We start from the raw sequence: 55107 nt of genomic DNA, 5'->3' as shown, positions 1-55107 counted from the left end.
GACATGGCGGAACTGAGGATCTGGCTGAGGGACACGTTTCGGGTTCCTGCAAGTCTCGTGGTGGGGAGGGAAAATGGGCCGCTGCGGCCGGGGCAGGTGGGCCGGGAACGCCCGCATGGACATTCCCGGCCCGAACCTTGCCGCTGCAGGGCTTACCGCTTCAGGTTGCTGACTTCCTGAAGCATGTCGTCGACCGTGGTGATGATCTTCGACGAGGCGCTGTAGGCGCGCTGGTAGAGGATCATGTTCGAGAACTCGGAGGCGAGATCGACGTTCGAGGCTTCGAGCACGCCGGCCGAAAGCGAACCGCCGCCGAGCGAACCCGGCTCGTTGATCGAGGCATTGCCCGAGCTTTGCGAGGCGACATAGGCGTTGCCGCTGACGCGGGTGAGGCCGTCCGGATTGGCGAACGTCGCCAGCGGCAGCTGGTAGATCGCGCGCGAGGTGCCATCGTCGAACACGGCGCTGACGATGCCGTTTTCCGAGATCTCGACCGAGGCCACGGTGCCGAGCATGCCGCCGTTGGCGCTCGAGGAGAGCAGGGCGGAATCGCTGGCGAACTGGGTCAGGCCGTCAAGGCCGTCGTCGCTGCCGAGCGCGAGGCTGATCGGGGTCGAGCCGGCGCCATTGGCCCAGCTGACGCCGAGGTCGGCAAACAGCGCCGAGGACGAGCCGGCAAGATCGAGGCTGCCGTCGGCGTTGAAGGCGATGGTGCCGCTGGCCAGCACGCCGGTGCCGCCTGCCGGCAGGACATCGGCCGGATCGGCGGTGATTTCGGCGGCCCACTCGTTGGTTGCGGTCTTGACGAAGTTGAAGGTCACCGTGTGCGAGCTACCTTGCGCGTCGTAGACTTCGACCGAGCGGGTGAACTGCGGGGTGACGGTGCCCGAGGCCATGTCGCCGGCCGTATAGGCGGTGACGGCGGTGGCGGTGGAATCGAGGTTGGCGCGCATCGAGACCGAGGTGGTCGGGGTTGCGGCGCCGGTCAGCGCGTTGGGCTTGATCGCCTCGAGCGAGGTCATCGAGCCGTTGTTGACATAGTTGCCGTCGGAATCGAGCGGCCAGCCGGTCAGGTAGTACCCGGCAGTGTTGACGAGGTAGCCGTCGCTGTCGGTGGTGAACGAACCGGCGCGGGTATAGGCGATCGAACCGCTGGTGTCCGAGCTCGAACGCACGACAAAGAAGCCGGCCCCGTCGATGCCGATGTCGGTCAGGCTGCTCGAGGCCTGGAGCAGGCCCTGCTTCGAGATCAGCGCCTTGGGCGAGGCGGTGACGCCGCCGGCCGAGTAGCTGCTCTTGATCTTGCCGTCGGTGACCAGGGTCTGGAACTGGGCCGAGACGCCCTTGTAGCCGACGGTGTTGACGTTGGTGATGTTGTCCGCGACGGTGGCCATCGCGCTCGCCTGAGCGCCGAGGCCTGACACGCCCGCGTAAAGAGCGGAATAAAGGCTCATGTCATTCTCCTGTGCGTCCGGGCCGGGAATTGGCGGGCCGGCTGTCGGACCAGAGCCATTGTAGGATGAAATTTGCGACCAACTGTTCGGAGCGGCAGGAAAAAAGCCGTCGGATCGTCACCGCACTGACTCATCTCATCCTATAAATCTGGAAACGTGTCTCAGGGGCTGCACACATGACTCTTCGCATTTCGCTCAAGAAGGGCGAGCCGGTGATCGTCAACGGCGCGGTGCTGCGTGCGCAGGGCCGGACCGATCTCGTCGTCGAGAATACCGCGACGATCCTGCGCGGCCGCGAGGTGATGAAGCCCGAGGAGGCGGTGACGCCCGCCCGCGCGCTCTATTTTGCCTGCATGATGGCCTATATCGACGAGGCCGAACTGGCGCGCCACCAGCAGTCGGTGCTGGAGCGGCTGGAGACGCTGATGGCCGCGCTGGAATCGCATGAGGCCAAGGCGGTCTGCATCCGCTTCGCCCAGAAGGTCGCCACCGGCAAGTTCTATGCCGCGCTGGTGGATTGCCGCTGGCTGATCGCCTACGAGGCCGATGCGCTTGCCCGGTTCGCGCCTTCGGAAGGCTCCGTGCCTTCCGAAGGCGAGACCGCGGCCTGACGGAAGCGCGCCGATGGCCAGTCTTGCCGCCGCTGCCGCAGGCCTGCGCCTGCTGACGCCGGACCAGCGCCATGGGCGGGTGGTTGCGGTGCGCGGTGCGTTGATCGAGGTCGAGGGCCTGGCCGGAGCCGCGCAGATCGGTTCGCGGGTCAGCCTGCGCTCGCCAAACGGCACCGTCGAGGCGGAAGTGACCGGGCTCGATCGCGGGATCGCCCATTGCCTGCCTTTCAGCGATCCCCAGGGCATCGCCTCGGGCGCGCGGGCCGACCTTTCGGCCAGCCAGTTCGCGCTGCGTCCTTCGGAGGGCTGGCTCGGCCGCATGATCGACGGTCTTGGCCGTCCGGTCGACGGCAAGGGCGCGCTGCCGCAGGGCGAGATGCTGCGCAAGATCAAGGCCTCGCCGCCGCCGGCCTCGTCGCGGGCACGGGTGGGCACCTGCGTGTCCACCGGCGTGCGCGCACTCGATATCTTTGCGCCGCTCTGCAAGGGGCAGCGGCTGGGCCTGTTCGCGGGGTCGGGCGTCGGCAAGTCGGTGTTGCTCTCGATGCTGGCACGCTGGACGGACTGCGATGTCGCGGTGATCGGCCTGATCGGCGAGCGCGGCCGCGAGGTGCAGGAATTCGTGCAGGACGACCTCGGTGCCGAGGGGCTGGCGCGCAGCGTCGTGGTCGTTGCCACCTCGGACGAGCCGGCGCTGATGCGCCGTCAGGCGGCCTGGACCACGCTCAGCGTTGCCGAGCATTTCCGTGACCAGGGGCTCAACGTGCTGTGCCTGATGGACTCGGTCACCCGCTTCGCGATGGCGCAGCGCGAGATCGGCCTTGCCAGCGGCGAGCCGCCCGCGACCAAGGGCTATACCCCCACCGTCTTTGCCGAACTGCCGCGCCTGCTGGAGCGTGCCGGGCCGGGATTGCCGGGGCAGGGCACGATCACCGGGCTGTTCACGGTGCTGGTCGACGGCGACGATCACAACGAGCCGGTGGCCGACGCGGTGCGCGGCATTCTCGATGGTCACGTGGTCATCACCCGCAAGATCGCCGAGCGCGGCCGCTACCCGGCGATCGATGTGCTGAAGTCGGTCTCGCGTACTTTGCCGCATGCGCTTGGCGAGAACGAGAACCGCCTGCGGCTTGCCGCGCGGCGCGAGCTTTCGACATATGCCGACATGGAGGAAATGGTCCGCCTCGGCGCCTATCGCGCCGGGTCGAGCGAGCAGGTGGACCGCGCTGTCGCATTGTCGCCCCGCATCGAGGAACTGCTCAAGCAGGGCAAGAACGAGCGCGGCCATGCCGACGAGAGCTTCGCGGCGCTGGCCGGGATCCTCGACCTTCCCGAATTGACGCCTGACGCCGAGGTGGCCCCATGAAGACGCCCTATGATGCCGCGCTGCGCGTGCAGCGCCGCGAGATCGACGAGATGAGCGTTGCCATCAGCCGCGAGGCGGGGGTGCTTGCCGCCGTCGAACAGGCCCATGCCGATACCCGCGATGCCATGCGCCGCGAGGCCGACCTCGCCGGCAAGGATGTGACCGAAAGCCTCGTCATCGCCTCGCACGGCTACTTCGCGCGCAAGCGTGACGAGCGGCGGCAACTCACCGGCTTGCAGGCGGAACTCAGCCGCAAGCTGGAAGCCCTGCGTGCCGAGGCGGTGGAGGCCTTTGGCACGTTCCGCACGATCGAAAGCGCCGCCGATGCCTTCCGCCAGGAAGCCGAGCGCGTCCAGGCCAATGCCGAGCAGGCCGGGATCGACGATCTTGCCGCCGTCGCCTTCCTCAAGGCGCGCCGGGCCGCCCGTCGCGGGGATGAGGCGTGAGCGATCCTGTCGCCGTCCCTGCTGCCAGCGGCGGACATGCCGCTGCCGGCACGCAGATGCGCGGGTTGGACCCGGCGCAGAAGGCGAAGCTGATCTATGCGCAGGCCCGCAGCGAGATGTCCGACCGGCTCTGGCGCGCGGCGCTGGGCGGCGATGGGCCGGATGGAGACAATTCCCGCCCTTCCGAAAAGCGCGGACTGCCGATGAGCCTCGAAGCCCTGCTGGGGTTGCTGGAAGGCGACGGCAAGACGCCGTCCTCCGCGCTTCCCGCCATGGTCGCGGCGATGCAGCGCGGCGAGGCGCCGGTCGGCGACGGCAGTGGTGGCAGGCGGGAACGCGGCGCCAGGGATGGCGGTGGCGATGCCGATGCCAATGCCGGCAGGGGCGGGCAGGGCGGTGATCTCGCGCTGGGTCATGGCCCCAATGCCCGCTATGCCCCGATGCTGGGCGCCGCCGCGAGCCGCACCGGGTTGCCGGCTGCCGCCTTGGCGACGATCGTCCATGCCGAGGCGGCCAAGGACGGCGACGGGCGCTGGCTACCCTATTCGCGCAACCCCCGTTCCAGCGCCGCCGGGCTCGGGCAGTTCCTGTCGAGCACCTGGGAAGGTGAGGCCGAGCGCGCGGGCACCTGGCTCAATGCCACGGCGCGCGCCAACGGCTGGCTCAACGAGCGTGGCCATGTGCGCGGCGATGCCCGCGCCGAACTGCTGTCGCTGCGCTACGATCCGCAGGCGGCGATCGAAACCACGGCGGACTACGCGCGCGCCAATCTCGACGGCTTGCGCAAGGCCGGGGTGACGGTCGGCAGCGGCGTCGAGGAACTCGCGCGCACGGCCTATATCGGCCACCATCTCGGCCGCGGCGATGCGGTGCGGTTTCTCACCGGCAGTCTCGATCCGGCGCGGGCGCGGCGGTTGCTCGATGCGCAGATCGGCGAGGCGCAGGCCAGCCGGCGGATCGAGCAGGCGGGAAGTGCTGTCGCGGCTCATCGTTCATGGCTGTTAGATTTCGTTGGACGAAATATTAAACCGGCAAATTTTGCCGCCTGAAGACTTTATTAACCCTTTCGGGCGAATTTGTCCGGTGATCTGCGCGTCATTGCCAGCAGTTTGGAAATTTCTTCGAAATATAGGAGAAAAGACTGCTTGTTATAGGATAGCTTACGCGATAAGGCATCAAGCACAGACTGACTGGTTGAAGGACGGTAGCCGCAGGGGTGCACACCGTCCCGTGCTTGGGGGCTCAACATGTCGAAGATCACGATTGCTCTAGAATCCGCGGTTGCGCGCGTTAAAGCCAGTTCCCCACCGGAAGGGGAGGCATCGACCGCCCGGCAACGGGCCGAAGTCGACCGCGCATTTGCCCATATCCTCCGACTGATCGCGCCGCGTATCCGTCATTTCATTCGCCAGTACGGCCTCGCGGCGCACTGGGACGATGCCGAACAGGCATGCTCGATCGCGGTTCATCGTGCCATTCAGGCCTATGATTCCGAAAAGGCGCAGTTCACTACATTTGTTAACTGGCAGATCCGCGGCGAACTTCAGAGCTTGCGCTTTCGCCTGATGACCGACCAGCGCCCGTCCGCCCGCAAGGTCGAGGCGGTGACCGTCTCGCTCGACGCGATCGGCAGCGGCGAGGATGGCGAGGATATCTCGATCGTCGCCTCGATCGAGGACGAGGAAGCGCTGGATCGCACCGAGGCCGCCGCCTCCGACTATCTTGCCCGCGCGGCGATGGTTTCGCTGGCCGACACGTACGTCGAGCACTTGCGCAAGACCGGCATGGAGCGCCTGCGGCGCCAGGCCCGCTCGCGCAAGGGGCGCCGTGCCGAAGTGGAAGGCCACGAAGGCGTCGATGGCGACGATCGCCAGCGCCGCCGGGTCTGGCGTGCGGAAAGTTCGGCCATCGATCCTGCCGACCTTGCCGAACTCGAGGAGCGCCTGCAGCACAACCGCAAGGTCGTCGAGCACCGCCTGTTCGAACTGCTCCCCGGCGAACCTTTTGATGACGATTCCGGCGTCATGCGGGAACGTGCCCGCCAGATCGCCAAGCGCGCCGCGCGCACGATGTGTGAACTGGCCGGGCTCGACCCGCGTTTCGCGATGATGGCCGAATACGGTCAGGCGCTTTCCGCACACTGACGGCGCCGCCCTGCGCCTCTCCCCATAGCAGTTACCCCATGGCCGGGAGGATGTGCATGCGCATGTCCTCCCGGTTTGCGTGTCTTGGGCATGACGGCCAGCGGGCCCTCCTGCAGGCATCGCGGTGCGCGGGAATTGTGGAACGGGGGTATTGTGGAACGGGGGAATTGCGGCGGTTCGCCGTGATCGGCGCTTGCAGTCGATGTTTGCGCTTCCCCGCCGATCATGTGTGGCGGTTGGGCCGCAGGCTTCGATTATTTCTCGGCCGGCATGCGGATGTTTCTGAAACGCTCCTAGATTACCGATAAGTCCGCCTCGGCAGCGTGACCGGAAGGCAGGGCGCTTAGGGAGCATTTGCGTAGTCATGAAAAGGGAAACGGCCATGCGGGCCATCGCCCAAGGGACAACCCCGGCGATCATCCATGGTGCGAACCGGCGGGCAGTCGGCGTTGCTGGCCGCGTTTCCGGCCGCGTGGCCGGCCGGGTGGGCGTCGTGATCGGTGCAGTGGCCCTGCTTGGCGGCACCGCCGGCGTTGCCCACGCCAGGGAGGGCCTGCTGGAGCAGGCGATCGGCGCGCCCGAGGGTCTGACCATCACCGGCGGCGTGCGTGCGCGGGTGGAGGGCATCGATGGCCAGTTCCGCCCCGGCAAGGCCGAGGACGACCTGATGTTCTCGCTCAAGACCACGCTCCAGGTCGAGTACGACGGCGGCCCGTTCCGCGTCGGCGGGGAATTGTGGGATGCACGTGCCTACAACGAGCATGCCAATTCCTCGGCGGGAACCACCGAGGTCAATGCCATGGAGATGGTCCAGGCCTATCTCGGGCTGGACTTCAAGACCGGCGCCAGGAGCGAGGCGCGGCTGACGGCCGGGCGCTTCACCATGAACCTGGGGTCGCGGCGCCTGATCGCGCGTCAGGCGTTCCGCAATTCGACCAATGCCTTCACCGGCGTCAACTTCGCCTGGAAGGACAGCCGCGGCGACCAGATCACCGCGCTCTGGGCAATGCCGCAGCAGCGCCTGCCCGACGATGCCAACGGCATTCACGACAACGCCGTACACTGGGACCGGGAAAGCACCGACCTGCAGGTATGGGGCGCGCACCTGACCAAGGGCCGTGTGCTGGGCGGTGTTGCCGAGGTCTACGGTTTCGGGCTGGACGAGCGTGACAGTCCTGAGGTGCAGACGCGCAATCGCCACCTCTTTACCGCCGGCGCGCGGCTTTACCGCAAGCCCAAGGCGGGCCGCTTCGACTATGATCTCGAGGGCGCCTACCAGTTCGGCCGGACCCGGCTCACCACCTCACCCAGCGATAGGACCGACCTCGACGTCTCTGCCTATTTCATCCATGCCGAAGCGGGCCGGACGTTCGCCGGTGGCTGGCAGCCGCGTCTCTCGCTTGATTTCGACCTCGACAGCGGCGCGCGCCAGGGCAGCAAGAGCTACAACCGCTTCGACACGCTGTTCGGCGCCCGCCGTTTCGACTTCGGCCCGACCGGGCTCTACGGCGCCGTCGGGCGTTTCAACGTGCTTTCGGGCGGTGTACGCGGCGAAGTGAAACCGGACGCGAAGTCCGATGTGATGGTCATGTACCGCGCGCTGTGGCTGGCCTCGCGCACCGACAGCTTCGGTTCGACCGGCGTGCGTGACGCCAGTGGGCAGAGCGGCCGGTTCGCCGGTAACCAGATCGAGGCGCGCTATCGCCGCACGCTGGTGCCGGATATGCTGCACGTCGATACCGGGGTGGCCTATCTCGCCAAGGGGCGCTTCCTCAAGCAGGCTCCCAATGCGCCGCAGACGGGGGATACCAAGTACGGGTACTTCGACCTCTATTTCGATTTCTGAAAGCAGCAGGGGCGGTGGCGAGCAGCGATCCGCCACCGCCGCTGCGTTCAATCGGCCGGCAGCAGTCCGGCGGCAAAGGCGATGCGAAGGGCTTCGGACAGGCTGCGCACGCCGAGCTTTTCCATCAGTTTGGCGCGATAGATCTCGACCGTGCGCGGGCTGATGTCGAGGTCGTGGGCGATCACCTTGTTCGACTGGCCCTCGATCAGGCCCTTCAGCACATCGCGTTCGCGCGGGGAGAGCAGTTCGAGCATGGCGATGGCCTGCTCCTTGCGCTGCGCCGCCGCGCGCGTGGCGGCCTGATGCGAGAACGCGGCATCCAGCGCGGCGATCAGCTTGAGGTGATCGCACGGCTTCTCGATGAAATCGGCCGCGCCCAGCTTCATCGCCTGAACGGCGACCGAGACGTCGCCTTCGCCGGTAAGGACGATCGGCACGAAGCGGTCGGGAATGTCACCGATCGCGGCCAGCACGCCAAGGCCGGGGGTGCCGGGCATGTGCAGGTCGAGCAGCATGCAGCCCGGTTCGAGGCGCGGAGCGGCTTCGAGAAAGGCATCGCCGGACTCGAAGCAGGTGATGCGGCTGTCCGCGACCAGCGAGAGCAGGTACTCCAGCGAGGTTCTTACCGCGTAGTCGTCGTCGACGATATAGATCCGGCGCACGCTCATCCGGCCTTCAACTCCAGTTCGCTATAAGTCGGCAGGGTGAATTCGACGGCGGCACCGCCACCCTCGATGTTGCGCAGCGCCAGCGAACCGCCATGCGCCTCGACGATGCGGCGGCAGATCGACAGACCCAGCCCCATGCCGTTGGACTTGGTGGAGCTGAACGCCTCGAACGGGCGGCTGATGACCTGATCGGGCAGGCCCGGCCCATTGTCTACCACGCGGATCATGATCTGCCCCTCGGCGAGCGCAAGCGTGGTGATGGTGACCGCAGGATTGGCGACGTCATGCGCCTCTATCGCGTCGAAGGCATTGTTGATGAGATTGACCAGCACCTGCTGGATATGGATGCGGTCGGCCAGGATCACCGGCGCGGCGGCGTTGGCATGGTATTGCAGGCGCACGCCCGGCGCCTGGCTGCGCGAACGGGCCAGCTGGAGCGTGTCGGCGATCATCTCGTCGAGCGGCTCGGCGCGGATGTCGAGTTCGCCCTTGGAGACGAAGGCGCGCATGCGGCGGATGATGTCGCCGGCCCGCAGCACTTCCTGGCTGGCGAGACGCAGCAGCCGGCGCAGTTGATCCTGTCGCCATTCGCGCTGCAGTTGCAGTTCGATGGCGCCGAGGAAGTTGGCGGTTGCCGTGAGCGGCTGGTTCAACTCGTGCGCGAGACCTGCGCTCATCTCGCCCATGGCACTGACGCGCGAGGCGTGCAGGAACTGTTCGCGCAGTTCGTGGATGCGCGCATCGGTCTGCAACTGTTCGCGCAAGTCGCGCACGAAGGCGATCGAGATCTGCTCGTTGCCGATGTTGGCCTCGCCCACGGCGAGTTCGACCGGCACTTCGTTGCCCTGACGGTCGCGTCCGGCGGTCAGGCGGGTCATGCGATCCTGGACGCTGGAGCCTCCGGCATTCGCGGGCTCGGCGGAGCGGGAAGCAGCCACGTGGTGAGGATGATGGTGATGGCGGTGGTGATACTGCGGCAGCACCAGCCGGACGTCGCGGCCGAGCACGTCCTGCGCGGCATAGCCGAACAGGGCCTCGGCCGTGGCGGAGAAGCTGCGGACGAGGCCCTGTCCGTCGATGGTGATCATCGCTTCGGGCACGGTTTCGAGGATCGAGCGCAGCTCGGATTCCCGCGATTCAAGCATCTCGGCCCGGCGTTCGCGTTCGGTCGCGTCCATGACGATGCCGATCAGGTCCAGGCTGCCGTTGGCGGGATCGCGGTGGACCAGAACGGTACCCTCGATGACCGCGGGCTGGTCGGGGCGCTGCGACTGCAGGCGGAAGCCGTAGCGCCCCGGGCCCCAGGCCTCTGGCGAGGATATCTCGCGACCGAACACGCAGGCGATGTGCGCCAGCCATGCGGCTATGCCGCCTTCGAAGCTGCCTGTCTCAAGCCCGAACAGCGCTTCGGCGCGGCCGTGAAAGCGGAAGGAATCGTCCACGCTCGACCATTCGAAGATTCCGAGGCCATGCAGATCTACGGCAAGGGCGAGCCGCGCCTCGCTGGCCAGCATGGCCTGCTCGGCCTGCTGGCGCGCGGTCGCATCGGTCATCGACAGCACGATCATCGGCGCCTGGTCACTGCGTGGCTGGACGATCTGCCGGGTCTCGAAAACGCGCAGCAAGCTGCCGTCGGCGCGCATCTCGGTAAGTTCGGTTTCCTGCGCGGCCACGGCGTGGGCAGGCGGATAATCGCGTCCCGGGATCCGGGAGGCACCGGTCAGTTCGTGTTTGTTGAGGCCGAGTGCCTGCTCGGCGCTCCAGCCGTAAAGCCGTGCGCAGCCGTCCGACCAGCGCAGGATGCGCCCCTCGATGTCGGTGATCGCAATCGGCGCCGAATCCAGCGCCGCGCTGATCGCCCAGCGGGCGCTGCTCTCGCGGCTGATCCGTAGCCAGGCCCATGCGATCAGGATGCAGGAGGCCGTGACCTGGACGACGGCGAGGAAGATCACCATTGCCTCGGTCGAGAGCTGGGTGTCACGCTGCGCCCAGAACAGCGTGATGGCCGACAGCACCGGCAGGGCCACCGAAAACAGCAGGGTCCATTGCAGCGTCGCGGCGCCGAAGCCGCATTGCGGCTTGCGCGGCCATGCGTATTCCCGCCGCAGCAGGATCAGCGCCAGTGCCAGCGCGCAGACGCAGATCGCGGTCGGCACCGACATCAGCGCGCGGCGGGTCTCGAAATCAGGAATGCTCAGTCCGGCGGGGACCAGGCTGCCGGAAATGGCGGCCATGGCGATGGCGACGCAGGTCAGGGTGATCGTGAGGCGGCGCAGCTTGCGCCGGCGCGAGGCCACCGCATGGGTCGCCAGGCCCAGCAGGACGATGGCCAGCGAGGGCAGCACGCCCGGACGGCCGCTGGCGGGGCGGTGCTGGTGCGCCAGGACATCGGCAAACAGCAGGGTGTCGATACCGAGGCTGCGACCCGTCGCTTCCTCGAACAGCGCGGCAAGCGCAATGCCCATCGGCAGTGCGATCAGCACCCGCGCAAGGCGCAAGCGCTGCTTCGCCGTCGCCCAGACGGCAAGGCCCAGCAGCATGCAGCAGACCGCGGTGAGCGGCTGCATGTGCATTCCGGTGGCAGGCAACCCCGCCAGCTGCAGGTTCGCACTGAACCAGCCGGTGAGGACAACAATACCGATCAGTTGTACGACCACGATCAGGGCAGGAATGGCCGGTGCCATGCAGGCAGGAGGCGACCCGTCCGAGCGCGGCGGCGAGGGGTTCAATTCCTGCATCCGGGTCCGCTGCTTGCGCCTGGAAGCTCAGGCTCGAAGGCTGACCTCGCCTTATCGCCTCGAGCGCGATTGTAAATAGAGGCGAGGTCGGGCGGTCCCGGCATGACCCCTGGTTTGAGGATAACCGGTTGATATTCGGTTTCTAAAATTTAATCCGGAATGGAGGTATTCCGTCAGCCCGCGAGCTGCTGCTGACCGACCTTGCCGTTCTCGTTCGACAGCCCTTCGATGATCGCGCGGTTGACGTCGATCAGGTCGTCGATGGTGCCGCTGCCGGTCATCACGCTCGAGGTATACTTGGTGACCCACAGGCCGATCGAGATGATGGTCGCCCGCAGTTCGTCAGGGAGCCGGTTTCCCGAGGTTGCGCAGATACTTGCGAAGGTGCCCCAGACCTGCCTGTTGCGGTGGAGCGGGGCCATCAGGGCGGCGCCCTTGAGGCCGGAATCGCGCGCCGCGATCATCTCTCCGGTGACCTGGCTCATCAGCCGGTACTCGGTGCCGCGCGGCGAGGCGATCACCTTCTGGACGCGACGATAGGCATTGATTGACATGGTGGCTCCCGCGAACTCGTCAGCGCCGATGGGCGCGCCATCTTTATAGGACGAAATTGCCGGCGGCGGACGCGCAGCGCGCATGGACTGCGTTCGGGCGACCACTCTCTGCAAAAAGCGCTGCCGTGAATCCGGGGCATGCGATCTTCGTCCTATAATCACGGCAAGGGCTCCGTGGCTGTCACCACGCCGCCACAAACCGTTACGCCATCCACCATTCGCGGACCCAGTCATGCTCAATGCCATAGGCCTCATCGTCATCCTGCTGTGCGTCTTCGGCAGCTTCCTGATGTCGGGCGGCAACATCATGGTCATCTTCCATGCCCTGCCGCATGAAATGCTGGCCATTGCGGGGGCCGCCGTCGGCGCCTTCATCCTCGGCAACTCGATGCAGACGGTGAAGAAGACCTGGAAGGGCGTGGTCCGCGTGTTCAAGGGCTCGCGCTGGAACGAGGGCGACTTCCGCGATCTTCTGGCGCTGCTGTTCACGCTGCTGGCGACCTTCCGCAAGAGCGGCGCCAATGCGCTCGAGCCGCACCTCGACAAGCCCGAGGAAAGCGAGCTGTTCCAGCGCTATCCGCGCCTGCTGGAAGACCACGACCTGATCGAGTTCACCTGCGACTACTTGCGCATGATGACCGTCAACTTCGAGGATCCGCACCAGCTGGCCGAAGCGATGGAAGGCGATATCGAACGCCACCATTCCGAGGAACTGGCCCCGCAGCACTCGCTGCAGATGATGGCCGACGGCCTGCCGGCGCTCGGCATCGTCGCCGCCGTGCTGGGCGTCATCAAGACGATGAGCTCGATCGATCAGCCGACCGAGATTCTGGGGGCGATGATCGGCGGCGCGCTGGTCGGCACCTTCCTCGGCGTTCTGCTCGCCTACTGCCTGGTCGGTCCGATCGCGCAGAAGCTGCAGCAGATCATCGATTCCGATTTCAAGCCCTACCTGATCGTGAAGACCGCGATCATCGGCCACGCCCAGGGCCAGCCCACCGAAGTCGCCATCGAACTGGCGCGCCGCATGACCCCGTCGCCCTATGCGCCCTCGTTCTCGCAGCTCGAGACCGCGCTCGACGAAGTGAAGGACCAGCTTAATGCCAAGCCTGCCTGAAGGCGCGAGCGGCGAAGGTCCGCTCGTCCTGCCCACACATGCCTCCACCGTCACTGCCGAGGACTTGCGCGACCGGCTGGTCGCGGCGGTCGGCGCCATCGAGATCGATGCCGGCGAAGTGGAATCGGTCGGGCAGGCGGTGCTCCAACTGCTGCTTGCCGCCCGTAACGAGGCGGCGTCGAGCGACCGCCCGTTCGCCATCGTCAATCCCAGCAGGGCCTTCGTCGACCGCGTCCGCGCCTGCGGGCTGGCGGCGTCGCTGGGGCTCGTTGAAGAGGAATTTACCGCGTGAGCAAACTGATCCTGACTGTCGATGATTCCGCCACGATCCGCATGCTGCTCAAGGCATCGCTGACCGCGCAGGGCTTCCGCATCGAGAGCGCCAACGATGGCGAGCATGGGCTGGAGCGCATGCACGAAGTGAAGCCCGACTTGCTGATCACCGACATCAACATGCCCAAGATGGACGGCTTCGAGCTGATCGAGGCGGTCCGCAAGACCGCCGAGTTCAAGGGGACGCCGATCCTGGTGCTGTCGACGGAGTTTTCGGACGAGAAGAAGACCCGCGCCCGTGAGGCCGGGGCGACCGGCTGGATCACCAAGCCGTTCGACGCCGATCGCCTGGGGGCGGCCATCCGCCGCGTGTGCCCGTGAGCGACGAACTCGACGAAATCCAGGCGATCTTCTTCGAGGAGTGCGTCGAGGGTCTGGCGGTGGCCGAGGAAGGCCTGTCCGCCATGGCCGCGGGCGACACTTCGGCAAGCGTGATCGCCGGCGTGTTCCGCGCCGTCCACTCGATCAAGGGCGGCTCGGGGGCCTTCGGCCACACCGCGCTGCTCGGCTTCTCGCACCGTTTCGAGAACGTGCTCGACGAAGTGCGCGCCGAACGCATCGCGCCCACGCCCGAAGTGACGCAGTGCCTGCTGGGGGCCTTCGACATTCTTTCGGACCACGTGTCCGCCGCGCAGCACGGGGCGGATGCGCCGGACGACGGCCACATGCTGGAGCAGCTCGACGCGATTCTCGCAGGTGGCGGCGCCCCGGCTGCGGCACCGGAGCCTGAGCCGGTCGCGGCCGCGCCCGTGGAGGCGGATGAATTCGGCTTCACCCCGGTCGCGGTTGTCGACCTCGACTTCGGCGGCGATGCCGATCCCTTCGGTTTCGAGCCGGTTGCCGTGGCCCTCGACGATTTCGATGCGGGCGAGCCTGCCGGTTGGACGGTGCGTTTCGGTCCCTCGCGCGGGGCCATGGCCAATGGTGCCGAGCCGCTGCTGGTGATCCGCGAACTGGAATCGATGGGCGGCGAAGTGACCGCCGTCGATACCGAGGCGCTGCCGCCGCTGGCCGAGCTCGACCCCGAGGACAGCTACTTCGTCTGGACGGTGGCGCTGCCCGCCAGTGTCGATGAGCGCGACATCCGCGACTGCTTCGACTTCGTGGCACCGGATTCGCTGATCGAGGTCACGCAGGCGCAAGTCGCGGCGCCGGCACCGGTCGAGACGGTTGCTGCCGCTGCTGCCGAGCCGGAGGAAATTCCCTTCGAGCCGATCGCGGTGGTGTTTGACGACGTGGTCGTGCCGCTGCCGGTCGAACCGGCACCGGCTGCTGTGGCGCCTGCGCCCCAGAAGGCCGATGCGGCCAAGCCCGAAGCGAGCAAGCCCGAGGCGGCCAAGCCCGAGGCGGCCAAGCCCGAGGCCAAGCATGCCGTCGAGGTCGCCCAGACGATCCGCGTCGACCTTGGCAAGCTGGACCAGCTGCTCAACCTCGTCGGCGAACTCGTGATCCGCGGCTCGATCCTGTCGGACCGCCTGTCGCCCGCCGACCAGGAGCGTGTCGAACTGCCGGAGCTGTCGCGCCTCACGCGCCAGATCCAGGACAACGTGATGTCGCTGCGCGCGCAGCCGATCAAGCAGGCGTTCTCGCGCGTGCCCCGCATGCTGCGCGACCTTTCGGCCGAGACCGGCAAGAAGGTGATCCTCGAGACCACCGGCGAGATGACCGAAGTCGACAAGGGCGTGATCGAGAAAATCGGCGACCCGCTGACGCACATGATCCGCAATGCGGTCGACCACGGTATCGAGAGCCCCGAGGACCGCATTGCCGCGGGCAAGTCGCCCGAGGGCACGATCTATCTTTCCGCCGAGCAGAAGGGCGGCCGGATCCTGGTGAAGGTGCGCGACGACGGGCGCGGCATCAACCGCGAGCGCGTGCGCGCCATTGCGGTGACGCGCGGCATCATCGCCGCCGATGCCCAGCTTTCCGACGAGGAGATCGACAGCCTGATCTGCGCGCCGGGCTTCTCGACCGCCGAGACGATCTCGAACATTTCCGGCCGCGGCGTCGGCATGGACGTGGTCCGCTCCAACGTCGAGGCGCTGGGCGGGCGACTGGAAATCGTCTCGGTGCCGGGTGAGGGCACGACCTTCTCGATGGCGCTGCCGCTCACGCTCGCCATTCTCGACGGCATGATCGTGCGTCTGGGCGACCAGCGCTTTGTGGTGCCGCTCGCCAACGTGATCGAGACCGTCCAGCCCGAGCCGGGCCAGGTCCAGGCGACGTCGCCGACCTCCGAGGTGATCGAACTGCGCGGCCAGTACCTGCCGGTACGCCGGGTGGGCGAGATGTTCGGCATGCGCTCCGAGCGCCCGGCCGAGGATTCGCTGGTGATCATCGTCGAGAGCGAGACGGCGGGCCATGTCGGCCTGATGGTCGACACCATCGATAACCGCCGCGAGGTCGTCCTCAAGAGCCTGGAGGACAACCTCCACCCGATCCGGGGCCTGGGCGGCGCGACGATCCTGGGTGACGGCGCCATCGCGCTGATCTTCGACGTGGACGCGCTGGTCGCGACCGGCGGCGCTTCCAAATTTGCACTGAAAGGACTGGCGGCATGAGCACTGAAGCGATTGCTAACGACGAACGCAAGATCGTGACCTTCACGCTGGGCAACCAGCTGTTCGGCATCGAGATGGCCTCGCTCATCGAGATCCGTGAATGGGAAGCGCCGACGCCGCTTCCCAGCGTGCCCTCCTACGTGCTGGGCGTTGCCAACTTGCGCGGTTCGGTGATCCCGATCGTCGGCCTGTCCGAGCGGCTGGGCTGGGAGCCGAGCGTGCTCCATGCCCGCTCCTGCGTGCTGGTGGTCACCATCGGCGGCCGCAACGCCGGTTTCCTGGTCGACGAGGTGCAGGACATCGTCTCGATCAAGGGCAGCGAGATCCAGCCGGCGCCGGATACCGAAGTCAACGACCAGAGCGCCATCGCGGGCCTCGTCAAGATCGAGCGCCGCACTTCTGACGCTTCGAACCAGGAGGCCATGTGCCTGCTGCTGGACCTCGATGCGCTCAGCCTGACGCGCCATATCCCGGAACTGGCTGCGTGAGCACTTCGGCCGCCTCTGCCGGCACGCTCGCGGCGAATGCGGAACTGCGCCCGGCGCAGTTCCAGGAGATCGCCGCGATCATGCAGCGCGAGGCACGCATCCATCTGGTCGAAGCCAAGACGACGCTGGTGCATTCCCGCCTCAGCCGCCGTCTGCGCGAACACGGGCTCACCAGCTTTGCCGACTACGTGTCGCTGGTGCAGCGCGACGCGCAGGAGCGCCACGCCATGGTCGTGGCGCTGACCACCAACCACACGCACTTCTTCCGCGAGGCGCATCACTTCGATCATCTGCGCAGCCATGTCCTGCCGCAGCTGCAGGAGCGGGCGCGCCGGGGCGAGAAAGTGCGCATCTGGTCGGCCGGCTGCTCCAGCGGCGAGGAAGTCTATACCATCGCCATGTGCCTGGCGGGCGAAAGCCCGGCGAGCGCGGCCTGGCTCGACAAGGGCGACGTGCGCCTGCTGGCGACCGACATCTCGCCCCCGGTGGTCCAGGCGGTGTCGCAGGCGACTTATCCCGACAGCGCGGTGGAACCGATCCCGGCGGGCTACCGCCAGCGTTGGCTCAAGCCGGCGGGGACGGGATACCACGTGATCGCCGAACCGCTGCGCAAGCTGGTGGCCGCGCGGGTGCTCAACCTCTTCGACCAATGGCCGATGCGCCAGAAGTATGATGTGATTTTCTGCCGTAACGTGATGATCTATTTCGACGATACCGCCAAGGCCGAGCTGGAGGCGCGTCTCGTCGACATGCTCCAGCCCGGCGGCACGCTTTACATCGGCCATTCGGAGCGCCTGATCGGCCCCGCTGCCACCCGCATGAAGCCGGTCGCCCAGACCGCCTATGCACGGATCGACGGGGCAGGTGCGGCATGACCGATCCTGCAAACGAGAAGGTCCGCGTCGTCGTCGTCGATGACAGCGCGGCGATGCGGGCGCTGCTGACCAAGCTGCTCAACCACGATCCGCTGATCGAGGTGGTCGGCCAGGCACCGGAACCCCATGCCGCGCGCGAGATGATCAAGGCGCTCAATCCCGATGTCGTGACGCTCGACGTCGAGATGCCGGGCATGGACGGGTTGTCGTTCCTGGAGCGCATCATGCGGCTTCGTCCGATGCCGGTGGTCATGTGCTCGACGCTGACCGCGCGCGGCACCGAGGCGACCATCGAGGCGCTGCGCCTCGGCGCGGTGGACTGCATCGCCAAGCCCTCCGGCAATCCGCTGGAGATCGCCCAGGACGGTGCCCTGCTGCGCAAGATGGTGCGCACCGCGGCGCGTTCCTCGGTGCGCGCGGCGGCGGTTCGTCCGGCGGCGCCGCATTCCGGACACGGTGCGGCCACGCCCGCACCCTCGGCAGGTCCGCTGCGCGACGTCGTCATTGCCATCGGCGCCTCCACCGGCGGCGTCGAGGCCCTGTTTTCGATCATCGGCGCGCTGCCGGTCGATTGTCCGCCGGTGCTGGTGGTCCAGCACATGCCGGCGATCTTCACCGGCGGCTTTGCCGCGCGGCTCGACCGCGAGGCGCGTGTCACCGTGGTCGAGGCTAAGGACGGCATGACCCTCAAGCGGGGCACGGTCTACCTCGCCCCCGGCGGCAGCCATCACATGGAACTGGTCGGCGGTACCAGCGGCCATGTGCGGCTGATCGAGGGCGAGCCGGTGTCCGGCCATCGTCCTTCGGTGGACGTGCTGTTCCGTTCGGTTTCCGCGCTCGGCTCGCGCGCGGTGGGGGTGATCCTCACCGGCATGGGGTCGGACGGGGCGGAAGGCCTGCTGCAGATGCGCGCCGCCGGTGCGCGGACGATGGGGCAGAGCCGGGACACCTGCGTGGTCTATGGAATGCCGCGTGCCGCTTTCGAGCGGGGCGCGGTCGAAAAGGAAGTGAATTTGTCGGCACTCCCCGAGGCGATCCTCGGGGCCTGTCGGCGGTAATTTGGAGCGGGTCTCATGCCGGCAGCGGCTGCAATCAAGGTAATGGTGGTCGACGACCAGACGAGCATGCGCGCGATGATCCGTCGCGCTCTGCAGGATCTGGGTTTCAAGGACATTCGCGACAAGGGCTCGGCAACCGAAGCGCTTGCCGCGGTCAAGTCGGACCGGGTGCATCTGATCATCTCGGACTACAACATGCCCGAGATGGACGGCCTCGAGTTTCTCGAGGCGGTGCGCAAGGATGACGTGATCGGCAAGACCGTGTTCATCATGCTCACCGGTTCGGCCGACAAGGAAGTCGTCCAGAAGGCGGCGGCGCTCGGCGTCAACAACTACGTGGTCAAGCCGTTTGCCCCGGCCGCGCTCAAGGAAAAGATCGAGCGCGTCTTCGGGGAGCTGGTCTGACCGCCATGCGCCGCGTTCCCATCGTCCAGGGCGAATATCATGTCGCCGTGCAGGGCGGGGTGGTGATTTCCACCCTGCTGGGCTCGTGCGTGGCCGCCTGCATCCAGGATCCGGTGGCGCGCGTGGGCGGGATGAACCATTTCCTGCTGGGTGAACCGGGTAGCGACAGCCCGGTCACGCCGGCGGAAATGCAGCGTTACGGCGTCCACGCGATGGAACTGCTGATCAACGCGCTGATGCAGCGCGGGGCCCAGCGCTCCCGCCTGCGGGGACACCTTTACGGCGGCGCGAACATCGTCGCCGGGCTTGGCGGCATCGGCACCAAGAACGGCGAGTTCGCCCGCAATTTCCTGCGCACCGAGGGCATTCCCGTCGATCACTGCGATCTCGGCGGCACCCAGGCGCGCAAGGTGGAATTCATGCCTTTCGAAGGGCGTGTGCGGTCGATGCTGGTCAAGGACCAGCCCCTGCCGCCGATCGTCCGGCCGGCGCCGGTCGCCGCGCCGCAGCATACCGGCGAACTCGAACTGTTCTGACCGTCGAGGTCAGGGGCGGTGCGAGCCATAATGAACACAGGGGAAGCGACACAGTGACGATACAATTGGATAGCGGTGGCACCATGGAAAGCTACGGGGCCGCGCTGTGCCAGGCGATCGCCGGGGAAATGCGCGTCGCCCGCGAATTGCTGGAGCAACTCGCCGGCGTGCTGGTTTCCGACGAACGCTTCGTGGCCGATTACCTCGACCAGCTCCAGGCCTTCGACCTCATTGTCCAGCACGTCGACGAGACCGCGGACCTGCTCGACCGGATGGCGGGCGGTTCGGCGATCGGCGAGGCACTGGGGCAGGTTCGGCTCAACGTCATGCAGGCGCGCCTGCGCGCCGCGCTCGACTGAGGAGAGCTTCGGTGGCGGGCAACGGCGATGCGACGATCATCATCCGCAAGGTCAGGAAGAAGGCGCACGGCGCGCACCACGGCGGTGCGTGGAAGGTGGCCTATGCCGACTTCGTGACTGCGATGATGGCCTTCTTCATGCTGCTCTGGCTGCTCGCCAACCCGGACAAGCAGCAGCTCAAGGGGCTGGCCGAATACTTCTCGCCAGCGGCCGACCGCGATGCGGTGCCGACCGCGCTGACCCAGACCCCCGGTCCGCAGCCGGGCCTTGGCGGCCATACCCGCAAGGCCCAGGCCGAGGACGTGAAGGCGGTGGGCGAGCCTTCCGCCGAATCCGGCGTCAAGGGCGCGGCGCGCGGCGGCACCGCCGATGTGCCCGAAGCGGCGCTCAGGATCATGGCGCAGCAATTGCAGCTGCAGATCGAACCGCCGATCGACACCGCCCAGGGCAAGCGCAACCTCGATGTCGAGGAAACCCGCGAGGGACTGCGCATCCACCTCGTCGACAGTGCCGAGCGCTCGATGTTCAAGGGCGGGACCGCCCAGCTCAATCCCTATGCGCGGGATCTCCTCGCCAGGGTCGCGCGCAAGCTTGCCGGCACCGGCGCGCAAGTGGCGATCGAGGGACACACCGATTCCACCGGCGGCCAGAGCGATGCTAACTGGATGCTCTCGGCCCAGCGCGCGCTGGCGGCGCGTGCGGCGATGGTCGAGGCGGGGCTGCCGACCGACCGGTTTGCCGAAGTGGTGGCCAAGGCCGCGACCGAGCCGGTCTATCCCGACCGGCCCGACCGGCCCGAGAACCGCCGCATCACCATCGTCGTCATGGCGCAGCCCTCGGCGCTGCCGCAAGACGCCAGCTTCCGCTTCTGACCGGGGCGGGCTTTCCAATGATGTCATCCATGAATTTGCCAATCGGGAGCATAACGTGATCCGAAAGATCATGATCGGCGTCGCCGCGCTTGTCGGCGGCTGCGCGATCGGCGGGGGCGGAGCCTATGCCGTCGTCACGTATGCGCCGCAGTTCCTGCCGCACGCGCCCAAGCGCCCGGCAGAGACCGAATTCGTGCCCACCGGCACGATCCTGGCGCCGCTGACGTTCGCGGACGGGCGGTTGTCGGGCTATGTCTCGTTCGAATGCCAGCTGGAAGTGCCCAAGGGCAGCGCGGCGCAAGTGACCGCGCAGCTGCCGGTCCTGCTCAACGCGGTCAACATGCGCAGCTACCGCCAGCCGCTCGCCAGCGGGCGCGATGGCATGATCCCCAATCTGGAAACGTTCCGCCGCCTGGTGATGGACGCCGCGCGCGAGGTCTACGGGCCCGATTACGTGCAGCGCGCGGTGATCACCCAGGCCGCGCCGATCTGATACCAAGCCCCCGCAAGGACCACCTGCCCATGTCGTTGCCGCCATCGTCGCGCTCCGAACGCGCCCTCGACGCTTTCCTCGACGATTCCGAATTTGCTGCCGAGGGAGGCGCGGACGAACCCTTGCGCGGACTGCAGCCGCGTGCGCCGCGCGTCACCACGATCCTGCTGATCGGCAAGCTCGCCGCGCAGGACCGCGAGACGCTGTGCCGCGTGCGCAACATCTCGGCGACCGGGATGATGGCCGAAGTCCACGGCAGCTTCCTCGTCGAGGAGGCGGTCGAAGTCACGCTCAAGGCTGGCGATACCCTGAACGGTACCGTGCGCTGGAACCGCGCAGGGCGCATCGGCGTCGCCTTCGACCACCCGGTCGATGTGCCCGAACTGCTGGCCCATGCGGCGATGCGCAGCGGCGCCGAGGGGGTGGCGCGCGGTCCCCGCTTCACCGCCGATTGTCCGGCGGCGCTGCTGGTGACCGGCTATCGCCATCCCGCGCGTCTGGTCGACATCTCGCAGGGCGGCGCGCGGCTTACCGTGGCCAATGCGATGCCGCGCGACCAGTTGCTCGGCATTTCGATCCCCGGCCTTGGCGAGCGCGAGGCCGCCGTGCGCTGGGTGGGCAACAATGCCTGCGGGCTGGTGTTCCTCGAGCCGATCGCCTTTGCCGATCTGGGGCCATGGCTGCTCGACGCGCGGGCGCGTTTTGCCAACCAGGTCTGAGGCCCCGAGGGTCCGGCTCACCCCGGCCCTCCGAAACTCTTGACCAGCGATCCCGCCACCAGGGCCCAGCCGTCGACCAGCACGAAGAAGATGATCTTCATCGGCAGCGAGACGGTCGCAGGCGGCAGCATCATCATGCCCATCGCCATCAGCACGGCGGCCACGGCAAGGTCGATGACCAGGAACGGCAGCAGCAGCAGGAAGCCGATCTCGAAGGCGCGGCGCAGTTCCGAGATCATGAAGGCGGGCATCAGCGTCGACATCGGGATCGCCTCGCGCGAGGCGGGAACCTTGCCGGAGAGCGAGACGAACAGCTTCACGTCCTCGTCGCGCACTTGCTTGAGCATGAAAGCGTGAAACGGCTTCGATGCGGCATCGAGCGCCTGGGTCTCGTTGATCCGGCCCTGGTTGTAGGGGACCATGGCTTCCTTCCAGGCGGTGTCGAAGGTCGGCGCCATGACAAAGAAGCTGAGGAACAGCGCGAGGCTGATGACCACCGGGTTGGGCGGCACGCCCTGCACGCCGAGCCCCGAACGCAGCAGCGAGAGCGCGCAGACGATACGGGTGAACGAGGTGATCGTCATCAGGATGCCGGGCGCAAGGCTGAGCACCGTCATCATCAGCACGAGCTGGATCACGCGGCCGGATACCGCGCCGCCGCCTGCGCTGCCAAGGCCGCCGAGCGCGTCGGGCGCGGCCGCCGCCGCCTTGGCCATGGCGAGATCGGGGGCGAGCGCCAGCAGCGCCGCTCCGCCCAGCGCTGCGGCAAGCGCGAGGCGCCTGGTGTTGACGGGGCTCATTCTGCGGTGTCCTTGATGAGGGCGGGGGGCGCGGCGATGGGGGCGCTGTCCAGCAGGACCACGCCTTCGGGCGCGATCAGCAGGCTGATGTCCTTGTTGTCGCTGCGGATCATCACGACCGAGCGGCGCGGGTCGATGGCCAGCCGCTCGACCAGTTCGAGGCGGCGCACCGCGGTGCGATCGCCCAGCCGGTCGCCCAGCCGGGCCAGCCATTTCTGCGGCATGCGCAAGTCGTAGCGGCGCACCACCCAGAGCGCGCCGACCAGCAGACCGAGCACCACGGCCAGCGCACCCAGGGTGCGCAGCACGGCGAGGAACTCCATCGCTCAGCTCTCGCCGCGCTGCACGACCTTGGTGATCTCGAGCGACATGTGCTCGCCGTTCACCAGGATCTTGCCTTCGGCCACCAATTCGTCGTTCACGTAGACGCGGGTTGGATCGTTGTGCCCGCAATCGAGCGGGATCATCGCGCCGCGGCTCATGTTGAGCACCTGGCGGATGGGAATGCTGGTCGAACCCAGCACGATCGACAGGTCGATGGGAATGCCTTCGAGGACGGACATCGGGAGTTTCCTTTCGCCCTCGTTATAGGAAATAAAATATAGGAGTGATCCGAACTAGGCAAAAAATGCCTATAAGGAACCTGTCTGCTGCATCGAGCAGAGGGGGAACCTACCTTTATGGAATTGGATAATTCGATCGCGGTTTCGGCATCGGGCCTGCGTGCGCAGTCGCTGCGCATGCGCGTGATCGCGGAGAACCTTGCCAACTCGGATTCCGTGGCGACCACGGCAGGCGGCGATCCCTACCGCCGCCGCGTCTCGACTTTCGCGGCGGAAGTCGACCGCGCGACCGGCGCGACCAAGGTGTCGGTCAAGTCGATCGACGGCGACCAGAGCCAGTTCACCCGCGTCTACCAGCCGGGCAGTCCGGCTGCCGATGCACAGGGCTATATCGAGCAGCCCAACGTCAATCCGCTGATCGAGGCGGCCGACATGAAGGCCGCGCAGCGTTCCTACGAAGCCAACCTCAATGCCATCGAATCCGCGCGCGGCATGACCATGCGCACGATCGACCTGCTCAAGTAAGGATCTGACCCATGGCTATCGGAGCCCTCGACGCCGCGTCCGCCTATGGCCGCGCGCTCAAGACCACTGCGCCTTCGTTCGGCACCGCCGACGATGCTTCGTCGCCTGTCGCCGGTAACGGTTCCAGCTTCGGTTCGATGATCGAATCGATGGTCGGCGACGCCGCCACCGCGCTCCACACGGCCGAAAGCGAAAGCGCCAAGCAGGTGGCCGGCAAGGGTGACCTGATCGACGTCGTCACCGCCATCGGCGCTGCCGAGACCGCGCTCGACACCGTGGTTTCGGTGCGCGACCGCGTGGTCAGCGCCTATTCCGAAATCATGCGGATGCAGATCTAGTGGAGTGATTCCGACATTTGCCCCCCCCGCCGCCCGCGCGCGGATGGGATGGGCCTGCCGATGTCAGAATCGAACCACTGGTCCGGGCCGTCACGCGCAAAGGATAGAGTGTCATGGACTCCGCTTCCGCCATCGAGCTGGCGCGTTCGGCGCTGGTGCTGGTCCTGACGATCGTCGGGCCGATGCTGATCGCCTCGCTGATCGTCGGCGTGCTGGTCGGCCTGCTTCAGGCCCTGACGCAAGTGCAGGAAATGACGCTCACTTTCGTGCCCAAGCTGCTGGTGCTGGGGGTCGTCCTGCTGCTCTCGCTGCCGATGATCGGCCATGCGCTGTCCAATTTCATGGAGCGCATTTCCGACATCATCATCGCCGGTTAGGCGCGGGTTCGATGGACACCGCGATCCTGGCCGCGCTGCCGGTCGATGCGGCGACGTTCCTGGTGCTGTTCACCCGGATCGGCGCGGTGATCATGCTGCTGCCCGCCTTTTCCGAGGAATCGGTGCCGGCGCAGATCCGGCTGATGATGGCGCTGGGCATGACGGTGGGCCTTTACGGCCTGCTCGCCCCGCGCGTCGCCCCGCTGGTGCAGGGCGGTGACCTGGCGATGATGACGTTCACCGAGATGCTGGTCGGCCTCGCCTTCGGGACGATCATCAAGATCCTGTTCAGCGCGGTCGCCATTGCCGGGTCGATGGTGACGCAGCAGATCGGCCTGTCCTCGGCGCTGGTAGCCGACCCCTCGTTGGGCGGCCAGTCGCCGCTGCTGGCCCGTCTGTTCGGGATCGCGGCGGTGATCGTCTGCATGGCGCTGGGGGTGCATCACTTGTGGATCGCCGGCATGGTCCAGTCCTACACGATCTTCCCGGTCGGCGGCATGCCGCCGGTGGCCGACTTCGCGCAGCTGGCGGTGCACGTGACCGGGCAGGCGCTGGCGCTGGGGGTGAGCCTTGCGGCGCCGCTGATCCTCTACGGCGCGCTGTTCAATCTCGGGCTGGGGCTGGCCGCGCGCGTGGCGCCGCAGATCCAGGTCTTTTTCATCACCCAGCCGCTCAACCTCATGCTTGGCCTGGCCGTGGTGAGCGTGGTCATGGGCAGCATCCTCACCGCCTTTGCCGCCGCCATGACCAGCTTCATGCAGTCCGGCTGGAGTTTCTGATCCCATGGCCGAGACCGACAAGGACCAGAAGACCGAACAGCCCACTTCCAAGCGTCTCGAGGACGCGGCGAACAAGGGGCAGGTCGCCAGTTCGAGCGAGATGCGCCACGCCGCGATGCTCTCGGGCGCGCTGATCGTGACCGGCGGGCTGGGCGCCAGCGCCTTTGCCGCGCTCTCGCCGATGCTGGTGCGGCTCTGGGGCAACGCCGAGGATTTCCGCCTCGATCCGCGCGGCACCCAGAACCTGATGACCGGCCTTGCCGAGCATTTCGTGCTGTCGCTGCTGCCGGTCTTCGGCGTGCTGATCGCCTGCGCCCTGGCCATCGGCTTCCTGCAGGGCCGCTTTGTCATCAGCTGGACCCGGCTGGCGCCCAAGTGGTCCAAGTTCAATCCCGTCGCCGGGCTGGGCCGGATCTACGGCAAGCGCGCGTTCGTCGAGTTTGCCAAGACGCTGGCCAAGTTCCTCGGCATCGCGACGGTCGTATTTACCGTGCTGAGGCCGCGCATGGTCGGGCTCGACCTGCTGGTCGGCTATGCCCCCGGCGCGCTGGCCCATGCGGCCGGGTCGCTGGTGTTCGAGGCGGTGCGCGCGGCGGCGATGTCGGTCGGGGTGCTGGCGCTGGCCGACTATTTCTATCAGCACCGCGCTTTCATGCAGCGCATGCGCATGAGCCGCCAGGAAGTGAAGGACGAGTACAAGCAGAGCGAGGGTGACCCCAAGATCAAGGGGAAGATCCGCCAGATCCAGATGCAGCGTGCGCGCAGCCGGATGATGGCGGCCGTGCCCACCGCCAGCGTGATCGTCACCAATCCGACCCACTACGCGGTCGCGCTCAAGTACGACCATGGCCAGATGGCGGCACCGCTGGTGGTAGCCAAGGGCGTCGATGCCATCGCGCTCAGGATCCGCGAGATCGCAGCCGAGGCCAACGTGCCGATCGTCGAGAGCCCGCCGCTGGCGCGCGCGCTGTTCGCCTCGGCCGAGATCGACCGGCCGATCCCCATCGAACACTACGCCGCCGTCGCCGAGATCATCGGCTACGTCATGCGCCTCGCCCGCCGCAAGGGTAGCGCAGGGGGTGGCGCGGGCGGCGGCGCGCGGATCGCGATACCATGATTGCCCGGCAAAAAGGCTGCCGGCCGTCCCCTTCGGTCCCCTCCATTTTCCTATAAGGACTGTGATGAAGATGTCCCTGAAATCGAGGAAGCGCCCCTCGCTTGCCGCCCTGACGATGGCGGCGGCGAGCGTGCTTGCGCTCACCGTGCCGGGCACCGCCTTCGCGGACCCGCAACCACGCATCAAGGACATCGTCGATGTCGAGAACGTGCGTCCGAACCAGCTCGTGGGCTACGGCCTCGTCGTCGGCCTCCAGGGCACCGGCGACCGCATCCGCAATGTGCCGTTCACCGAAGAGACGCTCCAGGCGATGCTGGAACGCATGGGCGTGAACATTCGCGGCGACCAGATGCTGACGCAGAACGTCGCGGCCGTCTCGGTGACCGCGACGATGCCGCCATTCGCGCGCGCGGGGTCGACCATCGACGTGCAGGTCTCGGCCATGGGCGATGCCTCCAGCCTTCAGGGCGGCATCCTGCTGGTCTCCTCGCTGCGCGCGCTCGACGGCGAGATCTATGCGGTGGCGCAAGGGCCGGTGGCGGTCTCGGGCTTCAAGGCGCAGGGCGCGGCGGCAAGGATCAGCCGCGGGGTGATGACCACCGCGCGGATCGCGGGCGGCGGCATCATCGAACGCGAAGTGCCTTATGACTTGCGCTCGGCCCAGAACCTCAAGCTGGCGCTCAAGAATCCCGACTTCACGACCGCGCAGCGGATTGCCGCGCGGATCAACGGCGAAGGCACCGGCATGGCCGAAGTGCTCGACCCGGCGACCGTGCAGATCACCCCGCGCGGCGGCAACGTGATCGAGATGGTCACCCGGATCGAGAACCTCACCGTCCCGGTCGACCAGCCCGCGCGCATCGTCATCAACGAGGCCGCAGGAACCGTGGTCATGGGCGCGGACGTGCGGGTCAGCCCGGTGGCGATCGCCCAGGGCGGCCTGACCATCAGCGTGACCGAAACGCCGGTCGTCTCGCAGCCGGGGCCGCTCTCGAACGGGCAGACCACCACGGTGCCGCGCACGCGGATCCAGGCGGATGACGGCAGCGGCGCGTCGCTGGCGCTGCTGACGCAGGGCACCTCGCTGCAGACGCTGGTGTCCGGGCTCAACGCGCTCGGCGTCAGCCCGCGCGATCTCATCACCATTCTCCAGGCGCTCAAGAGCGCCGGGGCGCTTCAGGCGGAAATCACGGTTCAGTAAGGAGCGGCAGGATGACCGACACGACGATTGCGGCTTCGATCGCGTCTACTCCGGCGCGGCAGATCCAGACGACGCCGGACAAGTCGCCCGCCGGCGTTGCGCGCCAGTTCGAGGCGGTATTCGCCGGGCAGGTCGCCAAGATCATGCTGGAGACCGTCGAAGTCGACGACCAGTTCGGCGGCGGCCACGGCGAGGAAATGTTCCGCGGCATGATGGCCGAGCAGATCGGCAACCGGATCGCCCAGGGCAAGGGCCTGGGCATCGCGTCTGCCGTCGAGGCGCAGATCATCCGCATGCAGGGCGGAACCGCGGCGGCTTCGAAGGCGTCGGCGGTGGGCACAGGCCCGCAAGGCAATGTTCAAAGTGGTGCGACACAGGCTGCGGCCGCCCTGGCGGCCAGCGAGCAAGGGGATACGGGCAGTGCCGAATGAGATGATCGAGATCATGACCTCGCTTTCGCTGGTCATGCGGGAAGAGACCGAGCGGCTGGAGCGGCGTGAGCGCGTGCTAGATCTCGCCTCGCTGGCCTCGGCCAAGGCGCGGCTGGTGGCGCAGCTGGAAGAGACGCTGGCCCGCCGCAACCGCCGCGAGCCCGCGTGGACCGAGCGGATGGACGCGGAAACCCGCGAGCGGCTCGCCGATTGCCTGGGTGAACTGCGCGTGGCCTCGCTGGCCAATGCGGCCGTGCTGGAGCGCCAGATCGAACTCTCGATGGAGATGATGACGGCGATTGCCGACGAGGCCAAGCGGCTGACCGGCAAGCGTTCCTACACGTACGGCGCCAGCGGCGACATGGCCAGGATCGATGCGGCGACGCCGATCTCGTTCAACGGCGAATACTGACGCGGCTGTCCGTGAGGGCGGAAGGCATGAAAAAGGGTGGGGCGCCGGCAGGCGCTCCACCCTTTTTCATGTCTCCGGCGGGGCAAGGACTATCGCGGCGCGCCGAGGCCCCCGCCGAGACCTGCGCCGAGGCCTGCGATGCGGGCCGCTTCCCGGGCCGGGGCGGGACGGCCGAACAGGAAGCCCTGTGCGTAGGCGCAGCCGCGTTCGATCAGGAACTGCGCCTGCTGCTCGGTCTCGACGCCCTCCGCGGTTACCGGCATGCCAAGGCTGCGGCCAAGGTCGATCACGGTGTTGACCAGCTTGCGCCCGGCATCGCGGTCGATCGCCTGGATCAGCGTGCGGTCGATCTTCAGGGTGTCGAGCGTCAGTTCGCACAGCCGGGCAAGGCTGCCGTAGCCGGTTCCGAAATCGTCGAGCGCGACATGGACCCCGGCGCCGCGCAGGGTCTCGATGGTGGCGCGGGCATCGGCCAGGCTGTGCACCATGGCGTCCTCGGTGATCTCGACGGTCAGGCGTTCGGGCGGAAAGGCGCTGGCGAAGGCGATCTGCAGGAGGTGGTCGGCCAGGGCCGGGTCGCAGACCTGGCGGGGCGACATGTTGATCGCCAGGCCTATGCTGTCGGGCCAATCACGGGCGTCGCGGCAGGCCTGGCGCAGCAGGGAGAACATCAGGTCGTCGATCAGATGGAGGTCTTCGCTGACCGGCAGGAACTGGTCCGGCCCCAGCAGGCCGCGCTGCGGGTGCTGCCAGCGTGCCAGCAGTTCGAAGCGGGCGATGGTGCGGGAGGGGAGCGCGACGATAGGCTGGTAGTAGGGCACCAGTTCGCCGCGCAGCAGGCTCGAGCGCAGGGCTTCTTCCAGTGCCGCACGGTCGGTGAGGCGGGCCAGCATCTCGGGCATGAAGCGCCGCACCGTGGCGCCGCCCGCCGCCTTGGCGCGCGACACCGCGATCGAGGCGGCGCGCAGCAGTTGCTCGGCCGGGACATCGCCGCAAGGGTCGATGGCAATGCCGATCGCGGCTGTCAGGTGGATCATGTGCCGGCCCAGCACGATGGGGGCGGCCAGGATGTCCTGAAGGTCGCTGGCCACCGCCTCGGCGCGGCACTCGTCGCTGGCCCCGCCATCGCTGACGAGCGGCACCAGGCAGGCGAATTCGTCGCCGCCGATGTGGGCGAGCGCGCCTCCGGACTTCGCCGCGGCGCGGGCATAGCGATCCGAAACGATGGAAAGGACCAGGTCGCCGGCGTGGTGGCCGCACAAGTCGTTGACCAGCTTGAAGCGGTCCAGGTCCAGCAGCAGAAGGGCCAATGCCGGAGATTGGGCGGGAGACTGTGGCGGAGACTGGGCGGAAGACTGGGCGGGGGGGCGCTCCGTGCGTTCGCGCAGGGCGCGGATCAGCCGGTCTACCGCGCGCAGGGGCGGGGTGCGGGCTTCCAGTTCGATAGGCGGGGGCTGGCGATGACCGGGGCTGCGCAGCCTGCCGGTACGTTTCGATTTCGAATGGGGCGGGCCCGCCTTGTGCATTTTCGAACCGTTGCTCTCCTTCTTCCATTATATGGGAGAAGGACGCCGATCCGATAAAAATGTAGAAAAATTAGATGCCTACTCGAATATTGCGGAAAGCACGGAGGCCACGCGAGCGGGGTCGACGGCATCCAGCGCCACTTCGATGTCGGGATTGAGGCTGAATCCGAGCGTCTGTCCCTGGCGGTCGAAGGTGATGGCGATGACCCGCAGGCCCTCGTCCTGTTCGATGACGGCGAGGCCGCCGGCGGATGGAAAGCGATCGGGGTCCACCACCAGGATGGCGCGGCCGGGCAGGCCGGGGCCGAGTGTCGAGCGACCGATACGCAGGCCGTAGGTGCGCGGTCCGGCGCCGCGCGGCGCTTCGACCAGCGCGTCGGTGGGCGTGCGGGCGAGCAGGCCATCGGGCAGCGCCAAGCCGTAGACCGGCACCAGCCGCACGGTCGTGGAATGCCCTTTGGGCGGGGGTGCCTCGGCGGCAGGCAAAGCGGCCGGGGCGGCGGCGTCCAGCACCGGCACCGGGCCTTCCAGTACGGGGGTTTCGATGGGCTCGCGGGAAGGGGCAGGCACGATGCGCGGCGCCGGCGGGGCGGCAGGGCGCGGGCTCGCGGTATCGGCGCCGGTTTCCGCGCCAGAATCGCCGGTGGCGGCCAGTTCCTTGCGCAGGGCGGCGATCCGCGCGCGGGTCTTGGCGATGCGCGAGCGGGGGTTGGCGACCAGCGGCAGCATATCGTCGAGCTTGCCGTCGGCGTGAAGCGCGCCAACCTCGGCGATCAGGGCGCTGTCATCCTTGGCTCCGAGCAGGCGGCGCAGCGCTTTGCGGACATCGTCGTTCCAGCGGTCGAACGGCTTGTGGGCGTTCTCGATCCGCGAGAGGATCACCGGCGCGATCCCGTATTCCTCTTCCAGCACGGAAATGGTGAGGGCATCGTCGGCGGCGCGGCGGGCGCGCACGGCGGCGGCGATGAGCACGGCGATGCGGTCGCTCTCGGGGTCGACATGGTCGCTGCCGACAATCGGTTCGGCCCAGTTGCCGATATCGAAGGCGGGCTTGTCGATGTCGATCAGCAGGTCGGCCGGGGCGACGTGCAGTGCGGCGGCAATGGCGCGCAGTTCTGCGGTGCGCGCAAAGACTTCGCCGCGTTCGATCTTGGAGAGGCGAATATAGGTCAGGTCCGGGATCTGTTCGGCCAGTTCGAGCAGCGAGCCTATATTGCGCTGCTTGCGGAATTTCCTGATCTCATTCGGAAACACGAGATTACGCCAGGCGTCGATCTCGATTTTCCGGGGGGCAGCTGCCACCGGCTTCCGGGACCGCCTGCCAGATCGAACGGATTTTTCGGTCATTGAAGCTCGAGTTTCATTGCAATGCCCAAGATGTTTCATGAAGCACTAAGGTGGTCAATATCATACTTGGGACGATGACCCAAAATGGGCCGGATCAGAGTCCGCGAGGAAAACTGCCAAGCGTTGATTCTTTGTAAGGTGAATAAACGTAGGCCGGACCCAATTACAGGTTTTTAACAGTTAAATTGTTCCTGACATGTTCCGGTAAAGTCCCCTGCGAATAGGCGCGTTCATCACGGAAACGCCGCCAATTCTATTCCATTGTAAATATTTCCGACAATCCGGGCCTGTGCAGGGCGCGTGACGTGAAAAGGTCGCGGATGCTGCCGCCGAGGCTTTTCGATCGCGCCGGGTCGACCTGGATTATGGAAAACTCCCCTTCAATCCGGCAACGCCTGAAAGAGCCGGTTTGTTCCTGTAAATTATTGTTTCAGGATAAAAATTTCCAGATTGTCGCAGGTCTCGCCGGGCGGTTTGTGCAAAGTCGGTCAGCGCGAACGCTTCGGCCCTGTCTGCCCCGGTGCCTTGCCGGGCAGGGCCCGCGCAACCGGCAGGAACGGCGGGGACATGCGGAAGGCGGTGAGACTGGACGTACTATCCCGTCGAAAAAAAAGAAGGCGTGCTCCCGATGGGAGCGCGCCCAGGTTGTTCCCGCCCGGTTTATATCTGGGGATGCTTCGGGCGGGAGTGAACGATTTCAGAGGAGCGGCCGGGCGATGGGCTCTGGCCGCGCCATTCTGGTGCGAACAGTCATCGTCCGATCGCCAGCTTCATCAGATTCATCTGCTTCTTGTAGATGTTGGTCATCGCCGTGTAGTCCGCCTGGACCTGGCCCAGCGTGAGCAGCTGGTCTTCCAGGGTCACGTTGTTGCCGTCGGGCTTGGTCTCGCTGGTATCGCTGTCGAGCACGATGCCGCCGCCGCCTTGCGGGGGGCGGGCGCCGAGCGCGGTCATCGCGGCGGAGAGTTCGATCCGCGGGCGGGCGACATGGGGCGTCCCCGTCGCTTCGCCATACTGGGCGACGAGCGAGGAGAAGTCCGGTGCCGTCACCGTGCGCGCCTTGTAGCCGGGGGTCTCGCTGTTGGCGATGTTCTCGGAAATGACGCGCTGGTGTTCGGCCATGGCCTTGAGCGAGGCGGCCATGCCGTCGAGCAGCGGGGGAAGCGTGGACATCGGGTATTCCTTTAACGGGGCCGCAGGATCACGACGAGCCGGTCAGGCGGGACAGCGCGGCCTGGTAATTGGCCAGCTGCGCCTTCTGGTAGGCCGATCCGCCGTTGGACGAGACGGTGCCGTCGACCAGGTTGGCCTTGGTCGAATCCCAGTAGAGCGAACGATAGGCGCTCTGCGTCATCGAGATCGCCGACTTGACCTTGGTGAGGGCATTGGCCGCCGCATCGGCGGTGGTCAGGTTGAGCGCGCTGGTCAGCGACAGGCTGTAGGCGCCGCCCGGCGTGACGGCGGGGTCCTTCTTGCTCTTGGTCTTGGGCGTGCTGAGCTTGACCGGCGAGAGGCCGAGCTTGGCCAGCGCATCCTTGCCATCGCTGCCTTCGCCCAGCACCAGCGTATGACCGGAGGCCACCGAGATCTTGAGCGTGGTCTGGCCGTCGACCAGCGAGGTGGTGACGGTCGCGTCGGTGCCGGTGATCTTCTTGATCTTGGCCGCCAGCGTGGTCATCGTCTCGTTCTTGGCGATGGTGATCGTCTTGGCGTCCTCGCCGTCGACCGAGATCGTGAACTCGTCGCCGGTGCGCAGGCTGGTCTGGGTGACCAGCGTGGCCGAGGTGGTCGGATTGAGCAACCCGCTGTGCAGCCCGAGCGCGCCCAGGGCATTGTCGCCGCCCGAAAGCGTGGTGATGCGCACCGGCTCGACCTTGGAGGCGACGAGGCCCCACTGCGAGACTTTCTGCACTTCGCCGGTATCGCCGTCGACCCGGGCGATGAAGCCGTCGGTCGAGCCCGCCTTGGTGCCCGAAAGCGTGCCGGCGGTCCGGCCGCCGACGTAGAGCGTGCCGTTCAGCCAGGTGACGCTGTCGGCCTGGTCGTCCTCCGAAGTGCCGATATAGGTCGTGCTGGCGGTGGTGAGACCGGCGTCGATACGCGTGACGAACGCATCGCGGGCGCCGGTGATGGTATTGACCTGGTCGCCTTCGAGGGCCGTGCTGGTGGCGCCGACCACGGCGATCTCGCCGGTGTCGGAGACGGCGATGGCGCGGGCCTCGACGGTGCCGAGCGTGACCGAGGAAAGGTCGGTCGAGAGCGAATTCGCGTCGATCTGGCGCAGCGAGGCGACGCCGTTTTCGTTGGTCAGCGCCAGCAGGTTGCCCGAGGCGTCGATGGCGAGGGCGTTGACCATGTCGTTGCCGCCGCTGTCGATCGTGCGGCGTTCGACGAAAGTGCCGGTGGCATCGAGCTTGACGATCACCGCGTCGCCGCCGCCGGTCGAGGCCCGTCCGGCCACGTAGATGCTGCCGTCGTTGCCGACGGTGACGGCATTGGCGGTTTCGCTGCCGGTCTGGCGGATTGCGGTGGCGGAGAGTTCCTCGCCGCTGGTGCTGTAGCGGGCGACGAGGAGGTCGGTCTGGCTGGAATCGCTGTTGTTGAATTCGCCGCTGACCGAGCCGGCGACCACGAGGTCGCCGTTCGGCGCAAAGCTGATCGCCGAGCCGGAGGCCGAACCGGCCCCGCCGAGATTGCGCTGCCAGACGACATTGCCTTCGGAATCGACCTTGGTGAGGAACAGGTCGTTCGAGCCGTCCGTCACCGCGCTGCCGACGTCGCCATCGGTGGTGCCGACGATATAGCTGAACCCGTCGCTGTCGGTGACCATCGCGCGCGCGGCGGTATCGGCATGGACGGTGTAGTCGGTATCCTCGTCGTCATCCTCGCTGGCGGCGGCTTCGGCCTGGGCGGTGGCGGCGCTGTCGACGGCGCTGACCGTGCCGAGGCGTTCCCAGGTCAGGTCGCCGTCGATGTCCGAGAAGCGATAGACTTCGGCATCGGTGATGGAATTGTCGACGGTCTTGCCATTGGCGTCGGTGGTGGTGCTCTTGCGGGTCTCGCCGCTGGCGACCATGATGGAGTCGCCGGCACCGACTTGTTCGAGCGAGACTTTCTCGACGCCCGAGGGGTTGAAGACGAGGCCCCATTTCTCGGCATCGGAATCGTACTTGACGGTGAAGTTCGACTTCCACTGGCTGACCGGGTTGCCATCGGCATCGAGCACGGGGTCGCCGTTGGCGTCGAGCTGCGGTGTCGCGCCGATCGCGGCATTGAGCGCGGCGGCAACGGAATCGAGTGTCGGCGGCTGGGTCGATTGCGACAGGTCGACGCTGACCGTCTGGGTGGTCGTGCCCTTGGTGAGCGTGACCTCGAACACTTCGGAGCCGGTGAGGCCGGTGATCGCGTCGCCTTCCTTGGTGGACACCGCAGTGCCCGCAATCGCGCCGGTGACGTCGGGCTTGTTCACCGCGATCGTCTGCGCGCGGCTGGCCGAAGTGCCGAAGTTGAGCGTCAGCAGGTCGGTATCGGCACTGCCGATATAGGTCTGGAGGTCGGAGAGGCCTTTGGCGAAGGCCTTTTCCAGCGCCGCGCGCTCGGTCTTCGAGGTGCCGGACTTGGCCGCGCTTTCGGCCAGGACCTGGAGGCTGGTCAGCGCCTTGTAGATCGTGAAGGTGGTGCGCACGTCGGGCAGGTCGTCGAGCGAACTGTCACGGCTATAGGAATCGTCGATGATCGAGCGCAGCTTCTTGATCGCGGCGGCCTGCTTGGTGATCGAGGAGGTGTCCGCCGCGTCGGTCTTCCACGGCGGCGTGGTGGCCGCCAGCGTGAAGGCCTTCTTGGCCGCGAGCACCTTGGCGCTTTCGGTCGAGGTCGCGGCAGAGAGCGCGCTGGTATAGGCGCTGGTTCCGCCGAGAATCGAAAGGCCGGTGAGCCCGCTGCTGTACTTTATCGTCAATTCTGCCTCCCGGACTTCGCACCCGTCCGCTATCATCCTATAAGATAGACGGTCGCAGGTGCCGACAGGTCGGCTTCGCGGACTTTTTTGGGGATGAAAGACGTGACGATGATGGCCGCGGTGGGCGAACCGCCCGAGCTCAAGAAATTTTCGGGAATGCAGCGCGCTGCCGCGCTGATGCTCTCGCTCGGCCACGAGCAGGGCGGCCCGATCTGGGATCAGTTGACGACCGAGGAGATCAAGGAACTGTCCTCGACGATCTCGCAGCTTGGCCGGGTGCCGGCGGTGGTCGTCGAATATCTGCTGGTGCAGTTCTCGGGCGAAGTGTCGAGCATGTCGACGCTGCATGGTTCCTACGAGACCACCGAGCGCCTGCTGGAAGGCATCATGCCGACCGACAAGGTCAAGGAGATCATGGAGGACATCCGCGGTCCTTCCGGTCGCACGATGTGGGACAAGCTGTCCAACGTCAGCGAGGCGGTGCTCGCGGGCTATCTCAAGAACGAATATCCGCAGACGGTGGCGGTGATCCTGCACAAGCTGCGGCCCGATCACGCGGCGAGGGTCCTGTCGGAACTCCCGCGCGAGTTCGCCACCGACGTCGTCATGCGCATGCTGCGCATGGACACGGTGCAGAAGGACGTGCTGGTCCAGGTCGAGCAGACGCTCAAGAGCGAGTTCATGACCAACCTCTCGCGCGCGCAGCGGCGCGATCCGCACGAGACGATGGCCGAGATGTTCAACGCGCTCGACCGCTCGACCGAGGAAGCCATGCTCGAGGCGCTCGACGACAAGGCGCCGGAATCGGCCGAGCGCATCCGTGCGCTGATGTTCACGTTCGAGGATCTCGCCAACCTGCTGCCCGGCGCGATCCAGACGATCGTGCGCAATTGCAACAAGCGCGAACTGGCCTTGGCGCTCAAGGGTTCGCCGGAGGACATGAAGAAGGTCTTCTTCAACGCCATGACCGAACGCGCCGCCAAGCTGATGCGCGACGACATGGCCGCGATGGGGCCGGTCCGCGCGCGCGAATGCGAGGAAGCGCAGACCGCGCTGGTGCGGCTGGCAAAGTCGCTGGGCGACCGCGGCGAGATCATGCTGGTCGATCCCAAGAGCGACGATGCAATGATCTATTGATGCTTGATTCTTATCGATTTATTTGAATTAATCAGGTCAGGAACGACAGGTGCGGCTGGATACATCGCGAATGGAGAAAGCCATGAGCATTGAGCCCTTCGGTTTCGACAGGGTCTTCCGCTTTACGTCCGCGGAGGCCGAGGAAAAGGACAACGGCAAGGCCGCCTACGAGGAGCTTGCCGCGCTTGAGGCGCGCATGGAGCGCATGCGCGAGGAGCATGCCGCCGAACTGGTGCGCGCCCGTTCGGACGGCTTCGAGGCCGGGCTCGAGCAGGCCCGGCACGAGCGGGACACCGCGCTGCTGGCCGCGACCGATGCCTTGCATGCCGGGCTCGACGACGTCACCCGGCGTTTCGACGAGGTGACCGGGCAGGTCGGGCGCGAGGCGGCATCGGTGGCGCTGCTGGCCGCCGAGATGCTGGCCGGCCATGCGGTGGCGCTGGAGCCGGCCCGCGCCATCGACGAGGCGCTCACCCGCGCGCTCGACCAGGTGGCGCGCGGCACGCGCATCACCGTGCGCGTCCATCCCTCGCTGCGCGCGCATCTGGAGCAGGTGGTCGCCGCCCGCCAGGCCAGCGAGCGGCGGGAACTGTCGATCCTGGTGATCGACGATCCTGCCGTGGCGCCCAGCGATGCGCGGATCGGCTGGGTCGAGGGCGGTCTCGGTGTCGATGCGGCCGCGCGCCGCGAGGCGGTGCTGGCCGAACTTGCCGGCCTGCTGGAACCGGCTGCCGCGCAAGTGGCTGAAAGCGCACCGCAAGCTGTCGAAGCTGCGGTTTCGCGGGATGGCGAGCCTGCAGAATCGCCCGATCAGGCCGGGCTCGGCGCCGCCGCATAAACTTTTCCGGCAACCGGCAAGAGTTGCCTAGTCTCTTATCCTATAATGTTTGTGAGCGAGGCCAGGGGGGCCTCGCCGGGAATAAGAGGCGATCTTGAACGCGTTGCGCAACTTTATCGAGCAGATCGGCATGCGCCGTGCCCTGCTGATGGGCGGTGTCGCTCTCGCGATGCTCGGCGGCCTTGCCTGGGTGGGGCTGCGCAGCCCCGCCGCGGAGATGGGCTACCTCTACTCCGATCTCGATCCGGCCGCGGCCCAGTCGATCACCGAGAAGCTCAAGGCGCAGAACGTGCCGTTCCAGCTGTCGGCCGACGGCAGCGCGGTGATGGCCCCGGTCGACAAGCTGGCCGAGCTGCGCATGTCGCTGGCCGGTGAGCAGCTCGGCGGCAAGATCGGGTACGAAGTGCTCGACGCGGAAGAGCCTTTCGGCGTTTCCTCCTCGCGCGCGCGGCTCAACGAGACCCGTGCGATCGAGGGCGAGCTGTCCCGCTCGATCGAGACGCTGGAGAAAGTCAGCAAGGCGCGTGTCCATATCGTCATGCCCGAGCGGGCGATGTTCGAGACCCAGCCGCGCAAGGCCAGCGCCGCCGTCACCGTGAAGACCGCCGGGCGCCTGCCCGGCGAGACGGTCCAGGCGATCCGCTACCTGGTGTCCTCGGCGGTGCCCGACCTCAATCCGGAAGCGGTGTCGATCGTCGACCAGACCGGCGCGCTGCTGGCGCGGGCAGGGGACGCCGGTGCCGGTGGTTCGGGCGATCTCGAGGAGCGCCAGTCGGCGATCGAGGCGCGCCTGCGCGATGAGATCGAGGCGATGATCGAGCCGATCGTCGGCCAGGGCAAGGTGCGCGCCGAAGTGGCCGCCGTGCTCGAACGCGATCAGGTGCGCGAGGAATCGGAAGTCTACGATCCCGACAAGCAGGTCGTGGCCCACCAGACCACGGTGGAATCCAGCGACCAGAACGACGAGAACGCCGCCGGTGCGCGCGGCGTCACGGTCGCCACCCAGCTTCCCGACAACACCACCAACGTCAACGGCAACGGCGGCGACAGCCGGCGTTCTGCCCGCAACGAGACCTCGGAAGATACCACCTACCAGAACAGCCGCACCCAGAAGGTCGCGGTGCGCAATCCCGGCCAGCTTTCGCGCCTGACCGTGGCGGTCATGGTCGACGGCGGTCCGCAGGGGCTGCCCGCCGCCCAGGTCCAGCGCCTGCAGCGCCTGGTCGAGAATGCGGTCGGCTTCGATGCCGGGCGCGGCGACAGCGTGGTGGTCGAGAACATGGCGTTCAACACCCCGGCCGATGTCGACGGCGTTTCGGGTGGATTGCCGTTCGGCCTCACCTGGGACCGGTTGTTCGACGTGCTCAAGATCGTGCTGGTCGGCGGTATCGCCCTCATCGCGCTGCGCATGCTCAAGCCCAAGCTGCTGCCGCCGGTGCAGCCGCCGCTGCTCGAAGGCGTGGTGGAGCAGCGCGATGCGATCGACGGCGAGATGCTCTCGCTGGGCGAGCGCGCCGCCGACGGCGACGAGGAGGCAATGCGCCGGCTGGAAGAACTGCGCGGCGCGCAGGGCGAGCCGCTGCTCGATCAGGAAATCGCGCTGGCCCAGGTCGATGGCCGCATCAAGCTGTCGGCCCTGCGCCGCATCGGTGATGCCATCTCCGCCAGCCCCGCCGAATCCGCTTCGGTGATCCGCCAATGGATGAACAGTTGAAAGGCCCTCTCATGAGCGACGACTTCGAGCCGCGGCAGCTTGCGCCCGCTTTCCTCAACGACGACGAGTCCGCGGACGGGCCGGTCGAGGCGATGGGCGGCTGGAACACCAAGCCCGGCACCCCGCCCACGCCCGACGATCTCCAGGCGGTGTTCGACGTTCCGGTCAAGGTCCAGGCCGTGCTGGGACGCTCGCGCATGGACATCGGCGAACTGCTGCGGCTGAAGCCGGGCATGGTGGTCGAACTCGACCGCCGCGTCGGCGAGCCGGTCGACATCTTTGTCAACAACCGCCTGATCGCGCGCGGCGAAGTCGTGCTGATCGACAGCACGCTGGGTGTCACGCTCACCGAAATTGTGAGGCAGGAGGGATGAACCCCGGCCGCGCCCTTGAAACCGGCCCGGAGACGGAGCTCGACAGCCTGCCGGAAGAGCCGGTCGGCGACGTCGTCCGCGGCGAGGCGGACAGCGCCACCACGCGGCTCATGCTGGTCGGTGAACTCGGCCCGACGATGGGGCTGGCGGTGGAAATGGTGCGCGGATCGGCCGCGAGCATCTCGGTCGGCACTCCGGGCATGGCGATCCGCGAGAGCTGGCGCGGCGGCGGCGACGTCACCGTGGTCGAGCTTGCGGTGGACATGGCCGATGTGGTGGCGCGGCTGCGCGGGGAGCGCGCCGGCAAGCCGCCGTTCCGCCGCGCGGTCAGCGGGCTGGTCGGCCACAGTGTCGACCATGTCGAGCGCGAGCTGATCCTGCAGACACTCGAACGCTGCGCAGGCAACCGCACCAGCGCGGCCTCGATGCTGGGCATCTCGGTGCGCACGATGCGCAACAAGCTGCGCACGTTCCTGGCCGACGGGCAGGCGCTGCCGCCTGCGCTCGTGCGGCACTGACCGCCGGCGAAATTCGCTGCCTGACAGGCGGCCGGGCCGAACCGCGGCCCGCGTTCCCTTCCTTCTCCCAAGCATGGTGATGCGATGAATGCCGTTGGCCGCTCCGGTCTTCCTGCCAAGCTCGAGCAATTCCTGAACCGCCTGGGGCCGAGCCGCGACCTGGCGCTGGCGATCGGCGTCACCGCGATCATCGCCATGCTCATCCTGCCGATGCCCGGCTGGATGCTCGACATGGGTCTGGCGCTCTCGATCACCGCCTCGGTGCTGATCCTGATGACGGCGCTGTTCATCGAGAAGCCGCTCCAGCTGTCGAGCTTCCCGACGATCCTGCTGATCGTGACGATGATGCGCCTCGGCCTGAACCTGGCCTCGACCCGCCTGATCCTCGGCCACGGGCATGAGGGCCATCATGCGGCGGGCGGGGTGATCGCGGCCTTCGGCGAGTTCCTGATGGGCGGCGAGACGGTGATCGGCCTCACCATCTTCGCGATCCTCATCGTCATCAACTTCGTGGTCATCACCAAGGGTGCGGGCCGCATTGCCGAAGTGGCGGCGCGCTTCAGCCTCGATGCCATGCCCGGCAAGCAGATGGCGATCGACGCCGACCTCAATGCCGGCACCATCACCGAAGCCCAGGCGCGCGACCGCCGCGCCGAGATCGAGGCCGAGAGCGGCTTCTACGGCGCGATGGACGGTGCCTCGAAGTTCGTGAAGGGCGATGCCGTCGCGGGCCTGCTGATCACCGGCATCAACGTGGTTGTCGGCCTGATCATCGGTGTCGCCATTCACGGCGTGCCGTTTGCCGAAGCCTTCAAGACCTACACGATCCTGACCGTCGGCGACGGCCTGGTCAGCCAGATCCCGGCGCTGATCGTCTCCACCGCGGCGGGCCTGCTGGTCTCCAAGGGCGGCGTCACCGGCAAGACCGGCGCGGCGCTGGGTGAGCAGCTTGGCCGTTATCCCAAGGCCTTCGGCATCGTCGCGGTGCTGATGGGGGCGCTGTCGCTGGTTCCCGGCCTGCCGTTCTTCCCCTTCGCCTCGCTCGCCGGCCTGTGCGGCTGGGCGGCCTGGACGATGACCAAAAAGGCCGAGGCGGAGACCATCCGCGAGAACATGGAAGCCGCCCAGGCCAGGCAGCGCGAGGCCGCTGCCGCCGAGGAACCCATCGCCCGCACGCTCGCCATCGACGCGCTGCGCATCGAACTCGGCTACGGGCTGCTGCCGCTGATCAACGATGCCACCGCCGAGCCGCGCCTCGACGATCAGGTCAAGGCGCTGCGCCGCCAGATGGCGACCGACTACGGCTTCGTGCTGCCCTCGGTGCGCATTCTCGACAACATGGCGCTGCAGCCCAACGAATACATCGTCTTCGTCAAGGAGACCGAGATCGCGCGCGGCGAACTGCGCATCGGCAAGCTCCTGCTGATCAACGCCTCGGGCCAGGAAACCGGCCTGCGCGGCGAGCCGACCAAGGAGCCGGTGTTCCAGCTTCCGGCGCTGTGGATCGACCGCGAGATGCGCGACGAGGCCGGTTTCCGGGGGCTCACCGTGGTCGACTGCGGCACCGTCGTCACCACGCACCTCACCGAGATCGTCAAGGACAACATCGCCGACCTGCTCTCCTATACCGAGACGCAGAAGCTGCTCAACGAGGTACACAAGGACACCGAGAAGCTGATCGCCGACCTGATCCCGGCCAAGATCTCGATCTCGGGCGTGCAGCGCATCCTGCAGAACCTGCTGTCCGAAGGCGTCTCGATCCGCGACGTGCCGACGATCCTCGAGGGCATTGCCGAGGCGACGGCGATGACCAGCAACCTCACGCAAGTGACCGAGCATGTGCGTGCGCGCCTCGCCCGCCAGATTTCCGCCCAGCAGACCCTCGACGGCACGATCCCGATCGTCACGCTGGGCGGCGAATGGGACGAGGCCTTCAGCGAGGCGATCGTCGGCCAGGGCGACGAACGCCACCTGGCGATGGCGCCCTCGCACCTCCAGGCCTTCATCGCCGCCGTGCGCGAGGCCTACGACCGGTTTGCCGCGCAGGGCGAGATCCCCTGCCTGCTGACCAGCCCGCCGCTGCGCCCCTTCGTGCGCTCGATCATCGAGCGGGTGCGACCGGCCACGGTGGTGCTCTCGCAGAACGAGATCCATCCCCGCGCGCGCCTGCGCACGCTCGGGACGATTGGCTGAACCGGCAGTTTGCACAGGCTTGCGGGACCGGGAGGGCTGCAATCCCTCTATGATGAGATCTGGGCCGGACGATACCGGCAAGGGTAGCGACAGATGACGATTTCCATGAATGCGGTGTTTCCGATGACGGCTCCGGCGGCGGCGGCATCTGCTGCCCCGGCTGCCAGCGCGCCCGGCACGGTGCGCACCGCGGAGGCCTCGACCACGGGAGCCGGCAAGGCGGGCACTGCGGGCAAGGCGGGCACTGCGGGTGCTGCCGGGACCAAGGCATCGGGAAAGACGAATTCCACTGCGGGCGCGGCGAATAGCGACGCAAGGACGGCGGACGAAAGCTCCACCCCGACGTTCGGGGCACTGCTGGAGGAAGCCACTGCCGGCACGAATGGCGAAGCCGCGCCGCTCGATCCCGGTGCCGAAGCGATCGTTCCGCCCGCCGAAGGCGATGGGACGGTGGCCGACCCGGCGATTTCGATCGCCGCGGCCACTTTCGCCGCCGCTTTCCCGGAGGCGGCTGCAACCGCGCAGGGAGCGCCCGTCGTCAAGCCGGTCGACCTCGCGGCGCACAAGCCCGCGGCCGTGCAGCCTGCCGGGGCCGAACAGGACGCACTGCCGCAAGTTGCCGTTGCCACAGTGCAGGATGGCGAGGGCAATGCCGCCAAGGGCGCCGCCAAAACGAAAGATGCGCAAGGCGCCAAGAGCAGCGGTGAAACCGATGCTCGCATCGCGGATGCCGCGCTTGCCGATGCGGCGCAGCAAGCGCTTCCGGTCGTCGCTCAGTCGGCCGCACCAGCCGACCCTGCTTCGCCGACGGCAGCCGCGCAGGCGCTGCTGGCCACCGCCGCGCAAGCTGGCGGTGATGGTTCCGCCGCGTCCGAACCCGCTGAAGAGGGGGGCAAGGCAGATACCGTTTCCACCCCGGCGCTTGCGGCGAGCGGGAAGGGCGAGACTGCAAGGCACACCGCATTTTCCCCCGCCGCCACGGCCTCCACGGCCTCGACGCAAGGCAAGGATGCGGGCGAGGCTACAACGGCGCACACCACCGGCAATGCCTCGCACGAGGCAGGCACCGCGCTTGCCGATGCGGGTTCCGCGCGCGGCGAGACGGCCGCGCTCTCCAGCCCCGTGCTCACCCAGACTTTCGCCCCGGTCGCCAGCCGCCCGGCGGCGCTGCCTTATCCGGCCAGCACGACGGCGAGCCCGCAGAGCGCTTCGGTCACCGTGCAGGAAGGCCAGTTCGGCACCGACATGGGCGTGCAGATCGCGCGTGCGCTCGATGCCGGCGGCAACGACCTGCTGATCAAGCTCGATCCGCGCCACATGGGCCGTATCGACGTGCGCCTGTCGTTCGACCACGACGGCGTGCTGCGCGCGGTGATGTCGGCGGACAGTTCCACCGCGGCCGAGATGCTCCGCCGTGAAAGCACCGATCTCAACCGGGCGCTGGCCGATGCCGGCATCCGCGCGGACGGCCAGTCTCTGCGCTTCGATACGCGTGCGGGTGGCGGCCAGGATGGCGGCCAGAACGGCAACTCGCGCTGGCAGGGCGGACAAGGCGCGCAGGGGCAGGCTGCCTCCGGCTTCGCCGATAGTTTTGGCGGGGGCGACGACCCGGTCTACCGGTCGCTCAGGAGCAGCGGCCACGTCGATCTCATGGCATAGGACATCCATAGAACATGACCACAGTCTCCAGCACTTCGTCGTCGTCGAGCGACAGCACCACGGCGGCGAGCACCAGCCTGCTTTCGGACTACAACCTGTTCCTGAAGCTGCTGACCACGCAGATGACCAACCAGGATCCGCTCAACCCGACGGACACCTCGGAATATACCCAGCAGCTGGTGCAGTATTCGCAGGTCGAGCAGCAGATCCAGCAGAACGGCACGCTGACCGACATCCTCTCGCAGCTGACCTCCTCGCAGATGGCGCAGTATTCGAGCTTCATCGGCAAGGATGCGCGCTTCGATTCCGCGGTGGCCGGCCTCGGCGACGATCCCGCCCACTGGACCTACTACGTCAATGGCACGCCGGCTTCGGTGACCGCCACGATTTCCGATGCCAATGGCAAGGTCGTGCAGACGGTGACGCTCGATCCCACCGCGCAGGGCGAGTACCAGTGGGACGGGACCAAGGCGGACGGCACCACGGCCGCCAGCGGCGCCTATACGCTGGCCGTCACCGCGACCGACGCGGCCGGCAACACGCTCGATACCACGATCAATTCGGTGGCCCGGGTTTCCGACGTGGTGACCGACGGCTCGACGATCATGCTCGGCGTCAACGGCATCCGCATGTCGGTGGACGGCCTCGTCGCGCTGGCCGCGACCAGCAGCGACATCTGATTGCGGCGAGGGGCCTGATCGCCCGGGAAATGCCCCTCGAGGGTATTTTTCGGGCCGGTCTCGCCCCATCGCGCGGCACGTCTCGAAGCGGCCTGCGAGCGGGCGAGATCCTCCTGCGCCGAGAGCGCGGAGGTGGCGGCGCAGGCACGCAGATTTTCATCAGTCCGGCAAGGTTGGTCCGGTGGTGCCGCCGCGCCGGTCTGGCCAGTCAGGGGCGGGGCGGGCGGGTCCTGCCCCTGAGTGTGCGGATTCATGCGGCGCAGGGGCGCGCTCGGGGAGCGCCGCGAGCGGGCGGCGGTCGTCGGCCAGCCGGTCCCGCTTAGAGCAGTTTCCGATCCGACCGCATCGGATAAACTGCGCTAAGATTTTGGTTTTACGCGTTTTCCGAGTCATCAGGTGATTCCACCTGATTGGAAGACGCTCTAATGGCGCGGGGCCTGCCAGGGCGGCACATCGCTGCACAGGTCCGCGTCGAGGCGGGTGCAGCCGGGTACCTGGTCGGGCAAGGCCAGAACCATCAGGCAATCCATGATCGAGGGATCGTCGACGGGACCGATCATGTCGCTCACATCGTCCTCGCAAATGCCGGGCAGGGTCCGGCACCGCGCTGCCGCGGCGTTCCAGAGTTGATTGGGCGAATCCACCCTCAGCTTTAATGAAAACCGATATTCAATTTGCGACATTGCATTGTTTTCAGTGTTTTCCGTGCGCCCCGAAGGAAAATTCTCTGTCATCAATCTCTCAAGAATTGTTCCAGTGACGTCTTCCGGTCACGAGGAGCCCGATCTTCGGCCTGCCCGGTGAGGGGCATCGGGATTTTCGGGAGTTCCTGGCGACTTGGGCGTATGCGACCTTTTGCCCTCCAACCCATGGCTTTCGTATACTGTACGACCAACTAAGGGATTTCCCGTATGGGCATTCCTGAGTGCCGAAATCCCCGTAAAACTGCGAAAAATTAGATGGTTAACTTGGAGTATGGGGGTTTTCCCCATGGCGGTTTTCAGGCTTTTGCGGGGCAGGGTGGACCCGGCCAGAAACGACCTGTCGGGCGGTGTGAACCGGGCATGCGGCTGAGCGGGTGCAGGGCGCGCGCAGGAGCGGAGGCGGTGCCGCTGGGGAGCGCGGCGATCGGGCCAGGGGAGCAATGACGGGCGACGACCATGTAAGGGCGCCGACAGGCCGCGGCCATGCCCGTTCACCGCTGCGCGGGAGACACGAAATTACAGGGGAAATCCACCGGAGCGTGCTGCGCTGATGACAGGCTGCAAGGCCGCATCGTTTCGCATGATGCCGGATGGGATGTCCGGCGCGCGAAAATGGAGGCCCGAGCCGGAATCGAACCGGCGTGCACGGATTTGCAGTCTCGCTGGGGAGACACTCCGTATCATCGGGATTGACCCTATTGCACGGGTTTGAAGGCGCTCCCCTCTGTTCAGGGTGCGGGCAATCTGAGGTTTATGCGCGACTCGATTCGAGCTTGCGCTGGCTATGGAAATTGAGGGCGGAAAGCCCTGCGGTCTTCACGGTGTCGTCGTCAACGTGAGCATACCTGAGGGTCGTTTGGATTGCGGAGTGACCCATGATCTTCTGCAACACTCGGATATTCACGCCAGCCTGCACAGCCCTCGTAGCGTAGGAATGTCTACAAGTGTGGAATACGAAGCTGCTGTCCGAGGACAGTCCCATCTTCGCCCGCGCCTTGTCCCATTCGTTCCTGAGCTGCCAGTAGTCAGGCATGTTCCCGTCCTCGGAGACGAGAGGCATCAATAGGTCGTAAAGCTCCTTGTTGATTGGGACGCTTCGAGACTTCCCGCTCTTGGTTCCTGTGCCCCACAGGTAGACCCATTCGGGCGTCACCTGTTCCTCCGTCAGCTCGATCAGCTCAGAGACTCGAAGCCCTGTCCGAATCGCGATGTAGACCATCGTGTCGTATGGCTTCGGGAGCAGCTCCAAGAGAGTGTCTTCCTCGTCATACGTCAGCCAGCGGATGCGGCCTTCGTCCTCGTCTCGCCACTCAAGCTCGGGAAGAACCTTCTGCCTCAGGTCCCTGCGCTTGCAGAACTTGAGGAAGGCACTCACGGTCGAGAGGTAGCGGTTGAGAGTGGCTTCACTCATGGCCCCCTTCCGGCGACCCTTACGACCTTCGGAGCGTAGGGTGGCGATCAGGTCGTCCACCTTGTTGCTGTCGATGGCATCCACCGCCATGTCGTCTCCCCATACGGAGATAATACGATCCAGCTTTCGGAAGCTCTCAAGCTCGGTGGACTGTCCGAACCATAGGATTCCCTCAGCTCTCTTGCGGGCTTCCGCCAGCGTGGGGAGCTTTGGAGCTTCAGGTTTCGGGGAGGGGCATTTGGGAGGCGGGGAGTTGCTCAGTTGAGCAGTCAGTTCATTCTGGAAGCGTCTGGCTTCGGACAGGCTGGTGGCGTTCTTTCGTCGTCGCTGTCCGTTGACCGTCACTTCGACGCGGTAGCGACCCGTGGGGACGCCGCCGCGCTTTTCTTCGTAGATAGACACTTCATCCTCCTTGCTCATCGTTGTGGTCGGGGGCGGTGGTAGGAGCGGGGACCTTGGAGAGTTTCTTCACCAACGCCCGTCCCTGCGGAGACAGTGCGTACATGTTCTTCCGCAGCTCCATAGGGTCCGTATCGCGGCTTATCAGGCCGAAGCCCTCACCGCCTGCGCGGGTCTTCTCGGACATGTCGAGCAGGTAGCGGCTCGCCGTGGACTTCTTGAGCGAAGCAAGCTCGGAAAGCTCCGAGAGGCTAAGACCCTCGTTCATGGATACGATCATGAACATGTGCGCCTGAGCTACAGGCATGGTAGGGCTTATGGCTCTAAAGGCTTCCAAGGCATCACAAATGAGGCGCAAAGGCGTTCGGTCGTAAGAGGCGGTCGGGACGGTATTCACGGGGGTTCTCCATCATGTTTCCCACTTCAAGGAACGTCCCGGAAAGTGGAAGGTGCTAGATCGTATATACGCACCTAACGGTTACTGCAACAGTGATATACCTCTAGAAAAACACAGATCGCCGCCTGTCTCACTGAGGGACTTTGGACGATCTGTGGTTTTTTACTTCTGGCCTAGGCCGAACTTGTTGACGAGAGCGCGGATGCCAAAAGAAGCCGCGATGGCAGCGAGGAATGACACCTTGTACCAGTCAGGGGCGAGACTAATGGCGACGAATCCGTCACTTACAACTCGTCTACCCCACTCACCAAAGAACGCAAGGATCATTGGCAGCGAAAGCAGCAGAGTGAGATACTCGTCTTTCCACGAGTGTTCCATCTGTGAAGCGGCTTCTCGATCCCAGTCAATCTCAGCGTCTATGGACTTATTGAGGCGAGCGACTTCCGCTTCGGCTTGAGCCACAGCGATCTTCGTTTTGCCTTCCAGCTCGATTTCCTTGAGCTTCTGACGTTTCTCTAGGGCGTTGCCGCCGATCCCGAGGATGGTGGTGATAATGTCGAGCAGCATAAGCTCTTTTAGCCTCCGACGAAGATTTGCAGGAGGCGCGGAGCAGCGATGCCACTTGCGGCGGCGAGCAGTGTACCCATGCCGAGCAGCTTGGCTCCCGACTTCTCAAGGGCACGAATGCGGCTCTCATGGTCATCCATGCGCGTGTGCGAATGAGCGACCCGATCAAGGAAGTTGTCGATCTTTTCCTCAACGCGGGTGAGGCGCTCGATAATGGTTGCGTCGTTATTGGACACGTAGGGTTCCTTAGGGCCGATAGTTCGCTCGGCGCGGGATATGGGGGATAGGTTTGATAAGGGGGATGAAGGCTTTCACCTGCATCACGGTAACGCCGGGAGCTGCTTTCAGAGGGACGAAGGCTTTGGCCTGCGAAACCGTAACGCCGGGAGCCGCCTTCAGTGGCATAAAGGCTTTCGCCTGCGTTACGGTTAGGGTCATGCGGCGCTCTCGAAGCCCATTTCAAAGCCGGTGGCGTTGAAGGCGGAGTAGGTGATCCGGTAGGGGATGGGTCTGCCAGAGATACCTTCCGTGAGCATGATGGTATCACCTACCGTCTCGGACCCGCCGCTGATTACGATAGGCTTGAGGCCCATAGGTCCGGTGGTTTCCATTTTGCCTCGGAGGCCGAACCAGACGCGATTAATGTCGATAAGTCCTACAGGAATCGCGGGGGCATTGGCGACACCGAAGGTCAGTCGCTCACCCTCCGTTCCAGACGCCGCACCATCGGAATCGTTGAGTGCGGTGTCGTCGATTGCCGTGTAGTCACCATTATCGAAGGTGTTGTAAGTGCCTGCGGCATCGGGACCACGATAGGCTACCTTCGATCCGATGGTGTTAATGCCTACAGTCGCGAGGACTTGCGAGAAGGCGTAGCCGTTGTTCGACCCTGAGTTGCCATGCACCACGACCGCATCCACGCGGGTCAGTGCCGACATGGAGAAGGGTGTTTCGGGAATAACCAGAATCTGCTCCTGCCAGAGCGTGAAGGTGTGGTTCCCGTCCTCCCCGATCTTCAGGCGGCAAGCCATCTCACCGTGGGCATAAGGCACAGTCACAACTACGTTCGAGATATTCGTCCAGACAGGCGCGGCGAACGTTCCGCTATTGTACTGAGCGTATACGGTCTGGCCGTTGATCGCGTTGTAGAAGCGTACCAGCGGGCGGTCCTGATCGTCCACGAACTCGCAAATAGAGGCGGTGCCCCAATCGTTGTTTCGACCCCAATCCATGCGGAGCCACAGCGTTTCACCCGCCACGGCGGCGTCCGACTCCCCTGTGTCTTCATTGAGGAAATCGAAGTAGCAGTACGCAGTGGCTCCGCTAATGTCGATGTAGGTGTCGGTGTAGGCGGTATCCCGCCAACTTCCGGTGTTATCCGTAGCGCCAGCAGCGCGACAGAATGCGGCCTTAGCGCCCACGTAGAGTACGCGGTTTGCCATTAGGATCGGGTTCCTTTGATGGAGGCAGCGAAGTCCTCGATAGCGGCGTCAGTGTCGGAAGGTGCCTGAATGACCAGAAGGTCGCCGGGAGCGAAAGACAGTGCGACACCTGAGGTCGAGAAGGACACTACGCCTGCGGTGGAGATTGTGATGGTGCCTACGTCCTTGCCGTTCTTGAGGATGCGGAGGACGAAGGTGGTTTCAGGTGGGTTGCCGACGCGGCCATATGCGGCGTTCGCGAAGTTGGCAGGGAAGGTCACATTCTCAGCAAATGCCGAGAGCATGAGCTTTTCCTCGAAGGAAGGTGCCACCGTGAAGTAGATGGGGAGCGTGTAGGCGGTAGAGCCTGCGGGACCCGTAGGACCGGCAGGACCCGCAGGACCCTCGGGGCCGGGACCACCTTCGGGGCCGGTGGGACCTTCAGGGCCGATAGGACCCTGCGGACCCGTCAGGCCGGTGAGGCCCTGCGGCCCCTGTGGGCCTTGAGCGCCGGTAGGACCTTGAGGCCCCGGTTCGCCCGGAGCGCCCTGCGGACCCGGAGCGCCCTGAAGCGTCTCGACAAGCGAGGCGTAGCCGTCAACCGCGTGAAACGAGGTAACGGGGAGAAGTGTGTCTGCTGCCATGTGGCTTTAGTCCTGGGGGTATCGGTAGGCAGGCTGAATGCGCATCGGGCCTGAGAAGTCTTCCTGCTGCTGCTGGTCACTCAGTTCTTGGATGCAGACGCCGTATCGCTGCGCGAAGCGCTGAAGGCGCTCGTCCTCGTAATGGTCGGCAGCGTACTCTGCGGCTCCGTAGATCAGCGCATCGGCGCAGGCGGTCGCCCACACGTTCGTCTGAGCATCGTTCTGAAGCTGGGCATCCATCCCATAATAGCGGAGGTAGATCGTCTCATCAGGCTTCGGGTACGGGCGCATCCGAATGTCGTGGCCGGTCTGGATGAAGCACTCAGGAACGCCTAGGGTCTTAGGGCGCTTGAGCCAGTAGGACGTATCGACCCTTTCGAGCTGGCCGTGATCCGTGAACAGCTCGATCATTTCGAGGTAGTCAGGTGGGACGCGGAAGCCGCCCTTCTGAGCCTCGGCAATCGAGAAGGTCACATACTTCTGCATGAAAGAGAGGCGCAGCTCCCGCTCAAGGCGAACCTGTGCGTCTCGGATGAACTGAGCCGCGAGGTCGTCAGTCATGTCGCTGCGGTTGATTAGGCCCCGCAGGCGGGCCTTGAGCTGGGAGAAATTCACTTAGGATTAAATCTTGCGGTTGGTAGCGATCAGACCCTCCATGTCCTCACGGTGGAGGCGCTTGAGGATTTCGGGGATCGTGATGTTCTTGTCGAAAATGTCGAAGCCTTCGAGACGCCACTTCTCGACCAGTGCCTCGGGGATGCTGGCGACATGGTGGAAGTTGCCCATCGGGGCGCTCATGGAGGCGTCACGCTTCTCGCGGAGGTTCTTGAGGAAGGAGTCGGGCAGAGCCTGTGTGAGCTTGCGGACTACCTGAGAGCCTTCGACGCGGAAGTTGGCTTGAGCGTCGATAAGGCTCGGCGCGGGTTCAGAAATGTTCATTTAGGCTGGGGCAGGAGGGATTTAGGGGAGGCAAAAAACAAGGCCCCACGCTCCCGGTTAGGGAACGCAGGGCCTCGTTGGCTGCGATTACAGCAGGCCGGTGATGAGCGGCGACGACTTGAAGTTGGTGTTCTTCAGGCCGAACTCGCCAACCAGCATCTGCCGGTTGCTGTCGCCGGTCTTGGCGAGCGGAGTGCGCGACCAGCCACGCAGGGTCACGTTCTTCCACATGCTCGGGTCGAGCAGCCACGCAACGCTCGAAAGCTGGTAGCGGTTCAGGATGACCTTGTACTCCCCGAACGGCGAGACGTAGAGGTCAACCACGTTGACGATCTTGCGGCTGTCACCGTCAATGTCGCGGGTACGACCAGCGGCGTTGGTGAAGCCTGCGACCACGAGGGCGTCGGTCGGCTTAATCATCAGGTAGGTCGGCTCCGCGCCTTCCGTGTAACCCTTCTGGCCCGCTTCGAGCAGATGGGCTTCGGTGAATGCGGCACCGCCTGCATTAACGGTTACGTCCGCGTCCACCATCTTCGTAGCCGAGGCCGTGCGGCGGGCAACGTCGCTGGTCGAGAGGACGCCAGCCTGATCGCGACCGATGTAAGCGTACTCAAGGTCGCGCTTCAGCTCCTTGCCAGCCTTCACGGTCTGGTAGGCGGTTTCGCGGGCGCGACCGTGCTGATCGACCGCATCCTCAGTTTCCGAGATTTTGAAGGTCTTTTCGAGAATCTGCGTGTAGTTCTCGCGCATTTCGGGCGGCGACAGGGTGGCGTCCGAAGCCTCGAAGCCTTCGACCTGTGCGTTGTCCTTCGGGTCAGCGAGCGAGTCTTCGAGCCACTCGAACTTGCGGCTCTTGGTCGTGTCCGAGCCGATCAGCGAAAGGAACGGGGTCTTGGTCGGCGTCAGGTTGCTGATCGTGTTGGAAACATCTTCCTTGATGCCAACGGTGTCGTAGGTGGTGTAGGTAGGCATGGGGTATTACTTCTGTGGTATTCTGAGAGAGATTGGGGTTTGTTGAGGGGTTGGGTTAGGCGTCAGTCGTTGCTGTCTTCCCAGCCTGCGAGCAGGGCAGCGACGGCATCTTCCGTCGAGCCGGACTTGCGCAGGCGGGCCTGAGCTTCCGTGGCCTTGTCCTTGGAGCCGAGGGCACCCGTGGTGCGGACGGCAGGCTTCACGACACGCGAAGGGGCAGCTTTGGGCGTGGTACGCTTCGCAGCGGCCTTGTCCTTGAGCTGGCGGTACTTCATCGCGTCATACATCAGCTTGATAGCGGCAGGATCAACCACACCGTTGACCATGTTGGCGTCCATACCGATCTTTACGGCGTGGGCACGTACCTGATCGTAGACTTCCCGGTTCCAGCCCGGAATGTCCCGCTCAAGGATCGCAATGGTTTCCTTGGCGGCGGCGGTGTTCTGCGTCTGGCGCTCCTGTACGAGCTGACCCACAACATCGTCGGCCTCCTGTCGGAGATACGAGAGGTCTTCGTGGGCCTCGCGGGCTTCCTCACGGAGAGCGGCGAACTCAGCCGGATTGAGGCGCTGCTGGGCAACCATCCAGTCGATCTTGGCGAACGGCGCATAGCGCTGCTCGGCACGGTTGATCTGGCGCTGCATCGCAACGATATAGCGCTCGCCTTCGCTGTCTGCGGCCTTTCGGGCGGCAGCAACTTCCTGCGACTTACGGGTCAGGGATGCTTCCTGACCGAACAGGCGCTTCAGTTCCTTGACGGTGACATGCTTCGTTTCGCCGTCAACCGTAATGGAGACACGGTGATCGTCACCGGCCTCGGGGGAACCTTCGCCTTCCTGCTCAGTGTGGGAGGAATCTTCCTCGCCGCGTTCTTCGTCTTCCAGCAGCGCGAGTGCAGCCGCGTCGTCATCATCGCTACCTTCGACCACAGGAGCCTCGTGGGAGACTTCATGTTCGATGGTGCTGGAAGTTTCCCCTTCGCCCTTGTCGTCGGATGGCGTCTCTGCGTCCTGCCACTGGCTCATGAGGTTGTTGATAGCTTCGTCTTCCGAGAAGCTGGGTGCATTGACGGCCTCAGTCGTGAGGGTGGTCATTGGTCAGTGTTACCTTGGATAAAAATAGGGCCTTCGACCTCGTGCTGGTCACGGTCGTTAAGTGCGGCGTCGAGGGAGATAATTGCCTCGTCCTTTGCTTGGACGCGGGCGTTCAATTCGGCCTCGATAGCCTGTAGGCCACGGTAGAGATTGTAGGTGTCTTCACGCCCATCACGGTCGGACGGCTTGCTTTCGGTGAACGTAGCGAAGCATTCGACTGCGAGGGACTGAATGACGGATTGGAATGTGGGGTCCGAAAGGAGACTAGCGGCTGCTAGTCCCCTCTCGATTGTGGCTTCGTTGCTCACTGGCCTGCACCACCCATTGCTCGCGCAATGTAATCGTACAGCCCGCCAAGCATACCACCGGAGGCAGGAGCCTGCTGCTGCTGCTGCTGTGGGGTCGGCTGGTTGGGCTGACCCTGAGGGCCTCCGGTCGAAGCGGAGCCGGTGGGCTTATTGGTCTGAAGCTCGCGAAGGGCTTGAACGAGCTGCTGCTGCCGGGTTTGGTAGTCAGCGGCACTTTCGCCCTGTCGCTTGCCTTCAGAGAGCGCCCGATTGACGGCATCAAAGCGATACTGCCACTGATTGAGGCGCGGGTCCGCCTGTGGGGATGCCTGAGGCATGAGGTTAGAGATTATCCGTTAGGAGAAATGATGGCCGTGGCCTTGACGTTCTCGTCAGCCGCACGTTCTTCAGCCGCCTGTGCCAGCTCCATTTCGACCTGAGACACTTCGATCCGGTTCTCAGTCTCTGCGGCCTTGCGCTCTTGGTCGTGAGTACGGATGGTGAAGTCGAGGGTCTTGAAGCGAGCCTCCATGTCAGCGCGGAGCTGCTCAAGCTGGTTGGCCTGCTCTGCCTTCTTCTCGGCAAGGGCCTGCTTACGGTCGTCAAGCTGCATCTGGTGCTGAATCTGCTGCTGGGCAAGCTGCTGCTGCGGATCGGGCTGCGGGGGCGGGGTGGTCTTCGGGTCGCTCAGGAACTGAGCCACATCACGGTGGCCCTTCGTCTCCATGATGGCCTTGTAGAGATTGTACCTCTTATCAGGGCCGAACAGGTGACTGATCGAGGGGTCCTGAGCCAGCATGGTGCCGAGCTGGACGTATTCTTGTGCTCGCTGTTCGCGCTCACCGTACCCAAGGCGGAAGTCGATAACTACGTCCCGCTGACGCTCCCAAGAGGAAGGCGTTACAGGGACCCAGCTTCCCGCAATGTCGATGATGCGGTCACGCTTTTCATTCTCGACAACGAGACGATAAACCTCAAGGAACAGCGGGGCCAGGAACTGAGCAGCAAAGGCTCGGGCCATCGTCTTCTGACGCTGCATGGAGGCGCTGATGAGCTGCTCCACCATACCCTGCGAGTTTTGGGTGCTGATCGCATCCTTGTTCAGACCCTGAGACAGCCGGGATACGCCGGTTACGTCTTCCTTGTCGTCGTCGAGCATTCCAATGGTCTGGAAGACGAACGGGTTCAGAGGGGCCTGCGGAAGCGGGAAGATGCCATCCTGCCGCGTCACGTTGACGAGGCCACCGAGGCGGTTGTCCAGCAGTTCGCGGGGGTTGGTCAGGGCACCCTTAACGACACCATAGCGTGGGTTGTTCGCGACAACGGCATGGTCAAGGATCGAGCGGATCAGAACCGTCTTGGCATTCTGCGTCGGAATTACGCGAGCCGCGAAGTTCTCACCCCAAAAGCGATGGGGCGTTGGAAGCGGCGCATAGGAGACGAATGGGTGGCGAGCGACTTGCTCACGGTCCAGCACTACGTCTCCGCAGTGGATGATCTTCCAGAGCTTCGTTCCGGTGCCATCGGCGTCGATCCGAGCGTAAGTCTCATAGACCACATGCTTCCGGGTGCCGCTCTGGTTGTCGGTAGGGTCGGAAATGAAGGTGTCGCCACCAATGTCCGCGAGGCGGTTGAGACGCTCGGGGTCATTCTCAAGTTCATCGTCCTTGCCGTCACTGAGCTTGCGGACGAGAGCCTTATCGAAGCCTTCCGCAATCAGTTCGTCCTTGGATTTCTCCTGACGATGAGCGATCAGCGGCGAGGTCCGCAGGCAGCGAATGAACGGAGGGACAATCAGTTCCTCCATCGGGATCGCAAGGATGCGGACTTGGCTGCGGTCGTCCGATCGGTAGAGCTTGCCTCCGATCAGACCCGTCTCGGTGTCAACGTCCAGCTCCGCGCCAACCACGGTGTCGTCAGCGAGAAGATCGTCGATTTCGTCTTCGGTGAGGTCCTTGAAGGTTTCCTCAATCTCGACGACCTCGTGGTCCCAATAGACCTTGGCTACAGAGTTGCGATGCGTAAGACCGCCGTGGATAATGGAGCCGAACAGCTCCGTGCCTCCGTTTTGGTCGAACACAACATGCTTAGTGTAAGCCGTGGCCACCTTGGCCAGCTCAACGTCTTCCTCTCCGCGAGGGG

Annotated in this window: 62 protein-coding genes (1 of these 62 only partly in view); 35 read left to right on the top strand and 27 right to left on the bottom strand. The window is 65.7% G+C overall.

The genetic code is table 11. The features are described from left to right. On the bottom strand, positions 1 to 35 hold the beginning of the coding sequence (gene flgK / locus OKA11_RS17365) for a flagellar hook-associated protein FlgK (protein WP_267222604.1). 2065 nt of this gene lie to the left of the window's left edge; the window shows 35 of its 2100 coding nt (coding positions 1-35); it begins with the start codon at positions 33 to 35; the stop codon falls past the left edge of the window. 117 nt (positions 36 to 152) lie between these two features. Continuing rightward, the gene (gene flgE / locus OKA11_RS17360) at positions 153 to 1454 is read right to left on the bottom strand and encodes a flagellar hook protein FlgE (protein ID WP_267222603.1); all 1302 of its coding nucleotides are present in this window, start codon (positions 1452 to 1454) and stop codon (positions 153 to 155) included. Between the two features lie 176 nt (positions 1455 to 1630). Between flgE and OKA11_RS17355 the strand changes: the two genes are divergently transcribed. The 6 genes from OKA11_RS17355 (at position 1631) to OKA11_RS17330 (ending at position 7867) form a co-directional block, all read left to right on the top strand. Further along, positions 1631 to 2065, top strand: a complete 435-nt coding sequence (locus OKA11_RS17355) for a flagellar biosynthesis repressor FlbT (RefSeq protein ID WP_267222601.1) — start codon at positions 1631 to 1633, stop codon at positions 2063 to 2065. A 13-nt stretch (positions 2066 to 2078) separates the two neighbouring features. Beyond that, positions 2079 to 3431, top strand: a complete 1353-nt coding sequence (gene fliI, locus OKA11_RS17350; RefSeq protein ID WP_267222599.1) for a flagellar protein export ATPase FliI — start codon at positions 2079 to 2081, stop codon at positions 3429 to 3431. After that, positions 3428 to 3877: a hypothetical protein gene (locus tag OKA11_RS17345; RefSeq protein WP_267222597.1), complete on the top strand. Its 450-nt coding sequence runs from the start codon at positions 3428 to 3430 to the stop codon at positions 3875 to 3877. Before fliI ends, OKA11_RS17345 begins: the two co-directional genes overlap by 4 nt. Continuing rightward, positions 3874 to 4926 carry a peptidoglycan-binding protein gene (locus OKA11_RS17340; protein ID WP_323748329.1) on the top strand — a complete coding sequence of 351 codons (1053 nt, stop codon included), beginning with the start codon at positions 3874 to 3876 and terminating at the stop codon, positions 4924 to 4926. The genes OKA11_RS17345 and OKA11_RS17340 overlap by 4 nt, the downstream gene beginning before the upstream one ends. Before the next feature lie 198 nt (positions 4927 to 5124). Then, a complete protein-coding gene (locus tag OKA11_RS17335) occupies positions 5125 to 6021 on the top strand; it encodes a sigma-70 family RNA polymerase sigma factor (RefSeq protein ID WP_267222594.1) in 897 nt (298 codons plus the stop codon). A gap of 364 nt (positions 6022 to 6385) precedes the next feature. Beyond that, positions 6386 to 7867, top strand: a complete 1482-nt coding sequence (locus OKA11_RS17330) for an alginate export family protein (protein WP_267222592.1) — start codon at positions 6386 to 6388, stop codon at positions 7865 to 7867. A 47-nt stretch (positions 7868 to 7914) separates the two neighbouring features. On the opposite strand, the gene OKA11_RS17325 is transcribed toward OKA11_RS17330, so the two are convergent. The 3 genes from OKA11_RS17325 to flaF form a co-directional block, all read right to left on the bottom strand. Then, positions 7915 to 8535, bottom strand: coding sequence for a response regulator transcription factor (locus tag OKA11_RS17325; protein WP_267222589.1), 621 nt, complete (start codon positions 8533 to 8535; stop codon positions 7915 to 7917). Beyond that, positions 8532 to 11273 (bottom strand): PAS domain-containing sensor histidine kinase, encoded by a 2742-nt coding sequence (locus OKA11_RS17320; RefSeq protein WP_267222587.1) that lies wholly within the window; start codon positions 11271 to 11273, stop codon positions 8532 to 8534. The genes OKA11_RS17325 and OKA11_RS17320 overlap by 4 nt, the downstream gene beginning before the upstream one ends. Positions 11274 to 11446: 173 nt before the next feature. Further along, positions 11447 to 11827 (bottom strand): flagellar biosynthesis regulator FlaF, encoded by a 381-nt coding sequence (gene flaF / locus OKA11_RS17315; protein ID WP_207079289.1) that lies wholly within the window; start codon positions 11825 to 11827, stop codon positions 11447 to 11449. Between the two features lie 232 nt (positions 11828 to 12059). Here flaF and motA point away from each other — a divergent pair, with 232 nt between their 5' ends. The 13 genes from motA (at position 12060) to OKA11_RS17250 (ending at position 21643) form a co-directional block, all read left to right on the top strand. After that, positions 12060 to 12944 (top strand): flagellar motor stator protein MotA, encoded by an 885-nt coding sequence (motA, locus tag OKA11_RS17310; protein WP_267222584.1) that lies wholly within the window; start codon positions 12060 to 12062, stop codon positions 12942 to 12944. Continuing rightward, positions 12928 to 13236: an STAS domain-containing protein gene (locus OKA11_RS17305; protein WP_142632188.1), complete on the top strand. Its 309-nt coding sequence runs from the start codon at positions 12928 to 12930 to the stop codon at positions 13234 to 13236. The genes motA and OKA11_RS17305 overlap by 17 nt, the downstream gene beginning before the upstream one ends. Next, entirely contained in the window at positions 13233 to 13598 is a 366-nt protein-coding gene (locus tag OKA11_RS17300; RefSeq protein ID WP_142632189.1) for a response regulator, read from the top strand. The genes OKA11_RS17305 and OKA11_RS17300 overlap by 4 nt, the downstream gene beginning before the upstream one ends. Continuing rightward, the gene (locus OKA11_RS17295; protein ID WP_267222580.1) at positions 13595 to 15838 is read left to right on the top strand and encodes a chemotaxis protein CheA; all 2244 of its coding nucleotides are present in this window, start codon (positions 13595 to 13597) and stop codon (positions 15836 to 15838) included. The genes OKA11_RS17300 and OKA11_RS17295 overlap by 4 nt, the downstream gene beginning before the upstream one ends. Next, positions 15835 to 16326: a chemotaxis protein CheW gene (locus OKA11_RS17290; RefSeq protein WP_142632191.1), complete on the top strand. Its 492-nt coding sequence runs from the start codon at positions 15835 to 15837 to the stop codon at positions 16324 to 16326. Before OKA11_RS17295 ends, OKA11_RS17290 begins: the two co-directional genes overlap by 4 nt. Next, positions 16323 to 17201, top strand: a complete 879-nt coding sequence (locus OKA11_RS17285) for a CheR family methyltransferase (RefSeq protein WP_267222577.1) — start codon at positions 16323 to 16325, stop codon at positions 17199 to 17201. The genes OKA11_RS17290 and OKA11_RS17285 overlap by 4 nt, the downstream gene beginning before the upstream one ends. Then, entirely contained in the window at positions 17198 to 18259 is a 1062-nt protein-coding gene (locus OKA11_RS17280; RefSeq protein ID WP_267222576.1) for a protein-glutamate methylesterase/protein-glutamine glutaminase, read from the top strand. Before OKA11_RS17285 ends, OKA11_RS17280 begins: the two co-directional genes overlap by 4 nt. 15 nt (positions 18260 to 18274) lie before the next feature. Continuing rightward, complete coding sequence (locus OKA11_RS17275; RefSeq protein ID WP_185928663.1) at positions 18275 to 18664, top strand: response regulator; 390 nt, start codon at positions 18275 to 18277, stop codon at positions 18662 to 18664. 5 nt (positions 18665 to 18669) lie between these two features. Beyond that, complete coding sequence (locus OKA11_RS17270) at positions 18670 to 19200, top strand: chemotaxis protein CheD (protein WP_267222573.1); 531 nt, start codon at positions 18670 to 18672, stop codon at positions 19198 to 19200. Between the two features lie 83 nt (positions 19201 to 19283). Further along, positions 19284 to 19559, top strand: a complete 276-nt coding sequence (locus tag OKA11_RS17265) for a hypothetical protein (protein ID WP_142637344.1) — start codon at positions 19284 to 19286, stop codon at positions 19557 to 19559. Between the two features lie 11 nt (positions 19560 to 19570). After that, the gene (locus OKA11_RS17260) at positions 19571 to 20431 is read left to right on the top strand and encodes a flagellar motor protein MotB (RefSeq protein ID WP_267222570.1); all 861 of its coding nucleotides are present in this window, start codon (positions 19571 to 19573) and stop codon (positions 20429 to 20431) included. 55 nt (positions 20432 to 20486) lie between these two features. Next, positions 20487 to 20924, top strand: coding sequence for a hypothetical protein (locus OKA11_RS17255; protein ID WP_323748328.1), 438 nt, complete (start codon positions 20487 to 20489; stop codon positions 20922 to 20924). 29 nt (positions 20925 to 20953) lie between these two features. Further along, positions 20954 to 21643, top strand: a complete 690-nt coding sequence (locus tag OKA11_RS17250) for a PilZ domain-containing protein (RefSeq protein ID WP_267222569.1) — start codon at positions 20954 to 20956, stop codon at positions 21641 to 21643. Positions 21644 to 21660: 17 nt separating this feature from the next. Here the strand turns inward: OKA11_RS17250 and fliP are convergent, their stop codons facing one another. From fliP to OKA11_RS17235, 3 genes are read right to left on the bottom strand one after another with little or no spacing between them, the layout of a single operon-like run. After that, positions 21661 to 22443, bottom strand: a complete 783-nt coding sequence (fliP, locus tag OKA11_RS17245) for a flagellar type III secretion system pore protein FliP (RefSeq protein WP_267222565.1) — start codon at positions 22441 to 22443, stop codon at positions 21661 to 21663. Next, the gene (locus tag OKA11_RS17240) at positions 22440 to 22766 is read right to left on the bottom strand and encodes a flagellar biosynthetic protein FliO (protein WP_267222563.1); all 327 of its coding nucleotides are present in this window, start codon (positions 22764 to 22766) and stop codon (positions 22440 to 22442) included. The genes fliP and OKA11_RS17240 overlap by 4 nt, the downstream gene beginning before the upstream one ends. 3 nt (positions 22767 to 22769) lie before the next feature. Beyond that, positions 22770 to 23006 (bottom strand): FliM/FliN family flagellar motor switch protein, encoded by a 237-nt coding sequence (locus tag OKA11_RS17235; protein ID WP_142632197.1) that lies wholly within the window; start codon positions 23004 to 23006, stop codon positions 22770 to 22772. A 117-nt stretch (positions 23007 to 23123) separates the two neighbouring features. On the opposite strand from OKA11_RS17235, the gene flgC reads away from it, so the two are divergent. The 8 genes from flgC (at position 23124) to OKA11_RS17195 (ending at position 28186) form a co-directional block, all read left to right on the top strand. Further along, a complete protein-coding gene (flgC, locus tag OKA11_RS17230; RefSeq protein ID WP_142632198.1) occupies positions 23124 to 23531 on the top strand; it encodes a flagellar basal body rod protein FlgC in 408 nt (135 codons plus the stop codon). An 11-nt stretch (positions 23532 to 23542) separates the two neighbouring features. Beyond that, positions 23543 to 23869, top strand: a complete 327-nt coding sequence (locus OKA11_RS17225) for a flagellar hook-basal body complex protein FliE (RefSeq protein ID WP_267222558.1) — start codon at positions 23543 to 23545, stop codon at positions 23867 to 23869. Between the two features lie 113 nt (positions 23870 to 23982). After that, complete coding sequence (locus tag OKA11_RS17220; protein ID WP_142632200.1) at positions 23983 to 24246, top strand: flagellar biosynthetic protein FliQ; 264 nt, start codon at positions 23983 to 23985, stop codon at positions 24244 to 24246. Between the two features lie 11 nt (positions 24247 to 24257). Further along, a complete protein-coding gene (gene fliR / locus OKA11_RS17215) occupies positions 24258 to 25025 on the top strand; it encodes a flagellar biosynthetic protein FliR (RefSeq protein ID WP_267222555.1) in 768 nt (255 codons plus the stop codon). 4 nt (positions 25026 to 25029) lie between these two features. Next, a complete protein-coding gene (gene flhB, locus OKA11_RS17210; RefSeq protein ID WP_267222553.1) occupies positions 25030 to 26142 on the top strand; it encodes a flagellar biosynthesis protein FlhB in 1113 nt (370 codons plus the stop codon). A gap of 115 nt (positions 26143 to 26257) precedes the next feature. Beyond that, entirely contained in the window at positions 26258 to 27343 is a 1086-nt protein-coding gene (locus OKA11_RS17205) for a flagellar basal body P-ring protein FlgI (protein ID WP_207079935.1), read from the top strand. 11 nt (positions 27344 to 27354) lie between these two features. Beyond that, a complete protein-coding gene (locus tag OKA11_RS17200) occupies positions 27355 to 27774 on the top strand; it encodes a rod-binding protein (protein ID WP_267222551.1) in 420 nt (139 codons plus the stop codon). Continuing rightward, a complete protein-coding gene (locus OKA11_RS17195) occupies positions 27764 to 28186 on the top strand; it encodes a flagellar biosynthesis protein FlgN (protein WP_267222549.1) in 423 nt (140 codons plus the stop codon). Before OKA11_RS17200 ends, OKA11_RS17195 begins: the two co-directional genes overlap by 11 nt. Before the next feature lie 89 nt (positions 28187 to 28275). Here the strand turns inward: OKA11_RS17195 and OKA11_RS17190 are convergent, their stop codons facing one another. The 4 genes from OKA11_RS17190 to OKA11_RS17175 form a co-directional block, all read right to left on the bottom strand. Continuing rightward, positions 28276 to 29712: a putative bifunctional diguanylate cyclase/phosphodiesterase gene (locus OKA11_RS17190; protein ID WP_267222547.1), complete on the bottom strand. Its 1437-nt coding sequence runs from the start codon at positions 29710 to 29712 to the stop codon at positions 28276 to 28278. Between the two features lie 78 nt (positions 29713 to 29790). Next, positions 29791 to 31014: a helix-turn-helix domain-containing protein gene (locus OKA11_RS17185; protein WP_267222545.1), complete on the bottom strand. Its 1224-nt coding sequence runs from the start codon at positions 31012 to 31014 to the stop codon at positions 29791 to 29793. Positions 31015 to 31809: 795 nt separating this feature from the next. Beyond that, positions 31810 to 32232, bottom strand: coding sequence for a flagellar basal body rod protein FlgB (locus OKA11_RS17180; protein ID WP_142632206.1), 423 nt, complete (start codon positions 32230 to 32232; stop codon positions 31810 to 31812). 28 nt (positions 32233 to 32260) lie between these two features. Then, the gene (locus tag OKA11_RS17175) at positions 32261 to 35017 is read right to left on the bottom strand and encodes an NHL repeat-containing protein (RefSeq protein WP_267222541.1); all 2757 of its coding nucleotides are present in this window, start codon (positions 35015 to 35017) and stop codon (positions 32261 to 32263) included. 108 nt (positions 35018 to 35125) lie between these two features. Here OKA11_RS17175 and fliG point away from each other — a divergent pair, with 108 nt between their 5' ends. The 8 genes from fliG to OKA11_RS17135 all read left to right on the top strand — a co-directional run bounded on the left by fliG (position 35126) and on the right by OKA11_RS17135 (position 44130). Beyond that, positions 35126 to 36154 carry a flagellar motor switch protein FliG gene (gene fliG, locus OKA11_RS17170; protein WP_370584569.1) on the top strand — a complete coding sequence of 343 codons (1029 nt, stop codon included), beginning with the start codon at positions 35126 to 35128 and terminating at the stop codon, positions 36152 to 36154. Between the two features lie 82 nt (positions 36155 to 36236). Next, positions 36237 to 36992, top strand: a complete 756-nt coding sequence (locus OKA11_RS17165) for a FliH/SctL family protein (protein WP_267222537.1) — start codon at positions 36237 to 36239, stop codon at positions 36990 to 36992. A gap of 94 nt (positions 36993 to 37086) precedes the next feature. Then, positions 37087 to 38706: a flagellar basal-body MS-ring/collar protein FliF gene (gene fliF, locus OKA11_RS17160; RefSeq protein WP_379489396.1), complete on the top strand. Its 1620-nt coding sequence runs from the start codon at positions 37087 to 37089 to the stop codon at positions 38704 to 38706. A gap of 11 nt (positions 38707 to 38717) precedes the next feature. After that, positions 38718 to 39080, top strand: coding sequence for a flagellar motor switch protein FliN (gene fliN / locus OKA11_RS17155; RefSeq protein WP_267222535.1), 363 nt, complete (start codon positions 38718 to 38720; stop codon positions 39078 to 39080). After that, positions 39077 to 39598: a helix-turn-helix domain-containing protein gene (locus OKA11_RS24640; protein ID WP_288804349.1), complete on the top strand. Its 522-nt coding sequence runs from the start codon at positions 39077 to 39079 to the stop codon at positions 39596 to 39598. Before fliN ends, OKA11_RS24640 begins: the two co-directional genes overlap by 4 nt. An 84-nt stretch (positions 39599 to 39682) precedes the next feature. Next, positions 39683 to 41791 carry a flagellar biosynthesis protein FlhA gene (gene flhA / locus OKA11_RS17145; RefSeq protein WP_267222533.1) on the top strand — a complete coding sequence of 703 codons (2109 nt, stop codon included), beginning with the start codon at positions 39683 to 39685 and terminating at the stop codon, positions 41789 to 41791. Positions 41792 to 41884: 93 nt separating this feature from the next. Continuing rightward, on the top strand, positions 41885 to 43450 hold the full coding sequence (locus tag OKA11_RS17140; RefSeq protein ID WP_267222531.1) for a flagellar hook-length control protein FliK: 1566 nt from the start codon (positions 41885 to 41887) through the stop codon (positions 43448 to 43450). Between the two features lie 14 nt (positions 43451 to 43464). Further along, the gene (locus OKA11_RS17135; protein WP_267222529.1) at positions 43465 to 44130 is read left to right on the top strand and encodes a flagellar hook assembly protein FlgD; all 666 of its coding nucleotides are present in this window, start codon (positions 43465 to 43467) and stop codon (positions 44128 to 44130) included. A 422-nt stretch (positions 44131 to 44552) separates the two neighbouring features. On the opposite strand, the gene OKA11_RS17130 is transcribed toward OKA11_RS17135, so the two are convergent. From OKA11_RS17130 to OKA11_RS17060, 15 genes are all read right to left on the bottom strand, one after another. Next, positions 44553 to 44690: a hypothetical protein gene (locus tag OKA11_RS17130; protein WP_267222527.1), complete on the bottom strand. Its 138-nt coding sequence runs from the start codon at positions 44688 to 44690 to the stop codon at positions 44553 to 44555. An 895-nt stretch (positions 44691 to 45585) separates the two neighbouring features. Continuing rightward, entirely contained in the window at positions 45586 to 46647 is a 1062-nt protein-coding gene (locus tag OKA11_RS17125; protein WP_267222525.1) for a tyrosine-type recombinase/integrase, read from the bottom strand. A 1-nt stretch (position 46648) separates the two neighbouring features. Further along, complete coding sequence (locus tag OKA11_RS17120; RefSeq protein ID WP_267222523.1) at positions 46649 to 46930, bottom strand: MarR family winged helix-turn-helix transcriptional regulator; 282 nt, start codon at positions 46928 to 46930, stop codon at positions 46649 to 46651. A 273-nt stretch (positions 46931 to 47203) separates the two neighbouring features. Beyond that, entirely contained in the window at positions 47204 to 47608 is a 405-nt protein-coding gene (locus OKA11_RS17115; RefSeq protein ID WP_267222521.1) for a hypothetical protein, read from the bottom strand. Between the two features lie 8 nt (positions 47609 to 47616). Continuing rightward, positions 47617 to 47844 carry a hypothetical protein gene (locus tag OKA11_RS17110; protein WP_267222518.1) on the bottom strand — a complete coding sequence of 76 codons (228 nt, stop codon included), beginning with the start codon at positions 47842 to 47844 and terminating at the stop codon, positions 47617 to 47619. A 10-nt stretch (positions 47845 to 47854) separates the two neighbouring features. Beyond that, complete coding sequence (locus OKA11_RS17105) at positions 47855 to 48046, bottom strand: hypothetical protein (protein WP_267222516.1); 192 nt, start codon at positions 48044 to 48046, stop codon at positions 47855 to 47857. Further along, on the bottom strand, positions 48043 to 49050 hold the full coding sequence (locus tag OKA11_RS17100) for a hypothetical protein (RefSeq protein ID WP_267222514.1): 1008 nt from the start codon (positions 49048 to 49050) through the stop codon (positions 48043 to 48045). The genes OKA11_RS17105 and OKA11_RS17100 overlap by 4 nt, the downstream gene beginning before the upstream one ends. Further along, a complete protein-coding gene (locus OKA11_RS17095) occupies positions 49050 to 49334 on the bottom strand; it encodes a hypothetical protein (protein WP_267222512.1) in 285 nt (94 codons plus the stop codon). The genes OKA11_RS17100 and OKA11_RS17095 overlap by 1 nt, the downstream gene beginning before the upstream one ends. 345 nt (positions 49335 to 49679) lie before the next feature. Beyond that, positions 49680 to 50288, bottom strand: a complete 609-nt coding sequence (locus OKA11_RS17090; protein ID WP_267222510.1) for a phage adaptor protein — start codon at positions 50286 to 50288, stop codon at positions 49680 to 49682. A 6-nt stretch (positions 50289 to 50294) separates the two neighbouring features. Continuing rightward, positions 50295 to 50612, bottom strand: coding sequence for a hypothetical protein (locus OKA11_RS17085; protein ID WP_267222508.1), 318 nt, complete (start codon positions 50610 to 50612; stop codon positions 50295 to 50297). A gap of 87 nt (positions 50613 to 50699) precedes the next feature. Beyond that, complete coding sequence (locus tag OKA11_RS17080) at positions 50700 to 51584, bottom strand: SU10 major capsid protein (protein ID WP_267222506.1); 885 nt, start codon at positions 51582 to 51584, stop codon at positions 50700 to 50702. A gap of 62 nt (positions 51585 to 51646) precedes the next feature. After that, positions 51647 to 52678: a hypothetical protein gene (locus OKA11_RS17075; protein ID WP_267222504.1), complete on the bottom strand. Its 1032-nt coding sequence runs from the start codon at positions 52676 to 52678 to the stop codon at positions 51647 to 51649. Next, entirely contained in the window at positions 52675 to 52986 is a 312-nt protein-coding gene (locus OKA11_RS17070) for a hypothetical protein (protein WP_267222502.1), read from the bottom strand. The genes OKA11_RS17075 and OKA11_RS17070 overlap by 4 nt, the downstream gene beginning before the upstream one ends. Then, positions 52983 to 53303 (bottom strand): hypothetical protein, encoded by a 321-nt coding sequence (locus OKA11_RS17065; RefSeq protein ID WP_267222500.1) that lies wholly within the window; start codon positions 53301 to 53303, stop codon positions 52983 to 52985. Before OKA11_RS17065 ends, OKA11_RS17070 begins: the two co-directional genes overlap by 4 nt. 11 nt (positions 53304 to 53314) lie before the next feature. Beyond that, on the bottom strand, positions 53315 to 55107 hold a 1793-nt coding region (locus OKA11_RS17060; RefSeq protein ID WP_267222498.1), incomplete at its 5' end, for a portal protein.

Source organism: Novosphingobium clariflavum, assembly GCF_026420865.1.
In the GTDB taxonomy this organism is placed as follows: Bacteria; Pseudomonadota; Alphaproteobacteria; order Sphingomonadales; family Sphingomonadaceae; genus Novosphingobium; species Novosphingobium clariflavum.
The sequence above is the reverse complement of the archived record's forward strand: the minus strand, read 5'-3'. Positions and strand labels throughout refer to the sequence as shown.

What these genes read in the sequence shown, in the direction of transcription:
- OKA11_RS17235 (WP_142632197.1), bottom strand. Translation starts at nt 23,006, where the DNA reads ATGTCCGTCCTCGAAGGCATTCCCATCGACCTGTCGATCGTGCTGGGT.
- flaF (WP_207079289.1), bottom strand. Translation starts at nt 11,827, where the DNA reads ATGTCAATCAATGCCTATCGTCGCGTCCAGAAGGTGATCGCCTCGCCG.
- OKA11_RS17225 (WP_267222558.1), top strand. Translation starts at nt 23,543, where the DNA reads ATGGCTATCGGAGCCCTCGACGCCGCGTCCGCCTATGGCCGCGCGCTC.
- OKA11_RS17345 (WP_267222597.1), top strand. Translation starts at nt 3,428, where the DNA reads ATGAAGACGCCCTATGATGCCGCGCTGCGCGTGCAGCGCCGCGAGATC.
- flhB (WP_267222553.1), top strand. Translation starts at nt 25,030, where the DNA reads ATGGCCGAGACCGACAAGGACCAGAAGACCGAACAGCCCACTTCCAAG.
- fliG (WP_370584569.1), top strand. Translation starts at nt 35,126, where the DNA reads ATGATGGCCGCGGTGGGCGAACCGCCCGAGCTCAAGAAATTTTCGGGA.
- flhA (WP_267222533.1), top strand. Translation starts at nt 39,683, where the DNA reads ATGAATGCCGTTGGCCGCTCCGGTCTTCCTGCCAAGCTCGAGCAATTC.
- OKA11_RS17280 (WP_267222576.1), top strand. Translation starts at nt 17,198, where the DNA reads ATGACCGATCCTGCAAACGAGAAGGTCCGCGTCGTCGTCGTCGATGAC.
- OKA11_RS17180 (WP_142632206.1), bottom strand. Translation starts at nt 32,232, where the DNA reads ATGTCCACGCTTCCCCCGCTGCTCGACGGCATGGCCGCCTCGCTCAAG.
- motA (WP_267222584.1), top strand. Translation starts at nt 12,060, where the DNA reads ATGCTCAATGCCATAGGCCTCATCGTCATCCTGCTGTGCGTCTTCGGC.
- OKA11_RS17130 (WP_267222527.1), bottom strand. Translation starts at nt 44,690, where the DNA reads ATGATCGGTCCCGTCGACGATCCCTCGATCATGGATTGCCTGATGGTT.
- OKA11_RS17080 (WP_267222506.1), bottom strand. Translation starts at nt 51,584, where the DNA reads ATGCCTACCTACACCACCTACGACACCGTTGGCATCAAGGAAGATGTT.
- OKA11_RS17325 (WP_267222589.1), bottom strand. Translation starts at nt 8,535, where the DNA reads ATGAGCGTGCGCCGGATCTATATCGTCGACGACGACTACGCGGTAAGA.
- flgC (WP_142632198.1), top strand. Translation starts at nt 23,124, where the DNA reads ATGGAATTGGATAATTCGATCGCGGTTTCGGCATCGGGCCTGCGTGCG.
- OKA11_RS17250 (WP_267222569.1), top strand. Translation starts at nt 20,954, where the DNA reads ATGTCGTTGCCGCCATCGTCGCGCTCCGAACGCGCCCTCGACGCTTTC.
- OKA11_RS17330 (WP_267222592.1), top strand. Translation starts at nt 6,386, where the DNA reads ATGAAAAGGGAAACGGCCATGCGGGCCATCGCCCAAGGGACAACCCCG.
- OKA11_RS17100 (WP_267222514.1), bottom strand. Translation starts at nt 49,050, where the DNA reads ATGGCAAACCGCGTACTCTACGTGGGCGCTAAGGCCGCATTCTGTCGC.
- fliR (WP_267222555.1), top strand. Translation starts at nt 24,258, where the DNA reads ATGGACACCGCGATCCTGGCCGCGCTGCCGGTCGATGCGGCGACGTTC.
- OKA11_RS17120 (WP_267222523.1), bottom strand. Translation starts at nt 46,930, where the DNA reads ATGTTCATGATCGTATCCATGAACGAGGGTCTTAGCCTCTCGGAGCTT.
- OKA11_RS17275 (WP_185928663.1), top strand. Translation starts at nt 18,275, where the DNA reads ATGCCGGCAGCGGCTGCAATCAAGGTAATGGTGGTCGACGACCAGACG.
- OKA11_RS17200 (WP_267222551.1), top strand. Translation starts at nt 27,355, where the DNA reads ATGACCGACACGACGATTGCGGCTTCGATCGCGTCTACTCCGGCGCGG.
- OKA11_RS17220 (WP_142632200.1), top strand. Translation starts at nt 23,983, where the DNA reads ATGGACTCCGCTTCCGCCATCGAGCTGGCGCGTTCGGCGCTGGTGCTG.
- OKA11_RS17205 (WP_207079935.1), top strand. Translation starts at nt 26,258, where the DNA reads ATGGCGGCGGCGAGCGTGCTTGCGCTCACCGTGCCGGGCACCGCCTTC.
- fliP (WP_267222565.1), bottom strand. Translation starts at nt 22,443, where the DNA reads ATGAGCCCCGTCAACACCAGGCGCCTCGCGCTTGCCGCAGCGCTGGGC.
- OKA11_RS17240 (WP_267222563.1), bottom strand. Translation starts at nt 22,766, where the DNA reads ATGGAGTTCCTCGCCGTGCTGCGCACCCTGGGTGCGCTGGCCGTGGTG.
- fliN (WP_267222535.1), top strand. Translation starts at nt 38,718, where the DNA reads ATGAGCGACGACTTCGAGCCGCGGCAGCTTGCGCCCGCTTTCCTCAAC.
- OKA11_RS17270 (WP_267222573.1), top strand. Translation starts at nt 18,670, where the DNA reads ATGCGCCGCGTTCCCATCGTCCAGGGCGAATATCATGTCGCCGTGCAG.
- OKA11_RS17065 (WP_267222500.1), bottom strand. Translation starts at nt 53,303, where the DNA reads ATGCCTCAGGCATCCCCACAGGCGGACCCGCGCCTCAATCAGTGGCAG.
- OKA11_RS24640 (WP_288804349.1), top strand. Translation starts at nt 39,077, where the DNA reads ATGAACCCCGGCCGCGCCCTTGAAACCGGCCCGGAGACGGAGCTCGAC.
- OKA11_RS17165 (WP_267222537.1), top strand. Translation starts at nt 36,237, where the DNA reads ATGAGCATTGAGCCCTTCGGTTTCGACAGGGTCTTCCGCTTTACGTCC.
- OKA11_RS17085 (WP_267222508.1), bottom strand. Translation starts at nt 50,612, where the DNA reads ATGAACATTTCTGAACCCGCGCCGAGCCTTATCGACGCTCAAGCCAAC.
- OKA11_RS17190 (WP_267222547.1), bottom strand. Translation starts at nt 29,712, where the DNA reads ATGCACAAGGCGGGCCCGCCCCATTCGAAATCGAAACGTACCGGCAGG.
- OKA11_RS17135 (WP_267222529.1), top strand. Translation starts at nt 43,465, where the DNA reads ATGACCACAGTCTCCAGCACTTCGTCGTCGTCGAGCGACAGCACCACG.
- OKA11_RS17095 (WP_267222512.1), bottom strand. Translation starts at nt 49,334, where the DNA reads ATGCTCTCGGCATTTGCTGAGAATGTGACCTTCCCTGCCAACTTCGCG.
- flgE (WP_267222603.1), bottom strand. Translation starts at nt 1,454, where the DNA reads ATGAGCCTTTATTCCGCTCTTTACGCGGGCGTGTCAGGCCTCGGCGCT.
- OKA11_RS17105 (WP_267222516.1), bottom strand. Translation starts at nt 48,046, where the DNA reads ATGACCCTAACCGTAACGCAGGCGAAAGCCTTTATGCCACTGAAGGCG.
- OKA11_RS17075 (WP_267222504.1), bottom strand. Translation starts at nt 52,678, where the DNA reads ATGACCACCCTCACGACTGAGGCCGTCAATGCACCCAGCTTCTCGGAA.
- OKA11_RS17140 (WP_267222531.1), top strand. Translation starts at nt 41,885, where the DNA reads ATGACGATTTCCATGAATGCGGTGTTTCCGATGACGGCTCCGGCGGCG.
- OKA11_RS17320 (WP_267222587.1), bottom strand. Translation starts at nt 11,273, where the DNA reads ATGCAGGAATTGAACCCCTCGCCGCCGCGCTCGGACGGGTCGCCTCCT.
- OKA11_RS17305 (WP_142632188.1), top strand. Translation starts at nt 12,928, where the DNA reads ATGCCAAGCCTGCCTGAAGGCGCGAGCGGCGAAGGTCCGCTCGTCCTG.
- fliI (WP_267222599.1), top strand. Translation starts at nt 2,079, where the DNA reads ATGGCCAGTCTTGCCGCCGCTGCCGCAGGCCTGCGCCTGCTGACGCCG.
- OKA11_RS17265 (WP_142637344.1), top strand. Translation starts at nt 19,284, where the DNA reads ATGGAAAGCTACGGGGCCGCGCTGTGCCAGGCGATCGCCGGGGAAATG.
- OKA11_RS17355 (WP_267222601.1), top strand. Translation starts at nt 1,631, where the DNA reads ATGACTCTTCGCATTTCGCTCAAGAAGGGCGAGCCGGTGATCGTCAAC.
- OKA11_RS17290 (WP_142632191.1), top strand. Translation starts at nt 15,835, where the DNA reads ATGAGCACTGAAGCGATTGCTAACGACGAACGCAAGATCGTGACCTTC.
- OKA11_RS17335 (WP_267222594.1), top strand. Translation starts at nt 5,125, where the DNA reads ATGTCGAAGATCACGATTGCTCTAGAATCCGCGGTTGCGCGCGTTAAA.
- OKA11_RS17115 (WP_267222521.1), bottom strand. Translation starts at nt 47,608, where the DNA reads ATGCTGCTCGACATTATCACCACCATCCTCGGGATCGGCGGCAACGCC.